At 56.4% G+C, this 56,379-nt stretch carries 51 protein-coding genes, 1 tRNA gene and 1 pseudogene (2 of these 53 cut by a window edge); 24 read left to right on the top strand and 29 right to left on the bottom strand.

Annotated elements, in window-relative coordinates:
* From LEPTO7104_RS0117430 to LEPTO7104_RS0117455, 7 genes are all read right to left on the bottom strand, one after another.
* On the bottom strand, positions 1 to 648 hold the 5' portion of the coding sequence (locus LEPTO7104_RS0117430; RefSeq protein ID WP_026072809.1) for a heavy metal-binding domain-containing protein. Its footprint begins 174 nt before the window's first position; the window shows 648 of its 822 coding nt (coding positions 1-648); the start codon lies at positions 646 to 648; its stop codon lies off the left edge, out of view.
* A gap of 5 nt (positions 649 to 653) precedes the next feature.
* On the bottom strand, positions 654 to 1,613 hold the full coding sequence (locus tag LEPTO7104_RS34325) for a heavy metal-binding domain-containing protein (protein ID WP_017299866.1): 960 nt from the start codon (positions 1,611 to 1,613) through the stop codon (positions 654 to 656).
* A 3-nt stretch (positions 1,614 to 1,616) separates the two neighbouring features.
* The gene (locus tag LEPTO7104_RS0117440) at positions 1,617 to 2,018 is read right to left on the bottom strand and encodes a hypothetical protein (protein WP_017299867.1); all 402 of its coding nucleotides are present in this window, start codon (positions 2,016 to 2,018) and stop codon (positions 1,617 to 1,619) included.
* A gap of 255 nt (positions 2,019 to 2,273) precedes the next feature.
* Positions 2,274 to 2,720, bottom strand: a complete 447-nt coding sequence (locus LEPTO7104_RS38450) for a GFA family protein (protein WP_225887007.1) — start codon at positions 2,718 to 2,720, stop codon at positions 2,274 to 2,276.
* 384 nt (positions 2,721 to 3,104) lie between these two features.
* The gene (locus tag LEPTO7104_RS0117445; RefSeq protein ID WP_017299868.1) at positions 3,105 to 3,317 is read right to left on the bottom strand and encodes a hypothetical protein; all 213 of its coding nucleotides are present in this window, start codon (positions 3,315 to 3,317) and stop codon (positions 3,105 to 3,107) included.
* Positions 3,314 to 3,757, bottom strand: coding sequence for a PIN domain-containing protein (locus LEPTO7104_RS0117450; protein WP_017299869.1), 444 nt, complete (start codon positions 3,755 to 3,757; stop codon positions 3,314 to 3,316). The genes LEPTO7104_RS0117445 and LEPTO7104_RS0117450 overlap by 4 nt, the downstream gene beginning before the upstream one ends.
* On the bottom strand, positions 3,748 to 6,669 hold the full coding sequence (locus LEPTO7104_RS0117455) for an NACHT domain-containing protein (RefSeq protein WP_225887008.1): 2,922 nt from the start codon (positions 6,667 to 6,669) through the stop codon (positions 3,748 to 3,750). Before LEPTO7104_RS0117455 ends, LEPTO7104_RS0117450 begins: the two co-directional genes overlap by 10 nt.
* Before the next feature lie 403 nt (positions 6,670 to 7,072).
* Here LEPTO7104_RS0117455 and LEPTO7104_RS0117460 point away from each other — a divergent pair, with 403 nt between their 5' ends.
* Together LEPTO7104_RS0117460 and dapF are read left to right on the top strand one after the other, a co-directional pair.
* Positions 7,073 to 7,345, top strand: a complete 273-nt coding sequence (locus LEPTO7104_RS0117460; RefSeq protein ID WP_017299871.1) for a hypothetical protein — start codon at positions 7,073 to 7,075, stop codon at positions 7,343 to 7,345.
* 227 nt (positions 7,346 to 7,572) lie between these two features.
* Positions 7,573 to 8,421 carry a diaminopimelate epimerase gene (dapF, locus tag LEPTO7104_RS0117465; protein WP_017299872.1) on the top strand — a complete coding sequence of 283 codons (849 nt, stop codon included), beginning with the start codon at positions 7,573 to 7,575 and terminating at the stop codon, positions 8,419 to 8,421.
* A gap of 85 nt (positions 8,422 to 8,506) precedes the next feature.
* Here the strand turns inward: dapF and LEPTO7104_RS0117470 are convergent, their stop codons facing one another.
* Positions 8,507 to 9,169, bottom strand: a complete 663-nt coding sequence (locus LEPTO7104_RS0117470) for an HAD-IA family hydrolase (RefSeq protein WP_017299873.1) — start codon at positions 9,167 to 9,169, stop codon at positions 8,507 to 8,509.
* A 302-nt stretch (positions 9,170 to 9,471) separates the two neighbouring features.
* Between LEPTO7104_RS0117470 and LEPTO7104_RS0117475 the strand changes: the two genes are divergently transcribed.
* On the top strand, positions 9,472 to 10,089 hold the full coding sequence (locus LEPTO7104_RS0117475; RefSeq protein WP_017299874.1) for a glutathione S-transferase family protein: 618 nt from the start codon (positions 9,472 to 9,474) through the stop codon (positions 10,087 to 10,089).
* 73 nt (positions 10,090 to 10,162) lie between these two features.
* On the opposite strand, the gene gcvP is transcribed toward LEPTO7104_RS0117475, so the two are convergent.
* The 3 genes from gcvP to LEPTO7104_RS0117490 form a co-directional block, all read right to left on the bottom strand.
* Positions 10,163 to 13,090: an aminomethyl-transferring glycine dehydrogenase gene (gene gcvP, locus LEPTO7104_RS0117480; protein WP_017299875.1), complete on the bottom strand. Its 2,928-nt coding sequence runs from the start codon at positions 13,088 to 13,090 to the stop codon at positions 10,163 to 10,165.
* 168 nt (positions 13,091 to 13,258) lie between these two features.
* Entirely contained in the window at positions 13,259 to 14,152 is an 894-nt protein-coding gene (locus LEPTO7104_RS0117485) for an alpha/beta fold hydrolase (protein ID WP_017299876.1), read from the bottom strand.
* 102 nt (positions 14,153 to 14,254) lie between these two features.
* On the bottom strand, positions 14,255 to 15,184 hold the full coding sequence (locus LEPTO7104_RS0117490; RefSeq protein ID WP_155523680.1) for a retropepsin-like aspartic protease family protein: 930 nt from the start codon (positions 15,182 to 15,184) through the stop codon (positions 14,255 to 14,257).
* A 254-nt stretch (positions 15,185 to 15,438) separates the two neighbouring features.
* Here LEPTO7104_RS0117490 and carA point away from each other — a divergent pair, with 254 nt between their 5' ends.
* The 3 genes from carA (at position 15,439) to LEPTO7104_RS34330 (ending at position 17,813) form a co-directional block, all read left to right on the top strand.
* Positions 15,439 to 16,602, top strand: coding sequence for a glutamine-hydrolyzing carbamoyl-phosphate synthase small subunit (gene carA / locus LEPTO7104_RS0117500; RefSeq protein ID WP_017299879.1), 1,164 nt, complete (start codon positions 15,439 to 15,441; stop codon positions 16,600 to 16,602).
* 235 nt (positions 16,603 to 16,837) lie between these two features.
* A complete protein-coding gene (locus LEPTO7104_RS0117505) occupies positions 16,838 to 17,215 on the top strand; it encodes an STAS domain-containing protein (protein ID WP_071527277.1) in 378 nt (125 codons plus the stop codon).
* Between the two features lie 106 nt (positions 17,216 to 17,321).
* Positions 17,322 to 17,813, top strand: a complete 492-nt coding sequence (locus LEPTO7104_RS34330) for a Mini-ribonuclease 3 (RefSeq protein ID WP_340627215.1) — start codon at positions 17,322 to 17,324, stop codon at positions 17,811 to 17,813.
* On the opposite strand, the gene recQ is transcribed toward LEPTO7104_RS34330, so the two are convergent.
* A complete protein-coding gene (recQ, locus tag LEPTO7104_RS0117515; RefSeq protein WP_017299882.1) occupies positions 17,810 to 20,032 on the bottom strand; it encodes a DNA helicase RecQ in 2,223 nt (740 codons plus the stop codon). The two genes, LEPTO7104_RS34330 and recQ, sit on opposite strands and share 4 nt — an antisense overlap.
* Before the next feature lie 82 nt (positions 20,033 to 20,114).
* Positions 20,115 to 20,492: a tetratricopeptide repeat protein gene (locus tag LEPTO7104_RS34335; protein ID WP_017299883.1), complete on the bottom strand. Its 378-nt coding sequence runs from the start codon at positions 20,490 to 20,492 to the stop codon at positions 20,115 to 20,117.
* A 455-nt stretch (positions 20,493 to 20,947) separates the two neighbouring features.
* Between LEPTO7104_RS34335 and LEPTO7104_RS34340 the strand changes: the two genes are divergently transcribed.
* From LEPTO7104_RS34340 to LEPTO7104_RS0117550, 6 genes are all read left to right on the top strand, one after another.
* Positions 20,948 to 21,316 carry a slr0373 family blue light stress response protein gene (locus tag LEPTO7104_RS34340; RefSeq protein ID WP_017299884.1) on the top strand — a complete coding sequence of 123 codons (369 nt, stop codon included), beginning with the start codon at positions 20,948 to 20,950 and terminating at the stop codon, positions 21,314 to 21,316.
* Positions 21,317 to 21,394: 78 nt separating this feature from the next.
* Positions 21,395 to 22,927 carry a stress-responsive protein Ycf46 gene (gene ycf46 / locus LEPTO7104_RS0117530; protein WP_017299885.1) on the top strand — a complete coding sequence of 511 codons (1,533 nt, stop codon included), beginning with the start codon at positions 21,395 to 21,397 and terminating at the stop codon, positions 22,925 to 22,927.
* Positions 22,928 to 23,064: 137 nt separating this feature from the next.
* Positions 23,065 to 23,415 (top strand): DUF1257 domain-containing protein, encoded by a 351-nt coding sequence (locus tag LEPTO7104_RS0117535; RefSeq protein WP_017299886.1) that lies wholly within the window; start codon positions 23,065 to 23,067, stop codon positions 23,413 to 23,415.
* 187 nt (positions 23,416 to 23,602) lie between these two features.
* A complete protein-coding gene (locus LEPTO7104_RS34345) occupies positions 23,603 to 24,481 on the top strand; it encodes a 3'(2'),5'-bisphosphate nucleotidase CysQ family protein (RefSeq protein ID WP_051158509.1) in 879 nt (292 codons plus the stop codon).
* A 106-nt stretch (positions 24,482 to 24,587) separates the two neighbouring features.
* Positions 24,588 to 25,271 carry a Crp/Fnr family transcriptional regulator gene (locus LEPTO7104_RS0117545; protein WP_026072811.1) on the top strand — a complete coding sequence of 228 codons (684 nt, stop codon included), beginning with the start codon at positions 24,588 to 24,590 and terminating at the stop codon, positions 25,269 to 25,271.
* A gap of 121 nt (positions 25,272 to 25,392) precedes the next feature.
* Positions 25,393 to 25,881 (top strand): tellurite resistance TerB family protein, encoded by a 489-nt coding sequence (locus LEPTO7104_RS0117550; RefSeq protein WP_026072812.1) that lies wholly within the window; start codon positions 25,393 to 25,395, stop codon positions 25,879 to 25,881.
* A gap of 67 nt (positions 25,882 to 25,948) precedes the next feature.
* Here LEPTO7104_RS0117550 and nadA read toward each other — a convergent pair whose 3' ends face one another.
* Both nadA and LEPTO7104_RS0117560 read right to left on the bottom strand, forming a co-directional pair.
* Positions 25,949 to 26,914, bottom strand: coding sequence for a quinolinate synthase NadA (nadA, locus tag LEPTO7104_RS0117555; RefSeq protein ID WP_017299890.1), 966 nt, complete (start codon positions 26,912 to 26,914; stop codon positions 25,949 to 25,951).
* Positions 26,915 to 27,072: 158 nt separating this feature from the next.
* The gene (locus tag LEPTO7104_RS0117560) at positions 27,073 to 27,822 is read right to left on the bottom strand and encodes a response regulator transcription factor (protein ID WP_017299891.1); all 750 of its coding nucleotides are present in this window, start codon (positions 27,820 to 27,822) and stop codon (positions 27,073 to 27,075) included.
* 446 nt (positions 27,823 to 28,268) lie between these two features.
* Here LEPTO7104_RS0117560 and LEPTO7104_RS0117565 point away from each other — a divergent pair, with 446 nt between their 5' ends.
* Together LEPTO7104_RS0117565 and LEPTO7104_RS0117570 are read left to right on the top strand one after the other, a co-directional pair.
* The gene (locus tag LEPTO7104_RS0117565; protein WP_155523681.1) at positions 28,269 to 28,589 is read left to right on the top strand and encodes a response regulator; all 321 of its coding nucleotides are present in this window, start codon (positions 28,269 to 28,271) and stop codon (positions 28,587 to 28,589) included.
* A gap of 109 nt (positions 28,590 to 28,698) precedes the next feature.
* The gene (locus LEPTO7104_RS0117570; RefSeq protein ID WP_017299893.1) at positions 28,699 to 28,995 is read left to right on the top strand and encodes a hypothetical protein; all 297 of its coding nucleotides are present in this window, start codon (positions 28,699 to 28,701) and stop codon (positions 28,993 to 28,995) included.
* On the opposite strand, the gene nagA is transcribed toward LEPTO7104_RS0117570, so the two are convergent.
* A complete protein-coding gene (gene nagA, locus LEPTO7104_RS34350) occupies positions 28,992 to 30,227 on the bottom strand; it encodes an N-acetylglucosamine-6-phosphate deacetylase (protein ID WP_083887090.1) in 1,236 nt (411 codons plus the stop codon). The genes LEPTO7104_RS0117570 and nagA overlap by 4 nt on opposite strands.
* Between nagA and LEPTO7104_RS0117580 the strand changes: the two genes are divergently transcribed.
* Positions 30,226 to 30,654, top strand: a complete 429-nt coding sequence (locus LEPTO7104_RS0117580; protein ID WP_017299895.1) for a VOC family protein — start codon at positions 30,226 to 30,228, stop codon at positions 30,652 to 30,654. The two genes, nagA and LEPTO7104_RS0117580, sit on opposite strands and share 2 nt — an antisense overlap.
* A gap of 304 nt (positions 30,655 to 30,958) precedes the next feature.
* On the opposite strand, the gene LEPTO7104_RS0117590 is transcribed toward LEPTO7104_RS0117580, so the two are convergent.
* From LEPTO7104_RS0117590 to LEPTO7104_RS39430, 3 genes and pseudogenes are all read right to left on the bottom strand, one after another.
* Positions 30,959 to 31,031 (bottom strand) — tRNA-Glu (locus LEPTO7104_RS0117590).
* Between the two features lie 179 nt (positions 31,032 to 31,210).
* A complete protein-coding gene (locus LEPTO7104_RS0117595) occupies positions 31,211 to 32,155 on the bottom strand; it encodes a sensor domain-containing diguanylate cyclase (protein ID WP_017299897.1) in 945 nt (314 codons plus the stop codon).
* 317 nt (positions 32,156 to 32,472) lie between these two features.
* A pseudogene (locus LEPTO7104_RS39430) lies at positions 32,473 to 36,471 on the bottom strand (choice-of-anchor I family protein); the annotation flags it as partial.
* A 307-nt stretch (positions 36,472 to 36,778) separates the two neighbouring features.
* Between LEPTO7104_RS39430 and galE the strand changes: the two are divergent.
* Positions 36,779 to 37,777 carry a UDP-glucose 4-epimerase GalE gene (gene galE, locus LEPTO7104_RS0117610; protein WP_017299899.1) on the top strand — a complete coding sequence of 333 codons (999 nt, stop codon included), beginning with the start codon at positions 36,779 to 36,781 and terminating at the stop codon, positions 37,775 to 37,777.
* A gap of 83 nt (positions 37,778 to 37,860) precedes the next feature.
* On the opposite strand, the gene LEPTO7104_RS0117615 is transcribed toward galE, so the two are convergent.
* From LEPTO7104_RS0117615 to LEPTO7104_RS0117655, 9 genes are all read right to left on the bottom strand, one after another.
* Positions 37,861 to 38,811, bottom strand: coding sequence for a F0F1 ATP synthase subunit gamma (locus LEPTO7104_RS0117615; protein ID WP_017299900.1), 951 nt, complete (start codon positions 38,809 to 38,811; stop codon positions 37,861 to 37,863).
* An 81-nt stretch (positions 38,812 to 38,892) separates the two neighbouring features.
* On the bottom strand, positions 38,893 to 40,410 hold the full coding sequence (gene atpA / locus LEPTO7104_RS0117620; protein ID WP_017299901.1) for a F0F1 ATP synthase subunit alpha: 1,518 nt from the start codon (positions 40,408 to 40,410) through the stop codon (positions 38,893 to 38,895).
* An 89-nt stretch (positions 40,411 to 40,499) separates the two neighbouring features.
* Positions 40,500 to 41,057, bottom strand: a complete 558-nt coding sequence (gene atpH / locus LEPTO7104_RS0117625; RefSeq protein WP_017299902.1) for an ATP synthase F1 subunit delta — start codon at positions 41,055 to 41,057, stop codon at positions 40,500 to 40,502.
* A 2-nt stretch (positions 41,058 to 41,059) separates the two neighbouring features.
* Positions 41,060 to 41,581 (bottom strand): F0F1 ATP synthase subunit B, encoded by a 522-nt coding sequence (locus LEPTO7104_RS0117630; RefSeq protein ID WP_017299903.1) that lies wholly within the window; start codon positions 41,579 to 41,581, stop codon positions 41,060 to 41,062.
* A 69-nt stretch (positions 41,582 to 41,650) separates the two neighbouring features.
* A complete protein-coding gene (locus LEPTO7104_RS0117635; RefSeq protein ID WP_026072815.1) occupies positions 41,651 to 42,142 on the bottom strand; it encodes a F0F1 ATP synthase subunit B' in 492 nt (163 codons plus the stop codon).
* A gap of 109 nt (positions 42,143 to 42,251) precedes the next feature.
* Positions 42,252 to 42,497: an ATP synthase F0 subunit C gene (gene atpE, locus LEPTO7104_RS0117640; protein WP_017299905.1), complete on the bottom strand. Its 246-nt coding sequence runs from the start codon at positions 42,495 to 42,497 to the stop codon at positions 42,252 to 42,254.
* Positions 42,498 to 42,644: 147 nt separating this feature from the next.
* The gene (gene atpB / locus LEPTO7104_RS0117645) at positions 42,645 to 43,394 is read right to left on the bottom strand and encodes a F0F1 ATP synthase subunit A (protein WP_017299906.1); all 750 of its coding nucleotides are present in this window, start codon (positions 43,392 to 43,394) and stop codon (positions 42,645 to 42,647) included.
* Between the two features lie 71 nt (positions 43,395 to 43,465).
* On the bottom strand, positions 43,466 to 43,843 hold the full coding sequence (locus LEPTO7104_RS43685) for an ATP synthase subunit I (protein WP_040696943.1): 378 nt from the start codon (positions 43,841 to 43,843) through the stop codon (positions 43,466 to 43,468).
* 248 nt (positions 43,844 to 44,091) lie between these two features.
* Positions 44,092 to 45,309: a class I SAM-dependent methyltransferase gene (locus LEPTO7104_RS0117655; protein WP_017299908.1), complete on the bottom strand. Its 1,218-nt coding sequence runs from the start codon at positions 45,307 to 45,309 to the stop codon at positions 44,092 to 44,094.
* Between the two features lie 536 nt (positions 45,310 to 45,845).
* Here LEPTO7104_RS0117655 and LEPTO7104_RS34360 point away from each other — a divergent pair.
* The 7 genes from LEPTO7104_RS34360 (at position 45,846) to LEPTO7104_RS0117690 (ending at position 54,574) form a co-directional block, all read left to right on the top strand.
* On the top strand, positions 45,846 to 49,061 hold the full coding sequence (locus LEPTO7104_RS34360; RefSeq protein ID WP_040695522.1) for a phycobilisome rod-core linker polypeptide: 3,216 nt from the start codon (positions 45,846 to 45,848) through the stop codon (positions 49,059 to 49,061).
* A gap of 403 nt (positions 49,062 to 49,464) precedes the next feature.
* Positions 49,465 to 49,950 carry an allophycocyanin subunit alpha gene (apcA, locus tag LEPTO7104_RS0117665; protein WP_017299910.1) on the top strand — a complete coding sequence of 162 codons (486 nt, stop codon included), beginning with the start codon at positions 49,465 to 49,467 and terminating at the stop codon, positions 49,948 to 49,950.
* 64 nt (positions 49,951 to 50,014) lie between these two features.
* Positions 50,015 to 50,500: an allophycocyanin subunit beta gene (gene apcB, locus LEPTO7104_RS0117670; RefSeq protein ID WP_017299911.1), complete on the top strand. Its 486-nt coding sequence runs from the start codon at positions 50,015 to 50,017 to the stop codon at positions 50,498 to 50,500.
* A gap of 180 nt (positions 50,501 to 50,680) precedes the next feature.
* The gene (locus tag LEPTO7104_RS0117675) at positions 50,681 to 50,884 is read left to right on the top strand and encodes a phycobilisome linker polypeptide (RefSeq protein ID WP_017299912.1); all 204 of its coding nucleotides are present in this window, start codon (positions 50,681 to 50,683) and stop codon (positions 50,882 to 50,884) included.
* A gap of 210 nt (positions 50,885 to 51,094) precedes the next feature.
* The gene (locus LEPTO7104_RS34365) at positions 51,095 to 52,330 is read left to right on the top strand and encodes an FtsW/RodA/SpoVE family cell cycle protein (RefSeq protein ID WP_017299913.1); all 1,236 of its coding nucleotides are present in this window, start codon (positions 51,095 to 51,097) and stop codon (positions 52,328 to 52,330) included.
* 80 nt (positions 52,331 to 52,410) lie between these two features.
* Positions 52,411 to 53,154, top strand: a complete 744-nt coding sequence (locus LEPTO7104_RS0117685; RefSeq protein WP_017299914.1) for a cytochrome c biogenesis protein CcdA — start codon at positions 52,411 to 52,413, stop codon at positions 53,152 to 53,154.
* Positions 53,155 to 53,188: 34 nt separating this feature from the next.
* Positions 53,189 to 54,574 (top strand): cytochrome c biogenesis protein, encoded by a 1,386-nt coding sequence (locus LEPTO7104_RS0117690; protein WP_017299915.1) that lies wholly within the window; start codon positions 53,189 to 53,191, stop codon positions 54,572 to 54,574.
* Here LEPTO7104_RS0117690 and LEPTO7104_RS0117695 read toward each other — a convergent pair.
* Positions 54,533 to 54,811, bottom strand: a complete 279-nt coding sequence (locus LEPTO7104_RS0117695; RefSeq protein ID WP_017299916.1) for a hypothetical protein — start codon at positions 54,809 to 54,811, stop codon at positions 54,533 to 54,535. The two genes, LEPTO7104_RS0117690 and LEPTO7104_RS0117695, sit on opposite strands and share 42 nt — an antisense overlap.
* A 261-nt stretch (positions 54,812 to 55,072) precedes the next feature.
* Between LEPTO7104_RS0117695 and LEPTO7104_RS0117705 the strand changes: the two genes are divergently transcribed.
* Positions 55,073 to 56,379, top strand: the 5' portion of a protein-coding gene (locus LEPTO7104_RS0117705) for a cation:proton antiporter domain-containing protein (protein WP_017299918.1). The gene runs 778 nt beyond the window's last position; 1,307 of the gene's 2,085 nt are visible here — the first part of the coding sequence; its start codon is at positions 55,073 to 55,075; its stop codon lies beyond the right edge, outside the window.

A 56,379-nucleotide genomic window follows, 5' to 3' on the forward strand; every position in this document is an offset into this window, starting at 1 on the left:
CTGCATCCGCTCCATGGCTAGCTCGCGAGCGTCGTACAACCCCTGCGTAAAGTTGGTCATCTCTACGTTCTTACCCATATTTTTGAACCACTGCCCAATGCCCTGGTAGGCCACGTGGTAAACGCAGTTGCCCATCACCATGCCCACAGGCCGATAGCCCGCCCGCAGGAGCGTCCAAAAGTCCTGCCCGGAGAGGTCGCTGGTAAAGGGTTTGTTATCTAGCGTGCGGTAGGAAATGTCGTGGTCACGGGCACGAACCGCCGTGCCGATCGCCACAAATTCTGCCAGGTTAGGTTCCCATTCCATGTGTTTGGCCGTTAGCCGTACGCCCACAATGCCGTCGGCACCCAGCGCGTCGGCTTCTGCTTCCATGCGGCTCATGGCCAGCTCCCGGGCATGGTACATCGCCTGCGACAGAACGGTCATCTCCATATTCTGGTTGACGCCCGCCCACTGAAAGCCGATGTGATACATAGAGCAGCCCACCACCATGCCCACGGGGTCGAACCCGGCTTCCTTGACCAGCAAAAATTCATTGACGGTTAGATCGCTGGTAAACAGGCGGTGAGCCTCGTCTTTTCCGCGCATAGCCGCCAGCCGTTCGCGGGCGTGGACTGGCAGATCGGAGGAGGAAGGAGCGTTGGTCATAGGGTTCAGTGGGTGGAGGATGGGTTGGTGGTAAGCTGCGCGACTTTGCCGTCGGCGAGGTTGTAGTAGAGCAGGGGGGATTTGCGATCGCCCGCCGCAGGCTGCGGATCGTGCACAATAGCCGTGCCCACCGCCACAAAATGCGCCAGCAGGTCGTGATACTTCGTGTCGTTGACCTCGTACTCGATATCTTCGATGCCCATGTCGATGTGCATGCCCACGGCCCCTTCGCCGCCGTGCTTTTGAATATCGGCGGTAAGGCGCTCTGCGGCCAGGTGACGGGCAATCTGAAACCCCTGGGTATATTGGACAATTTCCTGATTTTGGCTGCTGCCTCTGCCCAAAAAGCCTCCCCTGGTAATGTTGCGGGTGTTCCAGTCGGTGTGGACGTAGTAGGAGCAGATGCCCAGCACCAGGCCTCGGGGGTAGTAGCCGGCCTGGTGCAGCTGCCAAAACTCCTGGCCACTCAGGTCACTGGTGAAGGGGTTGGGGTCGGGGGCGCGATCGGGGATGCGGATAGCAGTACCGATCGCGGTGAATTCCACCGTCCGGGCGCTCCAGTCATAGCCGCCCAGTTTTAGCCGCACGCCGATCACCCCGTGGGCACCCAGGATGGTCGCTTCCTGCTGGAGCCGGGCGATCGCCAGTTCCCGCGCCGCCAGCTGAGCCTGGCTGAGACTGGTTAGCTCGCCAGTCGTGTTGCGGTAGCCATTGAAGTAGCCCCAATAGCTAACCTTATAGAAGGCGGTTCCCATCACCAGCCCAATGGGTTCGTAGCCTGCCTCGCGGGTGAGCAGGTGCTCGTTGGAGCTGAGGTCGCTGGTAAAAAAGCGATCGCCCCGCTTGCGCTGCTCTTCTAGACGATGGCGGGCGCGGTAGGGTATCTGGCCCCGCTCCAGCGCTCTGCGGGTGGCTTCCTGGGCCTCGCGCCGACTTTTATCATTCGCCGATTCCCAAAAAGGCATCGATCACCCTCCCAGGACGAATTTATGCAGGGCTTCCCGAGTTTGGGCGCTCTGCTGCGATGCCTGCACCAGCTGCTGAGCGACGTCTTCTGTCCACTGGTCAACCGAAACTTGAGTCGTCTTTAGGACCACGCCCCGCACCAGCTTTAAGACCTTGGCGGTCAGGGCACCATGCTTTTCGCGGGTGATCTGGTAGTGGTAGTCATCAAACCGCACCAAAATTTCCTTGACCGGGCGCGTTTTGGCAAACAAACCCCCGCCGCGAGTCACGGTTGTAGCCTGGGGCAAGGATTGCTCTAACTTTTGGGCCAAAAATTCTAGTAGATCGTTTGTGTCTTGGTGATCCAGACGTAGGGCGGCGGCCAATACGTCTACCTGCAAAGCCGGATCAAGATCGTCAGTCATGCAAAGCTCACCGGGTTTATACACCCATTAAAGCACTAGATTTTTGGCCCGGAGGGAGATCTGGGTAGCCCACTGAAACCTAACGTAACAATCGCAGGGAGCGGGTTCCATGGCCAGGAGCAGGTTAAAAAAAGAATCAATCTAACTTGATTTGAAAGACCTGATTTTTCAAATCAAGCATTCACTTCAGAAGAAATCAACTTAACAACTCAAATTAGCGGCAACAGACGACTTCAAACCCAGCGCTAACAGCTTTCAAATGTCCTCTGGATTTGAATTGCTGGGTGGCGGAAACTTGGCAAATTTTGTCAAGTCTGGATTCAAGTAATCCCACGGTTGAGCACTCGAAACATAAAGGTGCACCTGAGGCTTAAACCAACTTGGATCGTCTAAGCTTCCTGCTTGAATACTGATAAAGTCAGCATTCGCACGTGAACCAAATAACCGAGAACCACAATGATTACAGAAGCCACGACTAATCGGATTGCCGCTATCGCCTATCACCTCATAATATTTTACTTCTCCAAAAATAGTTACAGTATTGCGAGGCACCATCAGCGCGGCAGCAAATGCGCTTCCTGTCGCTCGCTGACAATCTCGGCAGTGACATAAACCCATTGCGATAGGTTTTGCCGAACATTCGTAGCGGATTGCTCCGCACATACAACCGCCAGTAAAACTTTTTGCCATGAAATTATCCATCTTTCCATTTTCAAAGGCTTTGTAAACTCGACGAACCTACACAGCCGAACTACATCTTATCCAACCCAAAATGCTTTAGGGAAATCGACCATAAATAATTTCAAGTGTGAATATATCAATAACCTTTGAGCACTTGATTTTCGATATCGACAGATAAGTTTTTGACTACTGCCCTCATCTACAAATTAAGCTGCCTAACGTTCCCAACCAGCGGCGGCAAACAACCTAGGACTCAGCGCTGAGGGTTTGTGTTCGTCCGCTACAAGGGGGTTGTTGTGCTGCCGTCTGCTGAGGAACACACAGTTGCCCATCGTCACAGTTGCTCATCGGGGGCATTGATGGCTTGTTAGACAAAAGTTCCAAAGTTGTGAAATGGGGAAAATGCTAACCTTTCCAGTTTTGTTTGGCTCTAGAAAAAATTTCGTCTAATTGCTGTCCTTCATAGAGTTGACGAGAAATTTCTACATAGTCAGTTGAGTTCTGGTTGATTAATGCCAGAAAGCGCAAAGTGGCTGCCATGCCGAGTTCTTGCTTGAGCGTGGCCAGGGCTTTGACCCGAAGTTGAGAATCATTCAGGGTTGGGGTAGAATCTGTCATGGATTTTCTCTCCGAATATAATCAACTGGGTTCATGACTTCACAAGCTAATGCTAGCTTCTTGGCTTGTCGCATCAGGGCATCATCACAAGTGAGGAAGAAATTTGCCTGAGCATAGCTAGCACAGGCAACATGCAAAATATCCTTTGCCGAGAACTTCCCTTGCTGGATGAATCCTTTAGCAAGGCTGTAAATAGCGTCTTCTGGGGCAATTCTAATTTGGCACAGGGTGGAAAGTTCTAGGGCAAACTCTTGCCGCTCTGGAAATGGACAGAGTAGCGTCTCGTCTTCATGCATAAACGACCAGATCAACTGAACCGTTTGAGTTTCTGCTCGATTGAAGATTTCTTGACAGGCTAACGCTTCAATTTGAATGCGAACTTGACTGGGATCATCAAATCTTCGCTGAAAGCAGTTGTAGTCCAGGTAAATCAAGTCCATCCGCTTGAGCCTCCCTTCTTCTCCATCTGTTGCAACTGCTCCTGTGCCCATTCTCGTAGTTGCTCATCGGGATCGTTGAGGGCGCGATCGCGCAGCAGCTCGATCGTTTTTGGGTGAGTGGGGTAATTTCTCAGAAGAACTTCTAAGGCATTTTGACGAGGATTCTGGTTCCGAACAGATTTTGGCAAGAATGACTCCTGTAAGACAATTTCATATAAAAGCTCGAAGATTTCTGGAGCTTGCGAGAAGTGTTCACAAATAACCTTTGCAGCTACACCACGAACATGCTGATCCGTGTCATTTCTGAGGAGATTTTCTAGTAAAATCCGGGTTTCTGCATTAGTCTGATAATATTTTGCAATTGAAAGAATTGCGGCTTGACGAGTAAATCCACCGTCAAATTCTTGATTTGCTTTCGTTTTGAGCCATGCTAAAGTTTCTGGAGCATAGTGAAAGTTTTCAGCAACTGCCATAACTGCTGACCATCTGACAGGACCGTTGTTATCCCCAGGATTAATATCTTGCTGAGTTTGTAGTTTGAGCCAATTCAAGGTTTCCGGATAGTCATGAAAATACTTGCTAATTATAAATATCACTGCTTGGCGAGGTAGTGCCGACGGACTATTTTCCTGTGCGGGCAGAGATTTAAGCCATGTGAGAGTTTGCTCTGTATAAAAACAGTAGACAATGCGATTTAAGAGCGCCTCAGTTGCCTCATAAGATAGAGGAACTTCTTGTTTTTCTACTTCAAAGCAAAGATGCTGTTTTAACCTAAGCTTTATAGATGCGACTGAGCTAAAATCTTTAACTTCAAACAAACAGTCTGCTGCAAGTAGTAGATTGCCTACCCCTTCAGCGTTCACCACGCGGAAATCTGGGAAATCTTTTAAATCCACATCTTCTAAATAAGAATTTCTGTCCATTTCCTGCGACATTAAATATTCGATCAATATCGCAGAAAACTTTGCATCAATCATCCCACAAATGAGCCGCAAAACCTCATGCCAAGTTTCATCTTGCCAATGGTTTTCAAACACCTCATCCCGTAATTGTTCAAACGTAAGAGTGCGTTGTTTTTCAAAGCGGTGAACAATTTCAACCGCACAGAAGTATTCCAAAAAGGTGCGGTGCATGAAGCCGTAGGTGTCGGCTCCGCGATAGCAGAGGATGAAGTTGCGTTCCCGCAATTGTTGAATCAACCGATTGGCTTTTTCGCGGGGTTCACTAAAGCCCTGCTCTCGCAAATAGTTGGTCAAAATGCGGGTGAGGTGTTCTGCACTGATGAGATTCCCTTTCAATCCCTCTTCCCCTGCCTGCATCTCATAGGCAATCAAGCGAAGCATCTCTTGCTTTTCCCGTCGCCCGATCGCATCCATCGGAATCTGCAATTGCTTGTGATCCACATCCCAGTGGTACAGCAATACCCGCGAAGCCTGGTCGTAGAGGTCGGCGCGATCGCGGGGTAACTCTTGCCGCCGATTTAGAATTGCCATCATCGTTAGCAATAATGGATTGTCTGCCAAATTTTGGATGGCTTTGGAGCTGGCGATCGCATCCTTCAATCGCTGTTTCAACCGCACTTTATCGGGATCGCTGCCCAGCGATAGGTCATACCAGCGATCTATAAACTCATGAATCTCGTCTATATCCAGGGATTGAATCGTGAAGTGCCGAAATCCACTCTGCTGAAGTCGTTCGGGGTTGTAGCCGATGATTCGAGATGTAACCAGTATTTGAGCTTTGGGATATTGCTGGGAAAATCGAATGATGTCGTCAATGACAGTAGATTGGGTGGTGCGATCGAACACCTCATCCAGACCATCAAACATCACCAGGGTAGGAAACTCTAGTAAATGCTGATGCAGTTGATGTTGATCAAACTGCCAATCTACGCCCCGACCTCGATGGAGAAATTCGAGAAAGTTGGCGGATGGAGTGATGGCAAATTCCCGTAACTCGATTAATAGCGGAAGTTTTTCAGTATTACCCTCTACCCATTCCAGCGCCAGATATTGCAACAAGCTCGACTTACCCGATCCTGGATCTCCTAAAATCACCGCCCGTTGAGAGGTTATAATCGCTTCTAAAACTTTTCGTGCGGGCTGCTGAAAATACGCATGACGATCATGCTCTAGGGCTTCAGGCGATAAATCTGCTTCGAGTTGACCTTCGGCTTGTAGCTGGCGCTTCAAGTCCAGAGGCATATCGTAGCGCATCGGGGGCAATGCCTCTCGCACGGTTTGCTCAACGAACATTGCCCAAAGCTTGATGGCATCGACCCGGTCAGTACTGTCAAGGATATACAGTTTCAGATAGCCATAACTAGACTGCAAACTCTCTCGATAGGTCTCAGCATCAAATCCTGGTGAGAGTTGTGCTGTATTACGGGCAATGTCTTCTAGCAGGCCAGAATTCAGAATCTCCCGCAACTCTGAATTCGCTTTAACAATACCCTTGACCTCATACACATATTCTTTGCAGACGCCCCGCCAATCAAACTCCTCTAAGGGAAATTGCCATCCAGACCCTTGATACTGTTGTGTCCAAATTTGCTCTAGCTGTGCATAACCAATTTGTTTACAATCTTTCTCAAAGGCTTTGCCCAGGATAGGGCGCACAGCCTTATCTTGTACAAACTTCTTGATCGCCGCCTTGTAGTGATGCTGAATACTGGTTTCAGGAACGTCGTTAATCTGAAGTTCTTTAATAAAACGCTTAATAAAACAACCGATCGCTTCTGCCATCGGCGTTTTCAGCGTTGTAGCATTGAGCCGAGCAACCCCGCTACTCAGGCAGTCCTTGAAAAAATCTTGAACATATCCTTCTAGGACAGGCTTACCCAAATCGAGAACCTGCTCAAGCACCAGCTTACCTAGCTCTACCCCTGTTGTGACTGCCAACCATTCCAGCATACTGGGATTCCAGAAATGACCGAACACTACCTCTAATATCGTACTCATACTGGGCAGATGTCAGAGATTGCAAGCTCAAGCCACAGCAGGCAACCTTGCCCTACGTCTTTACCGATAATCATGCAAAGTCTCTATTGCTCCACGGTTGACGGGGAGCGATCGCACCAGTACACTCATTCTTTAAGCCGTTCGACCAGAGCGGTTGCCACACAGGACTCGAAAATCTTAGCGCTGTCCGCAGGTGTTAGCAGCACCTACGAACAGCTAACCCCGCGAATCTCACAGGCAGATTGCGAGGCTACGGTCGATCGTACCCTAGCCCCCCCAGTTTGCACCTCAGCTGCGGGTGGCTAGGGTTTTCGCGTTCTGTTTCTTCCGTACCCAAACTAAGGAAACAGAACCGATGTTTGAATATCTCGAACCAGACGCCACTGGCGCGTCGAATCGTTCGCCTGCCCATGGGTCAAACCCCCAGCCTCGCCAAGAGCGGGTGCGCCACATGCTCTACGGCAGTTTGGCGGGTATAGACCGCACCATCAAAATCCTCCACGCCCTCGGCTATGCCGACCCCAACGACTGGTCAGACCCCATGCCCGTGCCGCCCAGCGGAGCCGGGGCGACCGACCAACCCAACCAGTGGATGGTGATCATGACCAAGATCCTGCTGATTGAATAGGTTCCTGCAAAGAGACCGGTTGCCTGCTGCTGCCAGCAAAGTCTTGGGTCAAAACAATAGGCACCCGGTCTCTAAACGCAACCTGGCACAGCCGTGAAGCTAATTGCAGTTCTTAGATCTTCAATGTGACCCGGCCGTAACGTCCTGCTGCCTTCCCCAGCGCGATGAACGCCCCATTTTGCCGATTTGGTTAATAATTAAGGTTCCCTCATTCAGCATCGGCGACTATGGAATTTAGCAAGTACCACGGCCTGGGCAACGACTTTATTCTGGTGGACAATCGCCATCAGCCGGAGCCGGTGCTGAGTTCCGAAGATGCGGTGCGGTGGTGCGATCGCCATTTTGGCATTGGCGCAGACGGGGTTATTTTTGCCCTGCCGGGCCAGGCGGGCACCGACTACACCATGCGCATCTACAACTCCGATGGCTCGGAGCCAGAGATGTGCGGCAACGGCATTCGCTGCCTGGCCAAGTTTCTAGAAACCCTCGAAACCGCTGACGGCAAAGCACCCCAGGCCCCCCACACCTACCGCATTCACACCCTGGCGGGGCTAATTTCGCCCACCCTCCAGCCCGATGGCCAGGTGACGGTAGACATGGGGCCGCCCCACCTGCTGGCCGACGAAATCCCCACCACCCTGGCCGCCGCTGGGGAGAAAGTGGTGGCGGTGCCCCTCACCGTAGCCGACCAAACCTGGTCGGTGACCTGCGTTAGCATGGGCAACCCCCACTGCATCACCTTTGTAGAAGATGTAGCGGCGATTGCGCTGGAGTCCATTGGCCCCCAGTTCGAGCACCACGCCGCCTTTCCCCAGCGCATCAACACCGAGTTCATTCAGGTGGTGCGGCCCGACTATCTCAAAATGCGGGTGTGGGAGCGCGGGGCTGGCATTACCCTGGCCTGCGGCACCGGAGCCTGCGCGTCGCTGGTGGCCGGGGTGCTGAACGGACTCTGCGATCGCGCCGCCACTGTAGAATTGCCCGGTGGCCCCCTCCACATCGAGTGGTCAGTCACCGACAACCGGGTTTACATGACCGGCCCGGCAGAACTGGCCTTTCGGGGCGATCGGGCCTAGTGCTTCACCAAGCGAGTCCTGGCCGTTGCTCAACAGTCTGTCCCATCCACCCGATTGCAAAAGTCAATTTCACCCTGGCAGAGTACTAGCTACTCACGGGTCGCTTAATTAAAATACCGTGCAGTCCGGCGGCTTTGGCCCCTTCCAAATCGTCCGTTTTGCTGTCGCCCACGTGCCAGGCCTGGCTGGCGTCGCAGCGGTGCTTTTGCAGGGCGGTGGCAAAAATCAGCGGGTCGGGCTTGGCGGCCCCCGCCTCAGAAGACAGCGTCACCGAGCTAAAGTAGGTGGCCAGGTTGAGTTCTTCTAGCACCTGGTACAGCCGGGTGTCGAAGTTTGAAATTACCCCCAGGGCAATGCCGCGCCGCCGCCAGCGCTCCAGCGCGGAGACGACATCGGGATAGAGTTCCCAGGGCTCTGGGGTGGCAAAGTGGGCGTAGAGGTCGGCAAAAAAGCTGTCGAAGTCGACGAAGCGATCGAGCACCCCGGTACTGCTAAAGGTTTGCTGGGCAATCGCCCGCCACCAGCGATACTCCTGCTCGGGCACCGCCGCCGGGTCGCTGCCAGGGAAAGCCATCTCTGGAGCCGCCTTAAAGGCGCGAAAAAAGGCCTGATTTAGGGCCATAGGGTCGGCCTCAATACCGTGGCGCTGGGCCAGATCGGCATAGATGGCACCGACGCTGCCCGCCACCCCAAACAGGGTGCCAACCGCATCTAAAAAAATGACCCGAGGCTGAGCAGAGTTGACCATTAATGGAAAAAGCTAAGGCGTAAATTAGGGTTTTGATCGACCTGGGACGACTGTAGCCAATCGGGGCTAGATCGCCCTATACCGCTGATCCTGAGCTGCCGAAATTCCTCATCTGACGCAATCCCAGTCAACCTTATCACTCCGCAACTGAAAAACCGGGGCCATGTAACCCTACTTAGCAATGGCCGTAGAAAATTGGGCCTACTGTCGAAATGGCCTGACCTGAATCGTTATAGCCATAGAAGCACAGCTAAACTACCTGTGCTCTGGCCCGCATACACCTAGAAACAGGATCCAGCGCCATGAAGCTCTATTATTTCCCGGCTTCGCCCAACACTCGCAAGGCCCACGCCGTTGCCCTTCACCTCGATGTTCCCCTCGATCTGCGATTTATCGATATTCAAAAGGGTGAGCAGCACAGCCCAGAGTTCCTAAGCCTCAACCCCACTGGGCGCACGCCAGTCCTTCAAGATGGCGAGGTTGTGCTGTGGGAATCCACTGCGATCATGTACTATCTCGCCAGTCGCACCCCGAACTCCCTGTGGCCGAAGCAGGAAACCATACGAGCGGATATTCTGCGGTGGCAGAGCTGGCATCTGGCCCACTGGTATCAGCCCTGTCAGACGATGCAATTTGAGAATTTTGTCAAGCGGCTTTTGAATCTGGGTGAGCCTGATCCGCAGGTTTTGCAGGGGGCTACCGAGGCCTTTCACCGGGAGGCTGCGGTGCTGAATCAGCATCTAGAGGGGCGCAAATTTTTGGTCGACAATGCCCTCACCCTGGCCGATTTCTCGGTGGCGAGCAGCTTAACCTACGCCATACCGGGCCAGTTCCCCCTGGAGGGTTATCCCCATATTCGCGCCTGGTCCGATCGCATGGATCAGCTGCCCGCCTGGCAGCAAACGCTACCCAAGGGCTAGAAAGGGCAAGCCTGGCAAATCGGTACCTCCTTGGTCGCGACTGATCCTCAGATCGGTAGCGACCAAGGGCCGATTAGTAGTTTTCCATGCCAGCGCAGGAGCAGATCAAGTTGCGATCGCCGTAGGCCTGGTCAATGCGGTTCACGGCGGGCCAAAACTTGGCGCTGCGGGTAAACGGGGTGGGAAAAACCGCCTGCTCGCGGCTGTAGGGGCGATCCCAATCGGATACCAGGTCCGCCGCTGTGTGGGGCGCGTGCTTGAGCAGGTTGTGGTCGCGATCGGCCTGGCCTGTCTCAATGGCGCGAATCTCCTCACGAATGGCAATCATAGCGTCGCAAAAGCGGTCTAGCTCCGCCTTTGACTCGCTCTCGGTGGGTTCCACCATCAGCGTGCCCGCCACCGGCCACGACATTGTGGGCGGGTGAAAGCCATAGTCAATCAGCCGCTTGGCCACGTCTTCCACGCCAATATCCGCTGACTTTTTAAAGGGCCGCACATCGAGAATGCACTCGTGGGCCACCCGGCCATTTTGCCCCGTGTAGAGAATGTCGTAGTGCCCCGCCAGGCGCTGGGCGATGTAGTTGGCGTTGAGAATCGCGACTTCCGTAGCTCGCTTCAGCCCCGCGCCGCCCATCATGGCAATGTACATCCAGGAGATGGGCAAAATGCTGGCGCTGCCCCAGGGCGCGGAAGTCACCGCCCCAACGCTCTGGTCGCCGCCTACCCCGGCCACCAGGCCGTGCCCCGGCAGGTAGGGGGCGAGGTGCGCCTTCACCCCAATTGGCCCTACCCCCGGCCCGCCGCCCCCGTGGGGAATGCAGAAGGTTTTGTGCAGGTTGAGATGGCACACATCGGCCCCGAAGTCGGCGGGGCGACAGAGGCCCACCTGGGCGTTCATGTTGGCCCCATCCATATAGACCTGGCCGCCGTGGTCGTGGACGATCGCGCAAATCTCCGCAATCCCTGCCTCAAAGACGCCGTGGGTCGAAGGGTAGGTGACCATCAGCGCCGCCAGCTTTTCGCCGTGCTTTTCGGCTTTGGCTTGCAGGTCAGCGACGTCGATATTGCCATCCTCGTCGCAGGCCACGGGGACAACTTTCATGCCAGCCATCACGGCGCTGGCTGGGTTGGTGCCGTGGGCCGATTGGGGAATCAGACAGACATTGCGGTGGTGCTCTCCGCGCTGCTGGTGGTATTCGCGAATCACCAGCAGTCCGGTGTATTCCCCCTGGGCCCCGGCGTTGGGCTGGAGCGAAACCCCGTCGAAGCCGGTAATTTCCCCCAGCCAGGTTTCTAAATCTGAAAAGAGCTTGCGGTAGCCTGCGGTTTGCTCGGCGGGGGCAAAGGGGTGAATCTGGCCAAACTCCGGCCAGGTGACCGGCACCATTTCAGCGGTGGCGTTCAGCTTCATGGTGCAAGACCCCAGCGGAATCATCGCCGTCGCCAGGGAGAGATCCTTGTTCTGTAATCGATACAGGTACCGCAGCATCTCCGTTTCGGAGTGGTAGCGGTGGAAGGTGGGGTGGGTGAGGTAGGGGGTGGTGCGTTGGAGGGGGGAGGGGAGGTGGGGGAGTGAGGGGGTGGGGGAGTGGGAGAGTGGGGGAGTAGAGCCGGTAAAGACGGTGATTAGGTCTTGGAGATCGGCCTCGGTGACGGTTTCGTCGAGGGCGACGATCAGGGTTTCGCTGTCGAGCGCGCGCAGGTTGATGCGGTGGTCGGCGGCGCGGGTCAGGATGTCGGACTGGAGGTCGCCCACGCCGACCCGCAGGGTATCGAACACTGGCTCTTGGCCCAGGTCAAAGCCCGCTGCGGTCAGGGCTGAGGCCAGGGCGAGGGTGTGGTGATGGATGCGATCGCCGATCGCCCGCAGCCCCTCCGGCCCGTGGTATACCGCGTACATGGCGGCCATAATCGCCAGCAGCACTTGGGCCGTGCAAATATTGCTGGTGGCGGCGTCGCGGCGGATGTGCTGCTCGCGGGTTTGCAGGGTCAGGCGCAGGGCCGGGTTGTCGTAGGTATCTTTAGAGACGCCCACTAGGCGACCGGGCAGCTTGCGGGCAAAGGCATTGCGGGTGGCAAAGAAGGCGGCATGGGGGCCGCCAAAGCCCAGGGGCACGCCAAAGCGCTGGGTGTTGCCCACCACCACATCGGCCCCAAACTCGCCGGGGGGCCGCAGCAGGGTGAGGCTGAGCAGATCGGCGGCGACGGTGACCAGGGCATTGGCCCCGTGGGCTGCGGCGATGAAGTCTTCGTAGTCATAGACGGCCCCATCGGTGGCGGGATACTGCAACAGCACCCCAAACACGGGCGTGTCAAAGCTAAAGCTGCGGTGGTCGCCCACCATCACCGCAATGCCCAGGGGCAGGGCGCGGGTTTTGACCACATCGATGGTCTGGGGATGGCAGGCGGCGGAAACCCAAAAGGTTTTGGCGTCTTTTTGCTTGCGGGCGTTGAAGGCCAGGGTCATGGTCTCGGCGGCGGCGGTGCCCTCGTCGAGCAGAGAGGCGTTGGCAATTTCCATGCCGGTCAGGTCGGTGACCAGGGTTTGAAAATTCAGCAGCGCCTCTAGCCGCCCCTGGGAAATCTCGGGCTGGTAGGGGGTGTACTGGGTGTACCAGCCGGGATTTTCGAGCACGTTGCGCTGAATCACCGCTGGGGTGAGGGTGTTGGCGTAGCCCAGGCCCAGGTACGATCGCCACACCTGGTTTTGAGCCGCCAGCGATCGCAGCTGAGCCAGTGCCGCCGCCTCGTCTAGCCCCTGGGGTAAATCGAGGGCCTGCTGAAGGCGAATGGCTGAGGGCACGGTGGCCTCGATCAACTCTTCCAGAGAGGCATAGCCCAAAGCCGCCAGCATGGCCTCGGCGTCTTGCTCGGTTGGCCCCAGGTGGCGTGCCACAAAGGGGCTGAGGGGGCCGGGCTGGGCAGCGGCGGGGCTACCGCTCGCGCCTGCTACAACCGTCGATACATCAGCGGTGCCGATCTCTGAAAAAAGTTGTGTCATACCCGTTTGCGGCTGGCTCCAAAATCACAGGGTTTAATCGGGGGGACTCAGAGACTGAGCCGACCTTCTTCATATCTTGAAACATCCGGGCCAAATTGGCTGCATCCTGGCGCGAAGTGGAGTTCTGACGGTGGGAACGCTCCTGATCCTAAGCTGCCCTTGACCCAGCTAGGCCAGCCTATCGACAAAAGCAAGCATGGCCGCTGCTGTGTCCTGGGGTTTTTCCAGGTGGGGGACGTGGCCGCACTGGGGAATCCAAACCAGCTGAGAGCCAGCGATCGCGCCCTCAAACCGCCGCGCATCCTTTGTGCCCAAAATTTTATCCTGTTCGCCCCAAACCACCAGCGTAGGGCAGGCAATCTGAGCAATCTTAGGGCCGAGAAAGTTGTAGCCGCCGCTTTTGGTAAAGGCAATTAGCGCCTCCTTCCAGCCGGGACATTGCAGGTGCAGGGCCGCACAGAGTTCGGCGTCGGGGGTGACGAGGGTTTTGTCGAAGTAGGCCTGGCGGCTAATGCTGCGCCGCACCCGAGGGTTGCGCAAAAAGGCCGTGGCCCAGCTGTCCAGCGGCGGCACCATCAGATTACCCATGGCAGGCCCGGCGGCAAAGCCAGCGGCATCCAGCAGCACCAGTCCGGCCACAGCCTCGGGGTAGGTGAGGGCAAAGTCGATGGCGGCAGCCCCGCCCATAGACGCCCCCACCAGCACCATTGGGCGAGCGATCATCTGCTGCCAAAAGCTGTGCAGGTGCAGCTTGATAGCCCCAGGGGAAAGGTCGGGGTAGAGGGCGCGATCGCTGAACCCAAACCCCAGCAAATCGACCGCCCAGGTGCGGGGGGCCAGCAGCGGCAGCAGCCGACGAAACTCCAGCAGCGAGCTGTCAAAGCCGTGGATCAACAGCAGCGGCGGCTCGCTGGCGACATCGCTCGCGGCCACGTAGGCGGTGGGAATTGCGGCCTCCAGCAGCGACGTTTGAATCATCGCGACCCGCACCCGGGCGGCCAAGTCGATCGATGGCGGTTCGCTCAGCTTAGCGGCGGCGGTGGGCAGCACAGAAACAGTCATAGGGCAGGGAAAACATAAACCTGCTGCCTATTCTCACGCATTCCTGCCCCCTGGGCCAGGCTGCCCGCGCGGGTTTGCTGGGGCCGATTTGCCTGGGCAGTATCACTGGTGCAGATTGATTTGGTTAGAGCCGATGGCGATACCGTACTGGCCGTAGATGTCCTGCCCCAGCAGGCCGTGGCTGCCGCCAATGGCTACCTTCACCTGCTCGCGGCGCAGTCCGCCCAGCTCCACCGCATCCACGCTGCCAACGGGCAGCGTCACCGTGGTGCCGTCGGCAATGCGGGCCTGGGTTTCGCCCACAATCGTCACCCCCACGGCCTGGGCCATTTCAGCGGTAATCAGGGTGCCGGTGGCTCCCGTGTCAAACAGCATGGGAAAGGTTTGCGCTCCCCGGCTGCCCCGCAGGGTCACTGCTACCACCGGGGTGCCTCCCTGGCGGCGCTGAATGGGAATCTGAGCCACCAGCCCGGCGGGGGGTGCGGCAGGGGCCGGAGCGGGCGGTGCCGGGGGCGCAATGCTGCCCGTGGACCGCTGCCGGGCAGCGGCCAGGTGCTGTTTATATTCCTGGGCTTTGGCCTTGGCCTGGGGGTAGTGGGCGCTGCCGCTGGGCACTTGCTCCATCAGAGCGATCGCCTGCTGCCAGCGGCTGGCCGCCAGCTGCCAATCGGCGTGGGACTGGGCCGACTGACCAATGGCCACAGCGCTGGTGGCCCGATTCACCGCTTCCCGAAAGGAATCTCCGCCCGGTGGTGACGCCGGGTTGGCCCCTGTCACCGCTGATTTGGCCGGGGCTGGTTCGCCAGCGCTGGGTTCTGTGGCGGCTGATAAAACCTGCTGGTCAGCGGCTGTCGGCGCTTTCTCTGGGATCGTTTTGGGGGCCGTTTCTGGCGCTGTTTTTGGGGCTTCTGTTGGCGCTGTTGAGATCGGCGCTGTTGAAAGGCCCAGCCGGGGAGACAGCCCGCAGCTTGTTAACCCGCAGAGAACACCTCCCAGCATGAACCAATTTGCGATCGCCCAGGGTCTCGCCATAGCTGCTGCTCCACTGTCCCAACTGCTCAACTCGAAAATTAGAATTCCCTAATCTATGCAAGGCCGTAGCCTATGAGCCTATTTAAGCGTCCCCAGATGTCCCCCAGTCCCCTATGCTTCCAGGCCTCCGAACCGGTATTGAGTTGGGACAGCTAGAGCTGGGACAGTTAGGGCAAATTTAGTCGCGGTGGAATGGCTGAAAACTGACGTTTAGCCTTAGGATAATAGCGATTCGTAGCGCTGAGCAAATCGCCATGGTTTTCCCCGATGCCCCCCCAGCAGTGCTAGTTTTAGCCGACGGTTCAGTGTTTCGGGGCTGGTCCTTTGGGGCACCGGGCACCGTCATGGGAGAGGTCGTTTTCAACACCGGCATGACGGGATATCAAGAAGTCATGACCGACCCCAGCTACTGCGGCCAGATTGTCACCTTCACCTACCCAGAGCTGGGCAATACCGGCGTCAACCCCGACGACGAAGAGTCGAGCCGGCCCCAGATTAGGGGGGCGATCGCCCGCAACATCTGCGAAATACCCAGCAACTGGCGCTCTACCCAATCGCTGCCCAACTACCTCAAAACCCACAAAATTCCCGGTATTTTTGGCATTGACACCCGCGCCCTCACCCGCAAGATCCGCACCGCAGGGGCCATGAACGGAGCCATTTCCACCACCGTGCTCGACCCCCAGGAACTGCTGCGCCAGCTTCAGGATGCTCCGCCAATGGCTGGATTAAACCTGGTCGATCAGGTGAGCACCACTGAGATCTACGAGTGGACCGAAGGCACCGACCCCGTCTGGGCCTTCGGTCCTACCGAGCCGCTGCCTGGAGACGAGACCCCGCTGACGGTGGTGGCGGTTGACTTTGGCGTCAAGCGCAATATTCTGCGGCGTTTGGCCAGCTATGGCTGTCGGGTCATTGTAGTGCCCGCCAGCACCACCCCAGAGCAAATCATGGGCTACCAGCCCGACGGCATTTTTCTCTCCAATGGCCCCGGAGATCCCGCAGCGGTAACCAATGCCCCAGAGCTAGTGCAGGCGCTTCTAAACTACTCGTTGCCCACCTTCGGCATCTGCATGGGCCACCAAATTTTAGGGCTGTCCCTGGGCGCTTCGACCTTCAAATTGCGGTTTGGGCACCGGGGGCTTAACCAGCCCTGCGGCCTGGAACGCCAGGTGGAAATTACCAGCCAAAATCACGGCTTTGCCCTCGATGCCACCTCCATCCCCGAAGATACGGTGACGGTCACCCACCTAAACTTAAATGACCAGACCGTCGCTGGGCTAGCCCACAAAACCCTGCCGCTGTTTTCGGTGCAGTACCACCCCGAGGCCAGCCCTGGCCCCCACGATGCCGACTACCTGTTTGCTAAATTTGTAGACACCATGCGCACCCATCGCCAGCAGCTTCTGCCCATCTGATGTCAAGACTTGTTGGGGCTTTGACTGCCTGGTTCGGCGGTCTCTCCGCTGGAGCTAGCAAAAATTAGCCAAACCGCTATATGCTATCTGTCTACAGCAGGGTGCTGGTTCTGGGCTGGTTTCAGGTTTGGCTCAGCGGCAGACTTTGCAGCTAGTCCGTACGGTTTTACCCCTTGCGGGTAAGGATATCCTGACCTATATTTAACGTCGAACTGGAGCGCCGAGGAGGTTTCCCATCGCTGAATCTCTAACCCTGACCGTAAGTTTACGAGGCACTCGCGATGTCAGGGGAACCTATCAACTTTTTCGCCTCACGGGTCTGCTAGATGCGTTCTCGGAGCCTGCATTTCGCAAGGCGATGACCAAGTACGTGGATGCAGGGCCGACCAACATTATCCTTGACCTAGCGGCCATTGACTTTGTCGATAGCTCAGGGCTGGGCGCGCTCGTACAGCTGGTTAAAAAAGCCACCACCGAAGGCGGTACGGTGCAGGTCGTAACCAACCCCCGAGTAACCCAGACGGTGAAGCTGGTGCGGCTTGAGAAATTTCTATCGCTTCAGCCCTCGGTCGAAGACGCGATCGCAAACCTGGAAAAACCGCCCAGTGAATAGCCCTAGCGTTTTGCTGGTCTAGGCAGAGATAGTCGTGGCTGAAATGTGCCCTGAGACTCCTCCTAGCCTGCAGTGGCTGCTTCAGTTCAGCGCTCACAGCTCTGCTATGGCCATCTCTCCAGCGCAGGTTCAGTCCTTGTCTCCGGTAGCTCTGGCCTATATCGGCGATGCCGTGTACGAACTATTTGTACGGGGCGCTTTTTTGCTGCCTCCCCAGCGCATTCAGGCCTTTCATCGGCGGGTTGTCAACCAGGTGAGGGCCGAACAGCAGGCCTATCAGGTGCAGCAGCTCATGCCCCTGCTGACAGCGGCAGAGCAGGATTTGCTGCGTCGGGGCCGCAACGCGTCCTCCCGTGGCCCCCGGCGGGTAGACAGTCAGATCTACCAGCAGGCCACTGGGTTTGAGGCCCTGGTGGGCTACCTCTATCTAACCAATCCGGTGCGCCTGGTGGAGTTGCTCAGCGTTTTAGATTTGACCTCCACGGACAATTCTCCAGCGGCCAACCCTTCAGCGGCCAACCCTTCAGCGGCCAACCCTTCAGCGGCCAACCCTTCAGCGGACAACCCTTCAGCGGACAACCCTCCAGCGGACAGCTAGACTTTGGGCTGCTCGGTTTGCCACCGGGCGCGCACCAGGCGAATGTCTTCGTAGCTGTAGGCAGGGCCAAGGCGATCGCGAATCTCCGTCAGCGAGGCATTCTCCATCTCTGTCAACACCGCTATCACCGCCTGCTGTCGGTCGATATCGACCAGCCGATCCACATTTACCGATTCTCCCTGGCGTAGAAGGTGTTCCAGATGGCTGGCGATGGTGGTCGGCTTCAGCCCCCGCTGGTCGGCAATCTCATCTAGGGAAAGCCCCTGACGGTGTAGCTCTAGGGTGTGGCGGTGGGTGTCGCCCACCGCCTGACGGCGTTCTCTGGCCGGACGCGATCGCCTCCGCCCGGCCCCTGGATCAGACTCCAGGCCGTAGTCGGCGCAAAACTGGCGAATAGCATCGGTAAATACTTCCCCATACTGCTCTAGCTTGCGGCTGCCCACCCCCGACACCTGCCCAAACGCTGCGATCGTCTGCGGTCGGGTTTGGGCCATTTGCCGCAGGGCCGACTCGGGGAATACCACGTAGGGGGGCACGCTTTGCTGGTCGGCCAAGCGCTTGCGCAGAGCCTTGAGCACCGTCAAGAGCTGCGCCACCTCTGGGGTGTCCTCGATCGCAGCGGCTTCGGCAGGGCCAGGGGCAAAATCCTTGGGCACCGCTACTTCTACGGAAATTTGCTTCCGAAGCACCTGCCAGCTAGCGGCGTTGAGCTTGAGCACTGGATAGCCGTCGGTGGTTTCATCGACCAGCCGCTGGTGCAGCAGCGATCGCCCCAGCAGCCGCCACTCCTCCACCGAGCGGTCCTTGCCAATGCCGTGGGTCGAAAGCTGGTCGTGGCGCAAATCCAAAATCTTCTGTTTTTTAGAACCGCGCAGCACGTCAATAATGTGGGCCATGCCAAAGCGCTCCTGGCAGCGGGCCACGCAGGAGAGAAACTTCTGCGCCTCAATAGTCCAGTCTTCCACCGGGGGTGGGTTGAGACAGTTGTCGCACTGGTGGCACAGCCCTTCCAGCGATTCACCAAAGTAGCTGAGCTGCACTCGCCGCCGACACACGCTCGTTTCGGCGTAGTCGATCATTTGCCGCAGCTGCTGGCGGGCAATCCGCTGCTCGGTCTCATCGGGCTTTTGGCCAATCAAGTAGTCCGCCGTGGCCACATCTCCGTAGGCGAGGTACAGGGTGCAGTGGGCCGGTTCGCCGTCGCGCCCCGCCCGCCCACTCTCCTGGTAGTAGCCCTCAATGTTGCGGGGAATGTCGTAGTGGATGACAAAGCGCACATCGGGCTTGTTGATGCCCATGCCAAAGGCCACCGTGGCCACCATCAGCCGCACATCGTCGCGAATAAAGCGGGTTTGGTTTTCTCGCCGGGTTTCATCGGAGAGGCCTGCGTGGTAGGGCAGCACCGATTGCCCATCGGCAGTCAGCTTTTCGGCCAGCTCCCCCACTCGCTTGCGGCTAAGGCAGTAGATAATGCCCGACCCCTGGTGCCGTTTCACCTGGCGGAGCAGTTCGCCGTAGGGGTCACGGCCCTTGGGGCGCACTTCGTAGAACAGATTGGGCCGGTTAAAGCTCGACACCTGAATCAGCGGATCCCGCAGGCGCAGCTGTTGGGCAATATCCACCCGCACCCGCTCGGTGGCGGTGGCGGTCAGCGCCATCACTGGAATTTGTGGGAACGTCTCTCGCAGCACCGACAGCTGCCGATACTCGGGGCGAAAGTCGTGGCCCCATTCCGAGACGCAGTGGGCCTCGTCAATGGCGAAACCGCTCACCCCGACAGTTTGGATCAGCTGGTTCAGCAGCCCCAAAAATGCCGGATTGATCCCTCGATCTTTGATCAGACGCTCCGGCGACACGTAGAGCAGCTTGATTTTGCCCGCCAGCAAATCGGCCTCTCGCTGGCGAATGGCGTTGAAATCGAGGGAGCTATTCAAGTAGGTAGCCGGCACGCCGTTGTCGGTCAGGCTGTCCACCTGGTCTTGCATCAGGGCAATCAGCGGCGACACCACCACCATCACCCCTAGCTTGAGCAAAGCGGGCAACTGGTAGCACAGTGACTTGCCGCCCCCGGTCGGCATAATCACCAAGGCATCCTGGTTTTTGAGCACGGCTTCAATCACGGGCCGCTGACCCAGCCGAAACTGGTCATAGCCAAAATGATGTTTAAGGGCCGTTTCTAAAGAAGGAAACGCCGCCGTGGGTGATGCAACCCCAGCCATAGCCAACGCTCAGAGTAAGGTCTACGCGTTCAAGTGTATTTGCCAAAGCGAGTTATTGCCCCTAACCTTGGCCCCAGTTTAGTCAGGATGGCGTAGCTCGGGCATAGCTAGCGTAGGACTCTTTGTAGCGGCCCAGACGATGCAGGGCGACGCCACGGTAAAGCCATCCCTGGGGATAGTTGGGAGCGATCGCCAGCACCTGATCAGCTACCGCTAAGGCCCGCTCTGGCTGTTCTAAGTGGATCAGACACACCGCCTGGTAAATCAGCGTCTCCAGATGGTCAGGGGCCAGAATAATGGCTTCTTCGAAACAGCGCAGGGCGCGATCGTAGGCTCCAGCATTGGCCTGACTTTCCCCCTCAGCGTACCAGTCTCGAAACGATCCGCTCCCAACAGCTGTTGAGGATGTCGGCTGTGCATAGAAGGCAGAGAACTTGCTTTGGGCAACGGTAAACTTCATAGAGGGTGAAAAACCACGGCGGAATAACCACAGCATTCCCCCACGCCAGTAAAACTACCTAGCTAACGGGCAATGCCTTAAATCAGCTGCGCTGGCAAACTGCGAGGAGGTTTAATTCGCAAATCGCCATAGCTGAGCAACCTTCAAAAGCATATCGACCTGCTCCAGGAGAATTCTCTCGCTGTCGTATAAGTTTACCTCTGCCCCTAACCCGCCTGAACCCCGCTACGGTAGTAGGAGTCCAGGACCAGTTCACAGGGATGGGATTTGGCCAATATTTCGCAGCATAACCAGACGAAACAGACCACCAGCCATCGACCGCCAGATTAAGGAAGCTTTCCTTGTGTAAAGCAATGTTACAAGAATGACGTCATGACAGCATACTGGCTTGACGGTGCCCGATATCCCGTTTAAGTTATCCACATACCCGGGTTACCCCTATTTAGAAAAGCGCTATGGAAGAGCAAAAAGCTACTAAGGTCACGCTGTATTTACCCCCTGACCTGCACCGTCAGTTAAAGATTCGCTCTGCTGTTGAGGGTGAGGCGATGTCTTCCATTGCTAAGCGTGCGATCGACTTCTATCTAGCTCATAGCGACGTTGTTGCAGAGAGTCTGGAAACCTCCTTCGGTCAGTCTTACCGTCTCCACAGCTGTCCAAGCTGTTCATCGTCGGTGGTTTTGAGAGAGGGAGAGCTGGTCGAGGTAGCTCAGGCGGTCAGTGCTTCCCAGCATGGGAACGGTGATGCCATCGGTGCCGCTGTAATTCCTGAGGTTGCTGCTGGTGCTGGTTCCCGCGAAGAAGGGGAATTGGTTGTTTGCTAGGTACAGATTTAGTTGGTCTAGCTGTAGTTAGCTTAGACAGCGATTTAACTGCCCCGTAGCCTGAGAAGGGATTTGGTTATGCGAGAGGATTTGAACGTACTAGTACAAGCCCAATATCCTCTGATTTACCTGGTTACTTTCGAGGAAGAACGGGCTGAGCAGACCATTGCCGTGGTGGCTCGTCACCTGTCGAAAGATCAGGATATCAAAGCGCCAATGCGGGTCTTTACCTGGACCATGACTCGTGGCATGGTCGAGTTTGGCAGCCAAGGCGTGGGTACGCAGAACAACAACACAGTTTCCCCCGAAGCCGCCGTCGAGTGGGTCATCCGCCAGCGCGAACCCGGTATTTTCATCTTTAAGGATCTGCACCCATTCAAAGATTCGCCCGCCGTCACTCGCTGTCTGCGCGACGCCATTGTTGCCCTTAAGGGCACTCGCAAAACCATTGTGCTGATGTCTCCGGTGCAGGAAATTCCCATTGAGCTTGAAAAAGAAGTTGTTCTGCTCGATTTTCCGCTGCCCGATATGTCGGAGCTCGATGAGGTTCTTTCCACCGAGATGAATCGCGCTCGGGGCAGCAGTATTTCCACCGAAGAGCGTGAAAAGCTTCTCAAAGCGGCCCTAGGCCTTACCCGCGACGAGGCGGAGAAAGTCTATCGCAAAGCGAGAGTCATGGCCAAGCGCCTCACCGCTGAGGAAGTTGACATCGTCCTCTCTGAGAAAAAGCAGCTGATTCGCCGCAACGGCATTCTAGAGTTTATGGAAGTCGATGAAACCATCGACTCTGTGGGTGGTCTCGAAGAGCTCAAGCACTGGCTGAAGCAGCGCTCTGACGCCTTCACTGAGCGGGCACGCGAGTACGGTCTACCCCAGCCTAAGGGCATGCTAATTTTAGGGGTGCCCGGCTGTGGCAAGTCGCTGATTGCCAAGACGACTTCACGGCTGTGGGGCTTGCCGCTGCTTCGCCTCGACTTGGGCCGCGTCTACGATGGCTCAACCGTAGGCCGCTCGGAAGCTAACCTGCGCAACGCCTTGCGCACCGCTGAGTCTATCTCTCCTGCCATTCTCTTTATCGATGAGATCGATAAGGCGTTTGCCGGTGCTGGTGGTTCCTCCGATTCCGATGGGGGTACCTCTAGCCGCATCTTTGGTACTTTCCTGACCTGGATGCAGGAGAAGAAATCCCCCGTGTTTGTGATGGCTACCGCTAACCGAGTGGAGCGCCTGCCCAGCGAATTCTTGCGCAAGGGGCGGTTTGACGAAATCTTTTTCGTCGATTTGCCCAACGCTGAAGAGCGCAAAGATATTTTTCAAATCCATCTGCAGAAGCGCCGTCGCGACATTGAGCGCTTTGACCTAGACCAGCTAACCAAGGTTTGTGATGGGTTCTCCGGGGCCGAAATCGAGCAGGGGCTGATTTCGGCCATGTATGAAGCTTTTGCCCAAGGACGTGAGTTCACTCAACTCGATATTATTGCGGCGATTCGAGCTACGCTGCCGCTGTCGAAGACCATGAGTGAACAGGTTACAGCCCTGCGGGATTGGGCCCGCCAGCGGGCGCGTCCGGCGGCAGCCTCCGTCGCTGAGTATCAGCGGATGGAGTTTTAACAGGCTTTCCTCCCGGTGGTATCCGGGGGAAGGGCTAGCATTTGCTAGCAGTTAGTATCCAGATAGCCCGTGGCTAACTGGTTTTGTCTCTCTCAAACCTCGTTGTCTCTCTCAATTTCCCTACAGGAGGAAACACTATGTCTCACTTCAGCACCCTTCGCACCAAAGTGACCGATGCTGAGATCCTCAAGCAGTCTCTGGCTGACTTGGGTATTGCAACCAAGACCGAAGCTGATGTACGCGGTTACAACGGCCAGCGCGTGCGCGCCGACCTTGTCGCCGTTCTGGATGGTGAGTATGATCTGGGTTGGTCTCGTAATGCCGATGGCTCCTTTGATCTGATCGCTGACCTCTGGGGTGTGGCTAAAAAGCACAACCAGACTGAGCTGATCAACTCCATCAACCAAAAGTACGCGGTCAACAAGACCCTGGCTGAGGTCAAGCGTCCTGGCCTGCAGAACGCCAACGTTAAGCTGGTGCTTCAGTAAGCCCGTATCGCGTTCCCTAAGGTGGGCTGGCTAGCAGATGCTAGCCAGCCCATTTTTTGCGCCGATTCTTATGGTATTTTGCTCCAGAGCCAGACTACACTGACGGGGAGGCCAGTTTATTTTGGCCAAGGGTTAGCCCTCTATTCAAGTATTTCCCCTGGCGTGGGATCGCGTGGTTTAGCCTGGTATGTCCCCTATCTGCCCCTCTGATTTATTGACGCTGCACCAGCTGTTGATTGCCTGCGGCGACTATGCTAGCCAGCAGTCTCAGCGGTCTTTTCAGGTGTTTGAGAAGGGGGTGGATGACTATGTGACCACCGTGGACCAGCTGCTGGATCAAAAGCTATTGGCCGGTATGCGGGCGCTGTTCCCAGAGGACGGCATTATTACTGAGGAAAATCGCGCTACTGCTGAGCAGTTTCAGGATCTTGCTGGACAGGTGCCGAACCGCCCGCTGTGGTTTGTAGACCCTATTGATGGCACCGATGACTTCATTCAGGGCCGGGACAACTACGCCGTCATGGTGGGAAGAGTGGTTAGGGGAGAGCCTCAAGCGGGCTGGATCTATGCTCCGGTGGGGCGGCATCTGGTTTGGGGTGGACCGGGCTGGGGCCTGTTTGAGCAGACAGGCGATGGCCAGTCGGCACCTTTGCTGCCCAAGGAACCCACTTTTGACCCTGACCAGGATTGGTCGATGGTAATTGGCGATAAAGATGAGCGGCGGTTTGGAGAGGCGATCGCCCGCCAATTTCCCCACGTCCACTTCCTGGCGCTGGGCAGTTTTGGCCTCAAGGTGCTGGCGGTGATCACCGGCCAGGCTGGTATCTACATATACCTCAATGGTAGGGTAAAGCTGTGGGATACCACCGGCCCCCTGGCCCTGGCGCGAGCAGCAGGACTGGTGTGCTGCGATCTGGCGGGCCAGCCAATTCGGTTTACCGAACCTGACGTTGTATCCCATACGTTGATTCACCGCCAGCCGATTGTGGTAGGTTGGCCCAGCTATGTGGAGGCCCTGCGATCGCCCCTGAATGACATCGCTACCGCGATCGGTCTGCCGAGGTAGGGCCGCTGCTTCGGTCTGCCTGGGTTTCTGGGTACTATGGGAGCGTAACTGTCGTTGCTGGCCCCATCTGGTTAGCCCTGAGCGTCACCCTTTCCCCATGCCTTTTATGCAAGCCGACACGCTAAGTGAACTTTACCCGCTTTTCCACACCGCCAATCCGGAAACTGTTGAATGGCTGATATCGGTGGCGACTCACCACGACTACCCTGCCGACCGCGCTGTGGTGATGGAGGATGCATGGGGTAACGCAGTCTATTTCATTGAGGCGGGCTGGGTGAAAGTGCGCCGCCACGCCGAAGATAGCTCCATTACCCTGGCTGTTTTAGGCAAGGGTGATTTTTTTGGTGAGATGGCTATCCTAGATGAATCTCCCCGCTCCACGGACGTAGTAGCTATGACCGCTGTTAGGCTGATGAGCATATCCGCCCAGCGGTTTATTCAAACCCTATTCAAGGATCCTCACCTGCACCACCGCCTGCTGCAGCTGATGGTACAGCGGCTGCGTCAGACTAACCTGCGCTTTCAGCTGCGCCACCAGCCCCCGGCGGTGAAATTAGCCAATACGCTGACCGCTATTCAAGAGGCCTACGGAGAACCCGTGGACGATGGGGTTGATCTGTTCAACATTCCCCGTCGCGATCTGGCCGATCTTGCGGATATTACCCTTGATGAGGCTGAAAAGATCATGGCTAAGCTGGCGGAGAAGGGCTGGATTGTAGAGGACAAAGCGCGATCGGTGCTGCGGCTCCAAAATACCCGGCAGCTTGCTCACCTTGCAGGACGGTTGTAAATAGTGTTACCGAAGCCATCTAAATTTGTAGAGATTGCTAAAGATACCTGGCCCCTCTGCCTCTCTATGGTAGGTTGTCAGCATCAGCTACCCGACGTGGTTCACTACCCCGGAAACTGCTATGCCACTACAACCCCCTTCTCCCCCTTCCATTAGCCCCAGCCAGATGACGCTGCTGCGCATCGTGTCCACAATGGCCTGGAGCGATGGCCATCTTGCCGACGAAGAAGTCGACGTTATGCTAGATCAGTTCAGCCATCTCTTTGCCAGCAATGCTGGCCAGCAGGTCGCCCTGCGCGATGAACTGCGCGACTACCTAATGCAAAACTTGCCCCTCGAAGAGCTGGTGCCGAAGCTCACTAGCGCCGCAGAGCGAGAACTGGTGCTCAAGCTAGGCTACCAGGTGATTAGCGCCAGCGCCCGCACTCCCGGCGAAGAGCTCATCAATGAGGAAGAAGCAGACGCCTACGATCGCCTGGTGTCGCTGCTTAACCTGCCCGCCGATGTGGTAGCTCGAATCGAGCAGGAAAGCGGGCAGCCCGCAGTAGACGGCAGTAACCTGATTGAACAGTTGACGGCGGAACTGAAAACCTTCGTCGATGACCTGTAGGCCATCAAAAAGGTCGTTTTTACCAAAAAGGTCATTTACAAAAGCTCTCAGTCCCTTCAGTCGTCGCTTATGAGCCGCTTAGCTCTAGCATGCGCTGAATAGGCTTGAGAGCCTCCTGCTGCACCTTAGGGTCGAGGATGATCTCTGGCTGGCGGTTTTTCATGGCCAGGTAGAGCTTTTCTAAGGTATTTAGCCGCATGTGGGGGCATTCATTACAGGCGCAAGTCGCCGTCGGTGGGGCCGGAATAAACACCTTGTCTGGAGCCTGTTTTTGCATCTGGTGGATAATGCCAGGTTCTGTAACGACAATGAATTCCCGTGAAGCACTCTGCTGGGCGTAGTTGAGCAGCGCTGTGGTAGAGCCAACAAAGTGGGCATGGCGGAGCACCATTTCCTCACATTCCGGGTGGGCAATTACCTCGGCCTGGGGGTGAGCACCCTGAAGCTGCACCAGCTTCTTCTCAGAGAAGGTTTCGTGAACCATACAGCTTCCCTGCCATAGCACCATGTCTCGACCGGTTTGCTGCATCACGTAACGGCCCAGGTTGCGATCGGGGGCAAAGATAATTTTTTGGTCGGCGGGCAGCTGCTGCACGATGCTCACCGCATTGGAGCTAGTGCAGATGATATCGCTCATGGCCTTGATAGCCGCCGTGCAGTTGATATAGGAAATCACCAGGTGGTCGGGATGTTTTGCTTTAAATGCCGCAAAGGCATCGGGAGGGCAGCTGTCGGCTAGGGAGCAGCCTGCGTTGAGGTCGGGCAACAGCACCAGCTTGTCGGGGTTGAGAATTTTCGCCGTTTCGGCCATGAAGTGCACGCCCGCAAACACAATCACATCGGCGCTGGTTGCTGCGGCCTGGCGGGACAGCCCCAGCGAGTCGCCGATGTAGTCGGCTACATCTTGAATGTCAGGTTCTTGGTAGTAGTGGGCCAGGATAACGGCGTTGAGATCACGCTTGAGCGTCTCAATGGCTGCAAAGAGATCTAGGGAGGGGAGGGGTGAAGCAGCGGGCGTCAGGGTGGTAAACACGATGGCAAGACTGGCAATATTGAGTAATTCGAATTATAGTTCAATTCACCAAAACTAGCCATGCCCGCGATCGCAGGCGGCACAAGTGTCATGCTGGCGGCAATTGACCGTCGCCCGGTGGTGTATAAGCTCACAAGTGTGTCGGCTTAAATGCTTCGCTAGCTCAAGGAGGAGGAGGCCAGCGTGGGGCTAACCCGAGGACTGTGGCCGTTAGACTCAGCTGAAATACGCTCGACGTTAAACCGATAGCCCACGTTGCGCACCGTTTGAATAATGTTGGGCTGTCTGGGATCTACCTCAATTTTCTTGCGCAAGGAAAGAATATGGGTGTCGACGGTTCTGGGGTTGTCGATGGCATCCGGCCAGGCCCGACGCAGGAGGTCAGTGCGGCTAAGGGGAGACCCGGCCGCCTGGGTCAGTACGTACAGCAGACTAAATTCCTGGGGAGTTAGATCGATGTAGTCGCCGCGAAAGTTGACCCGCCGCTGAACCAGATCGATATTGAGGTCGCCGTAGGTGAGGGATGCAGGGGCACTCATGAGTCGCACCCGCCGGGTCAGCGCCTCGACTCGAGCCAAAAACTCCTGCATACCAAAGGGCTTGGTCAGGTAGTCGTCTGCCCCAGCCCGTAGACCCGTCACAATATCGGTTTCCGTATTGCAGGCGGAGAGAATCATGATCAGAGGCTGCCCCTGGCTGTGCAACCACTTGCATAGCTCTACCCCATCACCATCGGGCAGCTGCGAGTCTAAAATCACTAGGTCTGGCTGGCGGCTCTGAAAAACGTCGCGGGTGCGAACTATATCTGCTGCCTGAAAAACCCTGTAGCCAGCTTGCTGAAGATGCCAGCCCAGTAGCGATCGCAAATGGGGATTGCCCTCAATAATCTGTACAGATACAGAGCCCACTGGGTTTCGTCATAAACGGCAAATTTTATTTGCTAAACATAGCAAAGCCCTCCCAGGGGTTTTGTAGCTAGGGTTACCCAACTCTGGGGCCAGCAGAGGGGTAAAGGTCTGTGATTTTGCTACAAAACGTTACTGCTAGCGCAACAATCGACTTTCGCTAGGGGAATAGTTCGCATAACTTAAATATAGTTTGACTTTCGAAAAATATGGGCTTTGGCAAGCCTTTAGATAGCCTAAAAAAAACGAAAGAATTATTTTTGGCTAAGACCCTGAAATCCTGCTAAAACCCCAATCTATAGGCGAAAAAAGCGACTTTATAGGGATGAGAGTCATTTTTGACCTATGTAATATAAGAGGCAACTGCGTCGTTTCTAGCCATGAATTTGCCTCAAGATTATATCCTTGTGCTCGATCCAGAGCGTGGTCACTGTGATGGCGCCAATCTTTTGGAATCTGATCTGCAATACCCGGTGTTTGTGGCCAATTCTACCGAGCAAGCGGTGACTCGGGTGAGTCAAGGCGCCCCCTGCCTTGTAATTCTGATGGGCAACAACGTTCAGACGTGGTCTCAGCCGCTAGTGCATCAGCTGCGGCAGCACGGCCACTCCTCCGACATGACCATTGTGGCCCTCACCGATTCTACGAGTCCCCAGTGGAACTACAGCGAAGACCTGTCGGGGCTGGATGGTCTGCTGGTACAGCCCCTCAGTACGGATATTTTGCGATCGCTAGTGGAGTCTGCCTTTGCCCGCAGTATCTGCCACTGACCACCGTCGACAGGGCTATCCAGGCTTGCATAAGGTACTGCATCTGCCTGCGCATCAGCATTTGCTGGGCCAGCTGGGTATGCTGAAACTAGGTTAAGAGAGAGCCTTCATGCTGCCCAAGGTTTTGCCCGAAAGTCGGATTCAGGTGTTTAAATTTTGGTTCAATGGCGCCCTGCAGGACGGCACTCACTACTACAACGAGCTGTACTACCGGGCGCTAACCGTCGAATCAGACAAGCGCACTCGCCTGTATCACCTGGCCTGTAAGTTTTCGGAGCAGCAGGCCGGGGCGCTAGTATCGATCGCCGATGACCAGTGCAGCCTCTGGATCTGTCTACGTAGCCAGATGATGGCGGCCCAGCTGCTTCAGCAGCGGGTAGCCGGTCTACCCCGGCCCCGGCTCTAGGCGGCCTGCCCAAAATCAGCGCTCACCCAGGCCAAAGCCCCCTGCTCAATGGCGGCCTTGACCGTGAAGGTGGCTGGGTCAAACAGCGTGATGTTGGCCTGGTAACCCGCAGCCAGCAGCCCCAGGTAACGATCCACCCCAATGGCCCGGGCGGGATAGCGTGTCGCCATGCGCAAAGCTTCTGCCAGGGGAATATTGACCTGGCGCACGCAGTTACCCACCGCCTCGATCAGCGTCAGCGCCGCCCCCCCCAGGGTGCCATCGGCATTCACGCACTTGCCGTCGCGGTAGAACACCTGCTGGCCGCCAATCACGAAGGATTCTAGGGTAGTGCCCACCGGAGGGGTGGCATCGCTAACCAAAATCAAACGATCTTGCTTGATTTTTTGCGCCAGACCGACGGACCCATAGTGAACGTGGTGTCCGTCTACAATGATGCCGGCATAGATGTCAGGCTGGCTAAAGACAGCCCCTACCATACCAGGGCTGCGCCCTTGCCAGGGCGACATTGCATTAAACAGATGGGTCACCATGCCCACCCCAGCCGTAAATCCAGCCAAAGCCTCCTCAAAGCTGGCGTCTGTGTGCCCAGCAGCGACCAAAATACCCGCCTGCGCCAACTGCTGAATGTGGTTCACGGCAACCATCTCAGGCGCTAGGGTTACCAACTTAACCACCTCTGGCCCTGCCTTGCTCAGATGGCTGATCATAGACCCACGGGCCGGGCGAATGGCGGCCCGATTGTGAATACCGCCCCGCTTGGGATTTAGATAGGGGCCTTCTAAATGAACCCCCAGCACCCGCTGCGGATAGCAGTGACGGTACTCTGCTATCAGGGCGATCGCATCGCGCATAGCCTCATCAGAGGTTGTAATTAAGGTGGGCAAAAAGCTGGTGGTGCCGCTCTGGAGATTGGTGCGGTGCATCGTGTCTAGAGTAGCGGCAGTGATGGCGTCATTAAACATCACGCCGCCGCAGCCATTGAGCTGAAGATCGATAAAGCCGGGGGCGGCCGCCCACCCGTGACCGTCTAGGCGGGGCAAATCCGATGGCAGCTCGGTCATGGGAACGAGATCCACAATGGTGGCTGCTTCTACCACCAGGGCATGGTTTTGCAGGACTTGACTGCCGGTATAGAGAGTACAGTGGGTAAGGGCATAGCGAGGATGGAGTGCCTCTGGCGCGAGGCCAATACTTTTAGCCCTATGCTCTTTCGTAACCCTAGAGGACATGGTGATGCTTCGTCCCTTTCATGTGGCGTTTCCAGTGTACGACCTGTCTAGCACCCGTCACTTCTATGAAACGGTGCTGGGCTGTTCCGTGGGGCGCACCGCCGATCGCTGGATTGACTTTAATCTATTTGGGCACCAGGTTACGGCCCACCTGGTCGATGAAGCTCGGCCCGATGTATCCACTAATGCCGTCGACGGGCACGGTGTACCCGTAAGCCACTGGGGCGTCATATTAACCCCAGCGGAGTGGCAAGCCCTGGCCGATCGCCTGCGCCAGGCCCAGGTTAAATTTTTGATCGAACCGTACCAGCGATTTGTCGGGCAGGTAGGGGAGCAGGCCACCCTTTTTATCACTGACCCCAGCGGCAACGCCTTGGAGTTCAAGGCTTTTGCCCGAGACGAGAGTATTTTCGCCCAGTCTAACTAGCCGAGTTTGAGGCTGGGAAGGTTCCCCCGTTTTCTCGGCTTTGGCGGCAGCGTGGCCCGCAGTCGGAGCTTGTCACCATGCTGCTCGACGGTGATACCCACCTTGCTGGCCTTCAGCCTGCCGCTGACCTGGCGTAACTTACTGGTTACTTCCATAGGCCTAAAATTTGGCCTAAAAAACCAGGGGCGTTTAAGGTTGATTGGGGTTAATTAGGGTTGATATACAATTCGCAATGCAATCTAAAAAGCAAGCCCCGTAGGCTTTTGGGCGCTACAGGGCTGATAGCATCGTGGTGTTTGAACTATACCCCCAGGGGAATTCGAATCCCCGTCGCCTCCGTGAAAGGGAGGTGTCCTAGGCCTCTAGACGATGGGGGCCTGGTTTTTCAACAATCCTCAGTATAGATAAAGGGTAGACCCTTGTCAAACTGAGTGGTGTTTTTTTGGCAGCCGCTAGAAGCCTGGGCGTAGTCTGCCAGCCTTTGCCAGCGCCGCTCTATGTATTCTAAACCTATGGGACCGTTCTACAACAGCAGGGCAGTAGAACATGTGGTTGGCTAAGCTTGTTTGGCGCTGTACATGGCGCGATCGGCATTAGCCCAAGCCCACCGCAGTCCCTGGCTGGGGTGACGTCCGGCGATACCTACCGACGCTTGCAGCTGGCTAGCCCTCAGGGCTTGTTCTAGACGGTTTTTCAGGGATACCCCTTCGTCTAGGGGGCACTCAACGCAGAGCATGGCAAACTCGTCGTCGCCAATGCGGGCTACCACGTCTTGCTTGCGGGTAATCTGCCGAAGCACAGCGGCAGCCTGCTGCAAAAGCTGATCTCCAGCATCGTGCCCTTGACCGTTGTTGACGCTTTTGAGGTCGTTGATATCGATGACGATGATGCAGGCTGGATAGCCGTAGATAGCACAGCGTTCTTCTTCACCATCGATTAGCTGGTCCCAGCCGCGACGATTGTACAGCCCGGTCAGTCCATCGGTCAGCGCTTCGGTTTGCAGGCGATCGGCTAGACGGGCCTGCTCAGCCGCTTTATTGTCGGCGTGGAGAATGCGGCTGAGCAACTGGGCCAGTAGCTCAATGAGCGGGAGCTCTTGCTGGATGGCTGTGGGCTGTGGGGCTGGGTCAATGGCGCATAGGGTGCCAAATAAAGAGCCGTCCTCGTTGATTAGCGGGACGCCTACGTAGGCCCCAATTTTGACCTGCTGCCCAATCGGGGCGCTGGCATAGGTAGACACTTCATCTGAGCTAGGGGCAATGCGCGGTCCTTCTCCTTTGACCATGCGCGAGCAAAAGGAATCTGTCCAGCTAAAGACATCTCCCACTTTTACGCCATAGCCCTGATCGTTGCTCTGCAAAACAATCCAGTCGTTTCCCTCGGTGCGGGTCACCATCCAGAGATCAAACCCAAGGCGATCGTGCAGGTAGGTCAGTACGGCTAACGCAGCGGTATTAAAGTCGAGGAGTTGACTAGCGTCGATGGTAAACAAGGATTTCATTAAAAGTAGATAAAAATAGGCTGAAAGCCTTTAATCATAGTATTGCTCTTTAGCAACAGCAACCGATCGAGAGTGGCGTCCAAGGGGCAAATTATTATAAATATGAGGCCAAACTAGGCCTGGATTGTGACATCGGGTTGATCTCCCCAATCTGATCCTTAAATGTTCAGATGAAGAACCTTTTGGACAGCGATATTGGATATCTGATCCCTCTAAAAAGCAGGCCTAGGGATTGGGCTTGCGATCGCGAGCCAGAGAAGCCTGTACCACAGGCAGGCCAGGCCCGGTTTGGCCAGGCCCACCTGTGTTGCCAAGGTCTAGGCTGTTGGCACCGCAGCCTGCACCACCATGTCGTTGAAGTCGCCGTCGCCGCCACCAAACAGGTCTTCAAACCCAATTGCCCCATCGGTAAAGCGAATGTGCTCGGCTCCATCGGCGTTTGCAGCCCCAAAGGCAAAATATACCTGGTTGGGGTCAAAGCTGTCTGGGGTGCCGTTGGCAATCAGGAAGGGGACATAAAGGCTGCCTCCAGCTACCGCTGACTCAAACACCGACTGGGTGCGGTTGGCCGTCGTCAGGGCTACAGCCTCGGCTCGGGCCGCTAGGGCGGCCTGAGTATAGCCCGATTGCCCTGGGGCTAGGTCGGCTATGCGATCGCCGTTAAGATCAATACCGCCGTCGGTATCGGCTACCCGGTAAAAGCCAGCAAAGTTGTCGTAGGCAGCCTCTCGGTTAACCGTAAAGGTGGCAACGACATCGCCGGTAACGTTGAGCAGATCGAGGCCCTTGAACTCGCCTGATTCAGGCCCATCGGGTGCGGTGTCCACCAGCCTGCCAGCGTCAAACAGCGTAGTACTGCCGCTGACCTCGTTGGCTACCACCACCAATGAATTGCCGTTGGGGCTATCGGCCGCCGGAATGAAAGCGAGACCCTCAGGCCCCAGATCGCCAGCGGTACCGGCTTCTGGTTCGCCCGCAAAGTCACGGTTGTTCGCATAGTCAACAAAGAAGGAGTTAGCAGGGTCAGTGATGTCGTAGGTAAAGACTCCCCCGACCCGCTCTAGACCGATGAAGGCGTAGGTACGCCCGTCGATTTCGCCGATCGCCACGCCCTCGGGCTCAGGCCCTTTGTTGTCGCTGCGGTTGTCAAAGGAGTCGTTCTCGGCGTTATCGGAGTTGAAGTCATCTGGGAATAGCTGGGCTGTAATCTGCTCAAGCTGGTCACCGCTGTCGAAGACCAAGTTACCCTGGTCGTCCCAGATGGAGAAGGAGCGGCCGCCAAAGGCGTAGAGTTCGTCGTAATCACCGTCTCCGTCGGTGTCGCCCAGGGTGGTGGTGACAGTGAGGCGACCCAGTACCTCATCGGCCTGGAGCGCCGCTGCGTTGGGGAAGGCAACGGGGTCGAGCTGTAGATCCTTGACCCGAGCTTCTTCGCTGAAGCCGTCGTAATCGCGAGAATCTCCTTCATTGGCGGTGACAATGTAGGTCGCGTCGCCAGCTTCGTAGGTGGCGATCCCGTCGGGCTGATACATGCCAAACAGATTGGGGTAGGTAGCGATGTTGATCGCACCGTCGCGATCGCTGGCATCTAAAGGCACCACCGCGTGATTTTTGTACCCCAGCGGCAGAATGTTGGTAACGGTGCCCGACCCAATATCTACGACCGCCAGCGCATTGTTTTCCTGAAGCGCCACGTAGGCCGTGGTCGAATCCTTAGACACCGCAATGTATTCGGGTTCCACATCCTGGGCAACGGTGGCATTGGGGCCGAAAATGCGGACGCCGGAGGCAACCAGGGCATCGAGCTGATCGTTATAGGCAGTAAAGTCAGCGGTGGTAACGTTCGCCTGGGTCAGGGTTTCAACACCCCCAGACAGATCGATGATGCTGACGGAGCCCTCTGGATCGATCGTGTAGTCATCGTTGGGCTCCCCTTCGTTGGCCACCAGCACTTTGGTGCCGTCAGGGGTAAAGGTCAGCATGTCGGGCAGAGCACCCACGGTGACGGCGTTCAAGAAATTGCCGTCGATATCGAAAAAGACCACGCTGCCGGGGTCGGTTTTCTCCTCGCTTTCAATGGCGATCGCGACGATGCCGTTGGCGATCGCCACGCTGTTGGCGGTGCCTCCAAAGGCAACCGGGTCGATCTCGAATAGCTTGCTGGGGTTGCTGGGGTCGCTAATATCCAGTACTTCTACCGCAGGGGCATTGGCATTGACCACAAACAGCCGCTGGCTGGCCGGGTCGTGTACCACAATTTCAGCGGCGCTCTCGTCAAAAACTCCGGTTTCGTAGGTTCCCAAAGGCGCCAGCAGGGAAGGCTCAGCTGGGCCTGGATCGGTGGGGTCGGTTGGGCCAGCGCCGTCGATCACGGTATCGCCACGGAAGGACAGGTTTTGAATGCGGCTGTCCAGGCTGCGATCGGTCTCGGCAGTACCAAAGGGATTGGCTGCGCTGAAGTTGTCAAAGAGGTACTCTGCCAGCGCATCCTGCTCAGAGAAATCAGCGGCAAAGGTGGCATTTCCACTGCGTAGCTCAGGGGTGGGGTTGTCGGAATCCTCCGTCACTAAATCAACCCGATCGGCCGCCTCCCCCGTGGGGAAAGGGTAGCCATCGCCCCCGTCAGCCAGGAAGTTGAGGGTTACCATGCGAAAGGTGCGGCTGGGGTCACCGACGATTTCGCCGTTCTGCACCACCACATCAACGTCGTTCCCCGCTTCATCCTCGATCGCCAGGGACTGCACGCGATCGCCGGGTTCCGCTGTGAGATCGTAGCTAAACGAGAACCCGCCAATCTGAGGAAACCGCCCCTGGGTGTTGCTGTCATCCAGGCTGCTAGCGGCCACGCCGTGCTCTACCAGCGCTAGCAGTTCTGCCGCAGTAACCGTTACCAAGCTGAGCTCATTGTTGAAAGCCAGGGAGTTGGCAATATCGTTTTGAGAGATGCCACCCTCAGGCTTAACTCCCGGAATGTCTTCGTTGGGAAGTAAATCTACCTCACCAACGCTGCCCGTTGGCACGACAATGCGGCCAATCTCGGCCCGAATGCCACCGCCGTTCTTGAGAGAAATGACGACAGTTGGGTCTACCTCCTTCGCGATCGCCAGGTTGGCATCGGCCGTTAAGTTACCTAGGTTGGTCTCTTCAACGCGTACGGCGCTGCGGCGTCCTTCCAAGAACACATCGCTGACGCCCAGCACATTGCTCTCAGTGGCAACAATCACCTCCCGCAGGGCGTCAGTAATGGCGACGATCGCTGGATCGGCCAATCCTTCGCCGCCTATGTCTGCAACCCCCTGGTCATCGGTGGCATAGGCTCCGCTGACTTCAGAGTCATAGCTTTCAGGTACGATCAGGCCATTCTCGTCAAAGTCGATGACCAACCGCCCCACATACTTGTAGTTGCCATCCGTGTTGACCACCGCCACGGGGTTGCCGTCAACATCGGTTTTGATAATCGGATAAATCCCCTGGTTTGTGTCGCCAGCCCGCAGGCGATCGGTCTCATCCAGCAGGCGCGTATTGGAACCACCGCCGACAATGATGTCAACGCCAGACAATCGCTCAACTAGGGCTTGCTCAATGGCAAGCTGCTGCATGTGAGCCAGCAAGACAACCTTATTGACATCGGGGTTGGCCGCCAGCAGTGCATCTACGTCCACTTGAATCTCTGCTGCCAGGGCATCCAGCTGCTCTGGGGTAGGGTCACCGTCAAAGGGCTGGGGGGAAACGGTCACATCCCCAGGGCTAGAAATGCTCACGTTGACGTTTTTAATAGTGGGGGTAGTTGCGCCCACCACACCAATTTTTTCGCCATTGACGTCGATGACTGTGGAAGCTGCGATGCTGTTGGGCAGGGGCGCTTGGGCATCGGGCACGACCAGGTTAGCTAAAGCCTCATCCGTACTAAAATCCAGGTTGCTGCTGAGGTATGGATACGCCGTGCCCGGAAAAGATTCATCGATATCCGTCGCAGCATCGTCTTCCCCAGGGCTAATCAAACTTGCAACTAGACCCGTGCCGAGATCAAACTCGTGGTTGCCAAAGGCGATCGCCTGAAAGCCCAGGGCATTTTGAATTAAGATATCAGCGCGTCCAGCACCGCCAAAAACAGCATCACTGGCATTTAAAAATAGACCAGGAATATACGCATCCCCAGAGGAAAGCGTCAGTGTATTGGCAAACCCAGCGACACCGTCGCCATCTATATCTTGGGCTTCAAGCGCATTCAATACAGCTGAAAATCGGGGAACATCATCAAGGGCCGGAATGCCAGCCTCTTGGTCAGAGACATGGAAGAGTTGGAGCGTGAAGTCAGCCATAGATAACACTTGGGGGTTACATCTTGTAGCCATTGCTACTGGGCCATCTTCGGCCATTACGCACGGCAAAGCTTCATGAAGGGGCTAAAGGGGCGCTAAGCTTTGATTAAAATTTGCTTAAAGCAAAAACCGCCCACAGGCAGCAGGCCAATAAAGTTCTGTGGAGCTGAGGTTCAAGAAAATAAAAACTTAGTTAATGCTGCCCAGACAATCGAGTACCCCGGTGGTCCGAGCGCTTAAGATATCAGCAACCACTGGTATTTTGGCTTCAGCACAACTAAATCCTTTAGTACTAATTTCTATGGCAGCTAATACAAAAACGATTTTGGTGACCGGGGGGGCGGGCTACATCGGCAGCCATGCCGTCCTGGCTCTACAGCAGGCCGGCTATCGAGTGCTTATTCTCGACAACCTGGTCTACGGCCATCGCGATCTAGTCGAAAACGTCCTTGAAGCCGAGCTGATTGAGGGCAGCACCCTAGACAAAGCACTGCTCCGAGAAATTTTCAGCCGCTATGACATCAGCGCCGTCATGCACTTTTCGGCCTACGCCTACGTGGGTGAGTCGGTCAACAACCCCAGCAAATACTACGAAAACAACGTGGTGGGCACCCTAGCGCTACTCGACACCATGGTAGAAGCGGGGGTCAAGACCTTTGTGTTCTCCTCGACCTGTGCCACCTACGGCGTGCCCCAGGCGATGCCGATTACCGAAACCCATCCCCAAAACCCGATCAATCCCTATGGGGCCACCAAGCTCATGGTGGAGCGAATTCTCACCGACTATGACAAAGCCTATGATTTTAGATCGGTGCGCTTTCGTTACTTCAACGCGGCGGGTGCCCACCCCAATGGCCTACTGGGCGAAGACCACAACCCCGAAACTCACCTGATTCCCCTGGTGCTGCAAACGGCCCTGGGCAAGCGAGATTCTATCAGCGTCTTTGGTACCGACTACCCTACTTCGGATGGCACCTGCGTGCGCGACTATATTCACGTGTGCGACCTGGCCGATGCCCACATTTTAGGCCTGGAATATCTGCTGAAGGGCGGTGAAAGCGCAGTATTTAACCTGGGTAACGGCAGCGGCTTCTCGGTACGGGAGGTGATTGACGCGGCGGCGCGGGTGACGGGCAAGCCTATTCCTGTGGTGGAAGCCGAGCGCCGCCCCGGCGATCCCCCAGCGCTAGTGGGGAGCAGCGATCGCGCCCGCGATATCCTCGGCTGGACCCCCCAGTACGCTGACATAGACACCATATTGACCCATGCCTGGGCCTGGCACCAAACCCGCCACGGATAGGTTCCAACAAATTTCTAGGCCAAAAAAAGCCCGCTACAGGAATGTGGCGGGCCTTTAATCGTGATTGTAGGTTTTCTGCTGGCTTAGCCCAGGGAGTTGGCCCCAGCTACCACTTCCAAAATTTCCTGGGTAATGGCTGCCTGACGAGCCTTGTTGTAGGTCAAATTCAGGGTCTTAGCCAGTTCCTTGGCATTGTCGCTGGCATTGTTCATGGCCGTCATTCGGGCCGCCAGTTCGCTGGCCGCCGACTCCTGCAATGCCCGTAGAATCTGGTTGTTCAGATATAGCGGCAGCAGCGCATCCAGAATTTGAACCGGATCTTGCTCAAAAATCATGTCCTGGGGAAACTCGACTGGAGTTGGTCCAGCTACTTTTTCACGCTCTACCTGGAAGACACCAGCGCGGGTAGTCAGTCGGAAGATTTCGTCGTCTGATACCTCAAGACCCTGGGGGTCGAGGGGCAGCAGGGTCTGAATCACTGGGCGCGAGCTGACCAGCGACACAAACCGGGTGTAGATCAGCTCAACGCGATCCACCTCATCTGACAAAAACAGCGACAGTAGCTCGTCGGCAATGGTAGAAGCTTCGTCGGCGGTAGGGATTTGCTCCATGCCGATAAAGCTGGCTTCAATGGGCTGATCCCGACGCTTAAAGTACTGGTTAGCCTTGCGCCCTACGATCACAAAGCGGTAGTCTAAACCCTCTGCGGCCAGCTCCTTAGCTCGGATCTCAGCCCGACGAATGATGTTGTTGTTGTAGCCACCACAGAGGCCGCGATCGCCGGAGATGACCAGTAGAGCAACGGTCTTTACTTCACGCTGCTTGAGCAGTGGCAGATCGGCTTCCTCAAATCTCAGACGGCTCTGAAGGCCGTATAGCACCTGGGCCAGGCGATCGGCAAAGGGGCGGGTGGCAATCACCTGTTCCTGGGCACGACGCACCTTGGCGGCGGCCACCAGACGCATCGCCTCAGTGATTTTGCGGGTGTTTTTGACAGACTTAATGCGGTCTCGAATCGCTTTTAGGTTAGGCATAGTGGATCCCAAGGGGTCGTCGAGAGGTCAGGAGACTGCCGAGGCAGCCCCCCGACCAGAACAGGGGGACAGAATACGGCCTTAAACAGCTGCCATAAAGGATTGCTTGGCTTCGGCGATCGCGTCCTTGAGAATCGCCTCGCTTTCATCGCCGAGCTTTTTCTCGCTGCGGATTAGCTCCCCAAATTTGGGCTTGCTGTTGCGCAGATAGTCGCGCAGTGCCTTAGAAAAGGCCGTCACCTGCTCCACGGGCACTTCATCCATAAAGCCGTTGATGCCCGCATAGATAATCGCCACCTGCTCTTCCACCGGCAGCGGGGAGTACTGGGGCTGCTTGAGCAGCTCGCGCAGGCGCTGCCCGCGAGCCAGCTGCTTCTGGGTCGCCGCATCGAGGTCTGAGGCAAACTGAGAAAAGGCCTGTAGCTCGTCGAACTGCGCCAGCTCTAGCTTCACCTTACCTGCCACCTGCTTCATTGCCTTAATCTGAGCCGCAGACCCTACCCGAGACACCGAAATACCGGCGTTGATGGCGGGGCGCAGACCCGAGTTAAACAGGTCAGAAGATAGGAAAATCTGACCGTCGGTAATCGAAATGACGTTGGTGGGGATGTAAGCCGATACGTCACCCGCCTGGGTTTCGATAATTGGCAGGGCGGTCATGCTGCCTTCGCCCAGTTCAGGGCTGAGCTTAGCGGCTCGCTCCAGCAGACGGGAGTGCAGGTAGAACACATCGCCGGGATAGGCTTCACGACCGGGCGGGCGACGCAGCAGCAGCGACATCTGACGGTAAGCCTGGGCCTGCTTGGTCAAGTCATCGTAGACCACCAGGGTAGCTTTGCCCTGGTACATGAAGTACTCAGCCAGGCTAGCCCCGGTGTAGGGGGCCAGATACTGAAGCGGAGCGGGGTCGTTGGCGCTGGCTGTTACCACAATGGTGTACTCCAGAGCACCGCGCTCGCGCAGCACGTCTACGATTTGGGCTACGGAGGAGGCCTTTTGACCGATCGCCACGTAGACGCAAACCACATCCTGGGACTTTTGGTTGAGGATGGTGTCGATCGCGATCGCCGTCTTACCGGTCTGACGGTCACCAATGATCAGCTCGCGCTGGCCCCGGCCAATGGGAATCATTGCGTCGATGGCGGTAATGCCGGTCTGCATCGGTTCGTATACCGACTTACGGGCAATAATACCGGGGGCTGGAGACTCAATTAGGCGAGTTTCGCTGGTTTGCAGGTCGCCCTTGCCGTCAATGGGGCGGGCCAGAGCATCGACTACGCGACCCAGCAGCGCCTCGCCCACTGGGACCGAGGCAATCTTGCCAGTGGCGGTCACAGCGCTGCCTTCTTTAATATTGATGCCATCGCCCATGAGCACCGCGCCCACGTTGTCTTCCTCTAGGTTGAGGGCGATCCCTACGGTGCCGTCTTCAAACTCAAGCAGCTCGCCGGACATGGCGTTTTCGAGGCCGTAGATGCGGGCAATACCGTCACCCACCTGCAGCACCGTACCGACGTTGGAGACCTTGACCTCCTGGTTGTACTGCTCGATCTGCTGCTTAATAATGCTGCTAATTTCGTCAGGTCTGATACTAACCATAGGACTTGCTCTAGATAAACCTACAAAAACACGAAACGTCAGAGAAACTGCCCAACCAGGGGCAAGTTTGATTCAGTGCCGCCGCCCGGCTAGGTGGAAGTTGCCAGCTGCATACCAATGCGGCGCAGTTGCCCGCGCAGGCTGGCGTCAATTACCTGGGAGCCAACCTTGATGATCAGTCCACCCAACAGCGATGGATCGACCATGACCGATAGCTCCACGCTGCTGGCCCCGGTCATGGCCTTGACGCGATCGCGAATGGCATTCTGCTGATCATCAGACAGATCAACCGCTGCGGTCACATCGGCCAAAACGGTGTTGTTCAGCTCCCTCAGCAGGGTTTGGTACTGCTGCAGAATGGGCGTCAAGAAAGCCACCCGCCCACGATCCACCAGTAGGAGCAGAAAGCTCAGCAGGAAGTCACTCACTTTCCCCTCGGCAACCTGGCGCAGTACGCCCTTTTTGGTATCGGGAGCCATGAGGGGATTGGCGAGGAAACCAGTTAATTCGTCAGAATTGGTCAGCGCCTCTAGCAGGTCGGCAACTTCGACACCCACTTGGTCGATAGCATTGTGATCTTCCGCCACCGACATCAGTGCCTTAGCGTAGGGGCCAGCAATTTCAGAACTCAGGCTTGTGTCGTTCATAGCTACTCTCCTTTAATCCGAGCAATGCTGGAATCCACCAAGCGCCGCTGCAAATCCTCGTTCAGCCGATCGGGCAGAGCGGCTTCACTGCGCTCCATGGCCAAAGCGGCGATGCGCTGTTGAAGCTCACGCATGACTCGAGCCTCCTGGGCGGTGAGATCTTGGGCGGCGTTAGCCCGCATGCGCTCCACATCGATCTGGGACTGTTTCAAGATCTCATCGCGGCTACGCTCCGCCGTTGTCTGGGCTTCGGCCAAGATTTTCTTAGCCTCTTCCTGCGCCTGGGCTAGCTTTTGCTGCTGCTCGGCCAGGGCCGCTGCGGCGTCTTTCTTCCGCTGCTCGGCCTCAACGATCGCCGTTTTGATTTCTGACTGGCGGGTCGATAGGGTCTTCCCTAAGAATTTGCCGCCAAAGTAATACAGCACACCAATAATAATGACCAAATTAATCAGGTTGGTTTCTAGGATGTTGAAATCCACGCCAAAACCACCTTCTTCCGCCGCCAGTAACCAACCAATAGTCATATCCCTACTTTCCGTCAACGACGCGGGCAACTCCAGGGAGGCCAAACCATCCTGCCATTACCGATAGCCTTAGGCCGCTAAAGAACCCAGCAGCTTATCTAAAATTTGCCGACTCAGGCCGTCCACCTGCTGCTCCAGGGTAGCCATGGCCTGACTCTTTTGCTCGTCTAGCTCTCGCTGCACCTGCTCTCGCTGGGCCTGGGCCTCCTGCTGAGCAGCCGCGACAGTTTTAGACGCAATCTTTTGGGCTTCTTCCTGGGCCTCGGCAATTACCGTTTGAGCCTGACGGCGGGTTTCAGCAAGTTCCTGCTGATACTGGTTAGCAATTTGCTCGGCCTTAGCCAGACGCTCTGCCGCATCAACCTGATTGGAACTGATGTAGCCGTCACGTTCGTCTAAAACTTTGCCCAGGGGCTTATAAAACAAAGCGTTCAGCGCCACGGCCAGCAGCACAAACTGCACCGCCATCAGCGGCAGAGTGGCATCGAGATCAAATAGACCACCGCCCTCTTCAACTGTTTCAGCGGCTTCAACCGCCAGTAACCAAACAAAATTCATCATTGTGGGTATGCCCTTTACATCGGCCCAGGGCCAGCACTACAGAATGAAAGCGTAAAAATCGATAGGCAGGGAAAGGTGCAAGACCTCTCCCTATCCCAGCGATTTCGTTCTACGCGAAGGGGTTGGCGAACAGCAGCACCAGGGCAACCACCAGACCGTAGATGGTCAGCGCTTCCATGAAGGCCAAGCTCAGCAACAGAGTGCCGCGAATCTTGCCTTCAGCCTCGGGTTGGCGAGCAATACCTTCCACCGCTTGACCAGCGGCATTACCTTGACCAATACCAGGGCCAATAGCTGCCAGACCAACGGCTAGAGCAGCTGCAATTACGGAAGCGCCTGCGATAATAGGATCCATGTCGTTACCTCTTAGACAATCAACAACAAGTTAATCAGGTCGTAGACAACGCGCGAGAGGCGTTTCTTGTAGGTGCGGCCCTAAGACCACGTCGGCTGACAGCACCTGCCCCGTCAGCCAATACAAACTGAATGTCCCTAGAGGGGATCATTCATGCTCTTCACCACCATGCCCCTCGATCGCCTCGCCGATGTAGGCCGCTGCTAGGGTCGCAAAGATCAGTGCCTGAATCGCACTGGTAAACAGACCCAAGACCATAACTGGCAGCGGCACGAAGAGAGGTACCAGCAAGACCAGCACAGCGACCACCAATTCATCGGCCAGGATGTTTCCAAACAGACGGAAACTTAGGGAGAGAGGCTTGGTGAAATCTTCCAAAATGTTGATAGGCAGCAGAATAGGCGTGGGTTCGATGTACTTGGCAAAGTAACCCAGCCCTCGATGGCTAAACCCGGCATAGAAGTAGGCTAAGGACGTCAACAGCGCCAGGGCTACGGTGGTGTTGATGTCATTAGTCGGTGCGGCCAACTCACCGGCCGGTAGGTGAATAAGCTTCCAGGGAATTAGCGCCCCAGACCAGTTGGACACAAAGATGAACAGGAACAGAGTGCCGACGAAGGGAACCCAGGGCCGATACTCCTTTTCACCAATCTGGTTTTTAGCTAGGTCGCGGATAAACTCCAGGGCATACTCCATAAAGTTCTGGAGGCCGGAGGGAATCCGCTGGATATTGCGGGTGGCTAAAAATGAAACTAGCAGCAAAGCGCCGATGACAAACCAGGAGGTCAAGAAGACCTGGCCGTGGAGTTTAAGGCCACCGAGCTGCCAGTACAAATGCTGGCCAACCTCTAGCTTTGCCAGGACTAAGGGATGAATAGTTAGCATATTGAGCGCCATCTCTTAAATTGACTTCTCCTTAAGACCTGCCAGGAAAAAGCATGCTATGCTTGGGAACCACCGATTTAGGGCTAGCCAGACGTCTGAGATGACTCAGGCGATGATTTTGGCAGCACCGCAGTCCAGAGGGTGTAAGCAATTAACGCCCCCTTGTAGGTTAAGAACCCTAGGAAAACGGGTACAACCTGAAGCTGCTGCCATTGGGTAGCCACTAAAACCAGACCGACTACAAGGGCCAATCGGCCACTCCCCAGTCTGGCGCTTCCGCGCCCAATGCTGGCTACACTTTTTGCCAACATCCTCAAGTAAACCACACCGCCGCACGCTCCTATTAAATAATTCAGAGCAATTGGCAGAGAGTAGGTCAGCCAGGCGGAGACAAAGATGATGCCTGTGAATGCCAGGGTTGTTAGCAGCAGGTTTTGCTGAAGCTGATAGTACTCTTCCATCGCGGTTGCCGAAGCGGGAGGAAGACTATGACCGTCGGTTTGACCGGGGTCGATCTCTGCCTCAGCTGGGGCGATCGCGTCGGTGTGTTCGGAGGGCAGTGGGGCCACGAAAGCGCCTAATCCTTAGCCGTTAAAGGGTTTCACCTGTGTAGACAGGCCATGGGTGATCATATCACGGCAATAATACTTAATAGACGTTTCCCAAAAGTAAATCCGCCATCTTCGGCCTAACTTTATTGAAGCTGCTGTTACGGGCGCAACAGGATTAGCTGTTTCTGGTGCATTTGGCGAATTTGCTCTAGGGTGGCCCCGGTTTGAGAAATCAGGTCGGCCACCGTGGCGGGCTGGCGATGGCTCTCCTGGACTAATCTCTGACTATCGCAGGCCTGCAGCACCTTAAACTCCGTCTCACTCAGCGCAATAATCTGGTAGTTGTGGTCGAAAATGCTCTGGCTGGGCCAGCCCTCCATGCAGGGGTTTCGACCTGGGGTTGCCGCAAGCAGTGCGGCATCGTCCTCCCAACTGATGCGGGGATAAGGAGGACGGGCTAGGAACCACTCAAAGTGAGTAATCTCTGGGTCGAGCAGCTCGATTAGTCGGTACTGGTCCTTTAGCGGGAGCTGCTTGGCCCGCGCGAGGAGAGCCGGGTCTTGGGCGAGCAGGCGATCGAGTTGCCACACCTCGGGGTTTGAGAAGCCCACAAACTCCAAACCCGAGGCATCAATTAACTTAAATAGATCATCCAGGGTGTAGTCGACTTCTTGGGGATGGACGTACATGTCGGCAAAGCACTCGTCGCGCTGGTTTTCCATGGCCCAGCGATCGCGCTCCCGCTGCTTGAGTCGGTTGCCCTCGGGCAGAGTGGCGAAGATTTGCCGCCCCACCCGCACACCATCCTGATAGTCGCCTCGCTGACTGCCCTGAACAAGCGCAATCGCGCGCTGCATCAGCGAAATTTCCCAGCGACCCACGGCAGCATACACAAATAGATGAATGAAGCCGCCGGGAGCCAGCCTAGTGGCCAACGCCCGCAGTCCTGCCAGGGGGTCGGGCATGTGATGGATGACGCCGACACAGTTGATCCAGTCAAACTCCCCCTCCAGCTGATCGACGTCATAGATGCTGAGCTGGCGGAACTGAACATTGGTGGCCCCAGAGGACTGGCAGCGCTGGGTGGCGGTGGCGATCGCCCGCTCGCTCAAATCAATCCCCAGGACGTCCGCATCGGGGTTGAGGTGACTTATATATTCAGTGCTGACCCCCGTTCCGCAGCCCGCATCCAGCACCCGCACCGATCCGTCGACGGGGGCGGCCCCGGTGCAAAAGCTGTAGACCGTAGGCCAGTACCAGCGCCAGTTATAGCCCGGTGGAGCCTCATCCAAGATGGGCTCCGGCGGAAAGGGGTAGGTGTTGTACAGGCTGGCTACCGCATCGCTGATCGCCTGGGTTTTTGTTGAGTTGTTCATGGCTAATCGGTCAGTTCAGGGCACGGGGCAGGGGCAAGGAGCGATCGCTGACGATGCCCCAGTAACTAGATCAAGTTTGAATCTATGGGCTAGGCCGCACCGGGGCCTAGCGTTACAGTTGGCCAGCGGCTCAACCCTTCTTCCGGCGAGGATCAGGGCCTATGGCTCTCAGCTTTATCACGAAACGTTACAAAACTTATCCGCCTTCTCAGGAGTGTCATGACCATCCTCTATGATGACCAAAGGCATTTGCCAGGTCGGATGTTACACAGTTTTTAATAATCTGTGTTGCTGTCCTGAAACGGTTTAATCTGATTCCAGGTCAGCGAACAGCCTGCCATCCATAGATACCGCATTCGGTGCCCTGCTTGAGTGTGTGGCAGGTGAGGTTAACAACGCTTTACCTTCAACCGGGGCTGTCAACTGTGCGTTGTTTCAGGGAGAGTTCCTGAGAATTGCAGGGTTGCACCCTCGAGCCGATTGATAGATTCTTTTTTGATGCCGTCATTGTCCGCATAGGGAGCCTTTGAAAACGCATGAGTGTTAAAGCAAGTGGTGGAAGTGCACCGGCGCGGCCCCAGCTCTACCAAACTCTGCCGATGGCCACAATTTCCCAGGCCGAGCAGCAAGACCGCTACATGGGCCGGGGCGAGCTAAATGAGCTGTCGAGCTTTTTTGGTTCTGGTCTAAAGCGAGTTCAGATTGCCGAAATCTTGACCCGCTACTCCGAGTTGATTGTCTCCCAGGCGGCCAACCGCATCTTTACTGGGGGGTCGCCGCTGGCCTACCTGGAGCGGGTTGAGAGTGAATCGCCCGTTGAGAAGACCCGGGCTGGTACTGTTTTAGACGAAACAGAGGCGTCCCGACTGGGCACCGCCACCTTTATTGAGAGCGGCGGCGGCCTGTTTCAAAACCTGTTTAGCTCTACGCCGTCTGGGCCAGTGCCGCCTGGGTTCCGCCCGATCAACGTGTCGCGCTACGGCCCCGGCAACATGACTAAGTCGCTGCGCGACATGAGCTGGTTCCTGCGCTACGTCACCTATGCCATCGTGGCGGGCGATCCAAACATCATCTCGGTGAACGTACGCGGCCTGCGCGAAATCATTGAGACGGCCTGCTCTTCGGCGGCGACCGTTGTGGCCATTCAAACCATGAAGGCAGGGGCGCTGCGCTATCTAAATGGCGACCCCGAGGCCCAGGATATTGTGACCCAGTACTTTGGGGTGCTGCTGAGCGAGTTTAAGGCCCCGACTCCCTCGAATAAGCTGCGTCAGCGTCCTTCTGGCGATTTGCAAGGGCTTGAACTACCTCAGATCTACGCCAATGCCGCCGAGCGTCGACCCAAGTACGCCATGAAGCCGGGGTTGTCGGCGGTAGAAAAAAACGACGTCGTGAAAGCCGCCTATCGGCAGATCTTTGAGCGGGATATCACTCGGGCCTATTCGCTTTCCGTTTCCGATCTGGAATCGAAGGTGAAAAACGGCGAAATCTCGATGAAAGAGTTTGTGCGCCGTTTGGCCAAGTCGCCCCTGTACCGCAAGAATTTCTTCGACTCCTACATCAACAGCCGCGCGCTGGAACTGGCCTTCCGCCACATTTTGGGACGTGCCCCTAGCTCGCGGGAAGAGGTGCGTGACTACTTCTCTATCGTCTCTAGCGGTGGCTTTGCCGCTCTCATTGATGCCCTGGTGGACTCGAAAGAGTACGCCGACTACTTTGGCGAGGAAACGGTACCCTACCTGCGCGGTCTGGGCCAGGAAGCCCAGGAGTGCCGCAACTGGGGGCCTCAGTTCGATCTGTTTAACTACAGCGCGCCGTTCCGCAAGAAGCCGCAGTTTATTACGCTATTTGCGGCCTACGAGCAGCCTCTGCCCGACCAGCACCCCTACGGTTCTGGCAATGATCCGCTGGAAATTCAGTTTGGGGCTATTTTCCCCAAGGAGACCCGCAACCCCAGCGCCACGCCTGCCTTCTTCAACAAAGATACCCGCCGTATTCTCATTCACAACGGTCCTGGTATCAACAACCAGTTGAGCAACCCCGCTGCTCGGCCTGAAAGCCCTGGTTCTTTGGGGGCTAAGGTGTTCAAGCTGGATCAAATTCCCAGAACGGGGAATACCCAGGCCAGCGTGCGCTACTCCGAAAGCTCAACCCAGACGGTGATCAGTGCCGCCTATCGTCAGGTGTTTGGTCGCGAGGTTTACTCGGGGCAGCGCTCTAACGTAGCCGAAATCAAGCTGGAGAACGGTGAGATTACGGTTAGAGAATTTATTCGGGCGATCGCAAAGTCTGAGGCCTTCCGCAAGACCTACTGGTCGTCGCTATACGTGATGAAGGCGGTGGAATACATTCACCGGAGACTGCTGGGTCGGCCAACCTATGGGCGAAACGAAACCAACGCCTACTTTGACATCTGCGCCAAAAAGGGTTTCTATGCCCTGGTTGATGCCATTATTGACAGCCAGGAGTACTCCGAAGCCTTTGGGGAAGACACGGTTCCCTACGAGCGCTACCTGACTCCAAAGGGTTTGGCTCTACGCAGCATGCGGGCGGGTAGCCTAGCCGAAAAAGGCATGGTGCCCACCGCCGATACCAGCATTCCCCGTTTTGTCGAGTTGGGTACGGTGTCTGAAGATCGGGCGATCCCCGAGGTTCAGCGTCGCGTGGGTCAGGGAGTTAACCGCCAGCGGCAGCAGACCAAGGTATTTAAGCTCACGTCGCTAGCCGACAAGCCCAACCTCAAGGTGGTGACAGCCGCTGCCTATCGGCAGATCTTTGAGCGAGACATCGCTCCCTACATCGTCAAGAGCGAATTTACCGCCTTGGAGAGCAAGCTCGGTAACGGCGAAATCAGTGTCAAAGAGTTTATTGAGGGTCTAGGCACCTCATCTCTTTATATCAAAGAGTTCTACGCGCCCTACCCCAATACCCAAGTGATCGAGTTTGGCACCAAGCATTTCTTGGGCCGCGCTCCGATGGACCAGGCAGAAATTCGCAAGTACAACCAGGTGTTAGCTAGCGAAGGCATTCGCGGGTTTATTCAGACCATGCTCAATACCACTGAGTATGCTGAAAACTTTGGCGAAGATACGGTTCCCTACCGTCGCTACCCCACCCTGCCAGCAGCTAACTTCCCCAACACCGAGAAGCTCTACAACCGTCTGACCAAGCAAAACCGCGATTTAATCGTGCCCAGCTTTGCCAGCGCTAAGACCGCCGTCGATGTGGCTGATATGCCATTGATGGCTGGGGCGGTAGCGTCCCAAGAAGCGGCTGCGGCTGAGCTGGCTGCCACCGTGGGTCGCTCTTCGGTGGAGACTGGTATGGCTGCTGCTGTACCCAGCACTCGGTTTTACCGTCTTCACCCAGGGTCTGGCTGTGGGCAGGTAGATCAGGTGCTGACGGCGGTCTACCGCCAGGTGATGGTGCTGCCCGAGGGGGAAATTCCCTCGGAGTGGCGGCTGCCTGATGCGGAGGCGCTAGTTCACAGCGATCGCCTTACCCTGCGCGAATTTATCCGTCAGCTGGTGCAGTCTCCGGCCTATCAGGAGAGGTTTATAGCCGCTTATCCAGTGCCAAAACTGGTGGCCATTATGGGCCGCCAGCTGCTGGGCCGCAGTCTAGAGGACGGAACTGAGTATGGAGCGATCGCGGCCCAACAGGGCGCGATGGCTGTCGCGGAAGCGATGCTTAGCTCGCCAGAATACCTGCGCTACTTTGGTGAGCAGGGCGTTCCCTACCGTCGCGCTTAGATCGCGGTGCTGCCTTGGTGTGGATGACTGAAAACCCATCCACACCAGGCTTTGTAGCTTCACAGGATAAGCCTAGTTTTGCCGACAATCCATCCTGGCAGTATCCCAACCTGATACTGTTACGAAATATTAAAGCCGGGTTCTAAATTGCATCCGGTTTACGTCTTTTTGAGGCTTTAGGCATTCTCTTAGGCCTTCAAAATAGCGTTTCCATCAGCCTTCGGAGAAACTGAGGAAAACTGTTACAAAATATTTCGCGACTTTCAAGAAGGCTTACGCAATACCGGACAATTAATCGGGAAGGTTGCCAGATCTGAGATTCTATATAGAGTTAGCTCTGGCCCTGCACCTTTAAATGCCAGTTTCATTACTATCTGGTCATATTTTTCGGAGGAATCCATCAATGAGTATTGTCACGAAGTCAATCGTGAATGCCGATGCTGAGGCTCGTTACCTCAGCCCCGGTGAACTGGATCGCATCAAGGGCTTTGTTACCTCTGGTGAGCGCCGTCTGCGGATCGCTCAGGTGTTGACCGAATCCCGCGAGCGCATCGTCAAGGAAGCCGGCAATCAGCTGTTCCAAAAGCGCCCTGACGTTGTTTCTCCCGGTGGTAACGCCTACGGCGAAGAAATGACCGCGACCTGCCTGCGCGACATGGACTACTACCTGCGCCTGATCACCTACGGTGTGGTCGCTGGCGATGTCACCCCCATCGAAGAAATCGGTCTGGTTGGCGTGCGTGAAATGTACAACTCCCTGGGCACCCCCATTCCTGCTGTGGCAGAGGCTGTGCGCTCCATGAAGTCTGTGGCAACCGGGCTGCTGTCCAGTGACGATGCCTCTGAAGCCGCATCTTACTTCGACTATGTTGTCGGCGCTATGCAGTAGGCGCCACTGCGCTACTCCGTCGATTCGTTGTTGAGAATACGTCAGTTCTAAGGAAGCTTCACCAATGCAAGACGCAATTACCTCTGTTATCAATTCCTCCGATGTGCAGGGCAAGTACCTGGATGGGTCTGCTCTAGATAAGCTCAAGGCCTATTTCCAGACCGGCGAACTGCGGGTTCGTGCCGCTAGCACCATCAGCGCCAACGCTGCGGAAATCGTCAAAGAAGCTGTGGCTAAGTCCCTGCTGTACTCTGACATCACCCGTCCCGGCGGCAACATGTACACGACCCGTCGCTATGCCGCCTGCATCCGCGACCTCGATTACTACCTCCGCTACGCTACCTATGCCATGCTGGCTGGGGATCCCTCCATCCTGGATGAGCGCGTGCTAAACGGCCTCAAGGAAACCTACAACTCCCTGGGGGTACCCATTGGTGCAACCGTCAACTCCATCCAGGCTATGAAAGAAGTCACTGCTAGCCTAGTAGGCGCTGACGCTGGCAAGGAAATGGGCGTTTACTTCGACTACATCTGCTCTGGCTTGAGCTAGTCCAGGCTCATCCGCGTGCTTTGGCCAGTGGCCGAAGCGAACCTAGGCCAGAGTTAGAAGCGAGTGTTGAGGACACTGGGTTGTGCTGTACTGTCTTCCTTCTGTCCACAGCATTGGCTTTCGACTCTGGCTTTTCAGTGTTTACATCTGTCCAGTGAGATAGCAGGAGAGTTTTCGGCCATGCGAATGTTTAAGATTACCGCTTGTGTTCCTAGCCAAACTAGAATTCGTACCCAGCGGGAACTGCAAAATACCTTTTTTACCAAGCTGGTGCCCTACGATAACTGGTTTAAAGAGCAGCAGCGAATTCAGAAAATGGGTGGCAAAATCGTCAAGGTTGAACTGGCCACTGGTCGGCAGGGAGCTAACACTGGTTTGCTCTAAGGGTATTGCCACAGCAGGGCATCCGATAAAAATTTTTACGGCATTTTTAATGCTGCGATACGTGCAGGGTCGGCCAGAGGGCTAGCCCTGCCGTTGTGTTTTTGGGAATATTTCTGTGGTTTTTGGGTTCACAAAAAAACCACAAAAATATCCCCCTCCGCTATACTTGGCCCTTGAAAGACTTAGCCCTTCGGCACAAGGGGTAGCAGGGTGGATATTGCTCGACTAGTTCCATGGTTTGATCCTACGGTGGGTCAGTGGTCAGCAGAGGCGCGTTGGCTGCGCTGGCTAACTTTTGTTTGGCTAGGAGGTGGGCTGCTCGTTCTGTTTTCGGCATCCTACGCCGTGGCCGTGGCAGAACATGGCTATGGTTTGCACTACGTCATAGTGCAGCTGCTCTGGGTGGCTGTTGGCCTAGTGGTGTTCAACCGCATTGTTCATACCTCGTTAGACCGCTTGCTTCAGGGATCCGGTATTGTGCTGCTGGTGCTAGTGGGCTTAGTGGCTCTGACTCTGATTCCGGCCCTGGGTGTGACGGTTAATGGGGCTACCCGCTGGCTGCCTCTGGGACCATTTATGATTCAGCCTTCGGAGCTAATTAAGCCCTGCCTGGTATTGCAGGGGGCCAGGCTGTTTGGCTGTTGGAACCAGCTGACCTGGCCAATCCGCCTCATTTGGCTGGTCATTTTTGGCGCTATTTTGGGGCTGATTTTAATGCAGCCTAACCTGAGTACGGCGGCTATCTGCGGTCTCACTCTCTGGTTGATTGCTTTGGCGGCGGGAATTCCGTATGTCTATTTGCTGCTGACTGCCGGGGGGGGACTGCTGGCGGCGGGGGTGAGCGTTAGCTTAAAGACCTACCAGCGCCAGCGTATTATCTCGTTTTTGAATCCCTGGGCTGACCCCGGTGACCAGGGATATCAACTGGTTCAGAGCCTGTTGGCAATCGGCTCAGGTAGAGTTTGGGGGCAGGGGTTTGGCATGTCTCAGCAGAAGCTGTACTCCTTGCCAATTCAGTACACAGATTTTATTTTTGCGGTCTACGCCGAGGAGTTTGGCTTTGTGGGTTGCCTGGTACTGCTGACATTTCTAGGAATTTATGCATCTGTAGCGCTGCTGGTTGCACTGCGGCTAAAGCAGCCCCTGTATCGGCTGGTGGCAGTGGGGGCCATGGTTGTGTTGGTGGGTCAGTCGCTGCTGAATATGGGGGTAGCCACAGGGGTGCTACCCACGACTGGCCTTCCTTTTCCGCTGCTGAGCTATGGCGGCAGTTCGATGGTTGCCAGTTTAGCTACCGCCGCTCTACTGGTACGGGCCGCTCGGGAAATTAATTTGGATGTGCCGCTGCCGCTGCGGCGACGGGGGACAAGGGCAGGCTATGCGGAACCTGTGCCTTTACGAGTCCTCAATGGCGGCAGCATCAATGGTGGCAACATCGTGTCTTGACTGTCCTGCCGCAGAAATCTGAGAGCGGGTTGCAAGATTGTTACAATTAAAAAATAGTCTTGCAACTCACTAATTTGGCAATGCTCCAAAGCCTTCAGCTTTATCTCTACGAAATTGCCCAATGGGCTAACCAACTTGTGAATGAGCAGCTGACTCAGGTGTCCTGGGTGAGTTTGTCGGTGGTAGGGCTGGCGGGATTGCTGACTAGCCTATCGCCCTGCCTGCTGTCGATGCTGCCCATCATGGTGGGTTATATGGGAGGCTATGAAGGCGATCGCCCGGCGGGGGCAGTGCTGCGATCGCTTTCCTTTGCCCTGGGGCTAGCGACTACCCTGGCCCTGCTGGGGCTCGTCGCCGGACTTTTTGGCTATGTCTATGGCCAGGTGGCCTGGGGCCTGCCGATCGTCGTGAGCCTGGTGGCCATTGTGATGGGCCTAAACCTGCTGGGAGTTGTACCCCTGGCAATGCCCGCTGGCGCTGGCCCCACCTTTGAGGGCTGGGGTTTGCCGCCCTGGCTGCGGGCCTATGCCCTAGGGCTGACCTTTGGCATTGTGGCCTCACCGTGCAGCACCCCTGTGCTGGCTACGCTCTTGGCCTGGATTTCGGCGACGAAGGATCCAGTTTTAGGGGCTGCTTTGCTGCTGGCCTACGCGGTGGGCTATGTGACTCCCCTGGTGCTGGCGGGCACCTTTACCGCCAGCCTGAAGCGCCTGTTGGACCTGCGCCAGTGGTCGAGTTGGGTCACTCCCGCCAGTGGGGCTTTGCTGCTGGGCTTTGGAGTGTTTTCGCTGCTGTCTCGGCTGCTGCCATCTACGCTGGTGTAGCAGTTTGTCTTGTTGACCTGTTTTGAGGGATGCCATGGCCCCCTATGACGCTTTACCCGATTCTTTCTGGGGCAGGGTGCGCGACTATTTTCGCCGGGACCTGCTGCCGCTGCTGGCGGATCTGCGGTTGGCCATTGTGCTGCTGCTGGCGATCGCGGCGTTCAGCGTCAGCGGCACCGTGATTGAGCAGGGGCAAACCCTAGAGTTTTACCAGACCAACTATCCAGCCGATCCGGCTCTGTTTGGCTTTCTGAGCTGGAGGGTGATTTTAATTAGCGGTCTCGACCATGTGTACCGCACCTGGTGGTTTTTAGCGCTGCTGATCGTATTTGGGGCTAGCCTCACAGCCTGCACTTTCACCCGTCAGTTTCCCGCCCTGGGCGCGGCCCAAAAATGGAGCTATTACAGTCAGCCCCGCCAGTTTCAAAAACTGGCCCTCAGCGCCGAGCTTACCGATACAGACCTGACATCGGTGGTCAGGGGGTTAACGCAGAGGCGCTACCAAGTGTTTCAGGCCGATTCTCAGCTCTATGGCCGCAAAGGAATTGTCGGTCGCATCGGCCCGATCGTAGTGCACGCCAGCATGATTTTGATTTTGCTGGGGGCTATCTGGGGGGCTATGACCGGCTTTTTTGCCCAAGAACTGGTGCCGAGCGGCGACACGTTTCAGATTCGCAATATTTTTGATGCAGGCCCCTGGGCGGCAGCCCAAATTCCGAAGGACTGGTCCGTGCGGGTAAACCGCTTTTGGATTGACTACACCCCCGAGGGCAATATTGACCAGTTCTACTCCGACCTATCGGTGTTGAATTCGACTGGAGATGAGATCGATCGCAAGACGATTCACGTCAACGAACCCCTACGCCATCGCGGTGTGACGCTCTATCAGGCCGACTGGGGCATTGCTGCGGTGCGGGTCAAGCTCAACAGCAGCCCCGTCTTGCAGCTACCGATGCAGCCTTTGGAAAGCGAAGGCCCTCGGTTTTGGGGCACCTGGCTGCCCACCAAACCCGACATGAGCGAGGGCGTCACGCTGTTGGCCAGAGACCTACAGGGGTCGGTGCTGATTTACGACAATGGGGGACAGCTGGTTTCTACCGTTCGCAAGGGCATGGCGGTGGAGGTCAACGGCGTTAGGCTCTCGCTGGTTGACGTGGTTGGCAGCACTGGCTTGCAGATTAAAGCCGATCCTGGCATTCCCATGGTTTATGGCGGCTTTGGCCTGCTGATGCTGGGCGTGGTGATGAGCTATGTATCTCACTCCCAGGTGTGGGCTCTGGAGCAGGACGGCACTATTTGCCTGGGCGGTCGAACAAACCGGGCCCAGGTAACCTTTGAGCGGGAGCTGCTCGAACTGTTGGCGGAGCTAGCTCAAGATTCAGGGAAGGGTGTAGACCCCCCTCAGAGGGTTGAGGCTTGATCGGCCCCTGTGAGCTAACTTGGGCGAGTCGAGATAGGCGGCGAGGAGCTGAGCGCAGCTGAGGCGATCGCTGGCCGCCTGGGGTGATCGCAGCAGCTCGTAGATCAAATACAGGAGTAGCGCCGCCCAGCTGCCGCAGGTCGCTGGCAGCAGCCGATTTAGCCCTGCCTTGGTATCGACGTTGCTGCGGGAGGCATGGTTTCTAATGCTGCCTCTAGCTCGCGCCAGAGGCAGCATTAGCACGATGGGGATTGCACTTTGCGGCTGTGGGGGGAATGCGATCGCGCGGGGGGAGCCATAGGGGGGCTCCTAGGGGAGCCATGCCTGCTGAATCAGACTGACACTGCCTCTCAAAAGCGCATCCTGGTAGTCAATCATATGGATCCTATCACCGCACATTTCGCTGACGTTGCCCTATTTATTTCTGAGGATGGAGACAACGCTATGGCCTAAAGCCGATGCTGATACAGTTAAACAATTCGCGTATACGATACCCCTATGACCCCCTTTGGGCTCGCAGTCTATACCCTAGGCAAACCGCTGGCCCTACCCCTGGGTCAGCTTCTTCAGGAGCCGCTGACCGATCCAGTGGCCATCTTTTTGACAATTTTGGCGATCATGCTGGTGGCTCCGCTGCTGGTGGAGCGTCTGCGGCTGCCGGGCATTATTGGCCTGATTTTGGCGGGGGTGCTGGTCGGGCCTCACGGCCTGGGCATTTTAGAGCGCGACAGCACCATTGTGCTGCTGGGTACCGTAGGCCTGCTATTTTTAATGTTTTTGGGCGGCCTCGAAACCAGCTTGGATGACCTCAAGCGCGACGCCGAGAAGCCAATTATCTTTGGCCTGGCTACCTTTATCGTGCCCATGGTCCTGGGCACCGGGGTGATGATTGCGCTGGGCTACGAGTTTTGGGCCTCAGTGCTGGTGGCCTCCTGCCTGGCCTCCCACACCCTGGTGGCGCTGCCCGTACTGACTAAACTGGGCATCATGCGCCATCCGGCCTCCATTGCCACCCTGGGGGGCACGCTGATTACCAACGTGCTGGCGCTGCTGGTGCTGGCCGTGGTGGTTAAGACTGACCAGGGCGATCTCACCCTGAGTTTTTGGCTATTTCTAATTCCGGCGCTGACAATCTATACCTTTGCGGTGCTGTGGGGAGTCCCTAAGCTCGGGCGATGGTTCTTCAAGAAATTTGGCCATGACGAAGGGGCTGAGTTTACCTTTGTGCTGGCGGCCCTGTTTGTGGCTTCCTACCTGGCCAGTCTGATCGAAATTGAGCCCATTGTGGGGGCCTTTTTGGCCGGTGTGGCCATTACCCAGATCATTCCCCGTCTCAGCCCCTTGATGAACCGGGTGCAGTTTATCGGCAATACGCTGTTTGTGCCAATTTTCTTGATTTCGGTGGGGATGCTGGTCGACCCGCTGATTTTGCTGCGAGAACCCCAGGGGTTGTTGATCGCAGCAGTTATTGTACTGGCAGAGCTGGCGAGTAAGTTTATTGCGGCCTGGGGATCGACCCGCTGGTTTAAGTGGAAATTTCCCAGCGCCATGGTGATGTTTGGTCTGTCTATGGCTCAGGCGGCCTCTACCCTGGCAGCCATCACCATTGCCTTTGACATTGGCCTGGTAGATGAGTTGGTGGTGAATGCCATCATTGCCATGATTTTGGTCAGCTGTGTGCTGTCTCCCTGGGTGGTGGCTCGCTGGGGCGGACAGATTCAAAGCCAGCTGTCCGACGCCGCTGAGGGGGAGTCCCAAGCGACGCTTGAAAAAGGCTCAACAACTCTAGGCAAGCGCATTTTAAT

This window comes from Nodosilinea nodulosa PCC 7104, assembly GCF_000309385.1.
Taxonomy (GTDB): domain Bacteria; phylum Cyanobacteriota; class Cyanobacteriia; order Phormidesmidales; family Phormidesmidaceae; genus Nodosilinea; species Nodosilinea nodulosa.

Coding starts and splice junctions, on each gene's coding strand:
- LEPTO7104_RS34325 (WP_017299866.1), bottom strand. CDS start 1,613: ATGCCTTTTTGGGAATCGGCGAATGATAAAAGTCGGCGCGAGGCCCAG.
- LEPTO7104_RS0117440 (WP_017299867.1), bottom strand. CDS start 2,018: ATGACTGACGATCTTGATCCGGCTTTGCAGGTAGACGTATTGGCCGCC.
- LEPTO7104_RS38450 (WP_225887007.1), bottom strand. CDS start 2,720: ATGGATAATTTCATGGCAAAAAGTTTTACTGGCGGTTGTATGTGCGGA.
- LEPTO7104_RS0117445 (WP_017299868.1), bottom strand. CDS start 3,317: ATGACAGATTCTACCCCAACCCTGAATGATTCTCAACTTCGGGTCAAA.
- LEPTO7104_RS0117450 (WP_017299869.1), bottom strand. CDS start 3,757: ATGGACTTGATTTACCTGGACTACAACTGCTTTCAGCGAAGATTTGAT.
- LEPTO7104_RS0117455 (WP_225887008.1), bottom strand. CDS start 6,669: ATGCTGGAATGGTTGGCAGTCACAACAGGGGTAGAGCTAGGTAAGCTG.
- LEPTO7104_RS0117460 (WP_017299871.1), top strand. CDS start 7,073: ATGTTTGAATATCTCGAACCAGACGCCACTGGCGCGTCGAATCGTTCG.
- dapF (WP_017299872.1), top strand. CDS start 7,573: ATGGAATTTAGCAAGTACCACGGCCTGGGCAACGACTTTATTCTGGTG.
- LEPTO7104_RS0117470 (WP_017299873.1), bottom strand. CDS start 9,169: ATGGTCAACTCTGCTCAGCCTCGGGTCATTTTTTTAGATGCGGTTGGC.
- LEPTO7104_RS0117475 (WP_017299874.1), top strand. CDS start 9,472: ATGAAGCTCTATTATTTCCCGGCTTCGCCCAACACTCGCAAGGCCCAC.
- gcvP (WP_017299875.1), bottom strand. CDS start 13,090: ATGACACAACTTTTTTCAGAGATCGGCACCGCTGATGTATCGACGGTT.
- LEPTO7104_RS0117485 (WP_017299876.1), bottom strand. CDS start 14,152: ATGACTGTTTCTGTGCTGCCCACCGCCGCCGCTAAGCTGAGCGAACCG.
- LEPTO7104_RS0117490 (WP_155523680.1), bottom strand. CDS start 15,184: ATGGCGAGACCCTGGGCGATCGCAAATTGGTTCATGCTGGGAGGTGTT.
- carA (WP_017299879.1), top strand. CDS start 15,439: ATGGTTTTCCCCGATGCCCCCCCAGCAGTGCTAGTTTTAGCCGACGGT.
- LEPTO7104_RS34330 (WP_340627215.1), top strand. CDS start 17,322: ATGGCCATCTCTCCAGCGCAGGTTCAGTCCTTGTCTCCGGTAGCTCTG.
- recQ (WP_017299882.1), bottom strand. CDS start 20,032: ATGGCTGGGGTTGCATCACCCACGGCGGCGTTTCCTTCTTTAGAAACG.
- LEPTO7104_RS34335 (WP_017299883.1), bottom strand. CDS start 20,492: ATGAAGTTTACCGTTGCCCAAAGCAAGTTCTCTGCCTTCTATGCACAG.
- LEPTO7104_RS34340 (WP_017299884.1), top strand. CDS start 20,948: ATGGAAGAGCAAAAAGCTACTAAGGTCACGCTGTATTTACCCCCTGAC.
- ycf46 (WP_017299885.1), top strand. CDS start 21,395: ATGCGAGAGGATTTGAACGTACTAGTACAAGCCCAATATCCTCTGATT.
- LEPTO7104_RS0117535 (WP_017299886.1), top strand. CDS start 23,065: ATGTCTCACTTCAGCACCCTTCGCACCAAAGTGACCGATGCTGAGATC.
- LEPTO7104_RS34345 (WP_051158509.1), top strand. CDS start 23,603: ATGTCCCCTATCTGCCCCTCTGATTTATTGACGCTGCACCAGCTGTTG.
- LEPTO7104_RS0117545 (WP_026072811.1), top strand. CDS start 24,588: ATGCAAGCCGACACGCTAAGTGAACTTTACCCGCTTTTCCACACCGCC.
- LEPTO7104_RS0117550 (WP_026072812.1), top strand. CDS start 25,393: ATGCCACTACAACCCCCTTCTCCCCCTTCCATTAGCCCCAGCCAGATG.
- LEPTO7104_RS0117570 (WP_017299893.1), top strand. CDS start 28,699: ATGCTGCCCAAGGTTTTGCCCGAAAGTCGGATTCAGGTGTTTAAATTT.
- LEPTO7104_RS0117580 (WP_017299895.1), top strand. CDS start 30,226: ATGGTGATGCTTCGTCCCTTTCATGTGGCGTTTCCAGTGTACGACCTG.
- nagA (WP_083887090.1), bottom strand. CDS start 30,227: ATGTCCTCTAGGGTTACGAAAGAGCATAGGGCTAAAAGTATTGGCCTC.
- LEPTO7104_RS0117595 (WP_017299897.1), bottom strand. CDS start 32,155: ATGAAATCCTTGTTTACCATCGACGCTAGTCAACTCCTCGACTTTAAT.
- galE (WP_017299899.1), top strand. CDS start 36,779: ATGGCAGCTAATACAAAAACGATTTTGGTGACCGGGGGGGCGGGCTAC.
- LEPTO7104_RS0117615 (WP_017299900.1), bottom strand. CDS start 38,811: ATGCCTAACCTAAAAGCGATTCGAGACCGCATTAAGTCTGTCAAAAAC.
- atpA (WP_017299901.1), bottom strand. CDS start 40,410: ATGGTTAGTATCAGACCTGACGAAATTAGCAGCATTATTAAGCAGCAG.
- atpH (WP_017299902.1), bottom strand. CDS start 41,057: ATGAACGACACAAGCCTGAGTTCTGAAATTGCTGGCCCCTACGCTAAG.
- LEPTO7104_RS0117630 (WP_017299903.1), bottom strand. CDS start 41,581: ATGACTATTGGTTGGTTACTGGCGGCGGAAGAAGGTGGTTTTGGCGTG.
- LEPTO7104_RS0117635 (WP_026072815.1), bottom strand. CDS start 42,142: ATGATGAATTTTGTTTGGTTACTGGCGGTTGAAGCCGCTGAAACAGTT.
- atpE (WP_017299905.1), bottom strand. CDS start 42,497: ATGGATCCTATTATCGCAGGCGCTTCCGTAATTGCAGCTGCTCTAGCC.
- atpB (WP_017299906.1), bottom strand. CDS start 43,394: ATGGCGCTCAATATGCTAACTATTCATCCCTTAGTCCTGGCAAAGCTA.
- LEPTO7104_RS43685 (WP_040696943.1), bottom strand. CDS start 43,843: ATGGAAGAGTACTATCAGCTTCAGCAAAACCTGCTGCTAACAACCCTG.
- LEPTO7104_RS0117655 (WP_017299908.1), bottom strand. CDS start 45,309: ATGAACAACTCAACAAAAACCCAGGCGATCAGCGATGCGGTAGCCAGC.
- LEPTO7104_RS34360 (WP_040695522.1), top strand. CDS start 45,846: ATGAGTGTTAAAGCAAGTGGTGGAAGTGCACCGGCGCGGCCCCAGCTC.
- apcA (WP_017299910.1), top strand. CDS start 49,465: ATGAGTATTGTCACGAAGTCAATCGTGAATGCCGATGCTGAGGCTCGT.
- apcB (WP_017299911.1), top strand. CDS start 50,015: ATGCAAGACGCAATTACCTCTGTTATCAATTCCTCCGATGTGCAGGGC.
- LEPTO7104_RS0117675 (WP_017299912.1), top strand. CDS start 50,681: ATGCGAATGTTTAAGATTACCGCTTGTGTTCCTAGCCAAACTAGAATT.
- LEPTO7104_RS0117685 (WP_017299914.1), top strand. CDS start 52,411: ATGCTCCAAAGCCTTCAGCTTTATCTCTACGAAATTGCCCAATGGGCT.
- LEPTO7104_RS0117690 (WP_017299915.1), top strand. CDS start 53,189: ATGGCCCCCTATGACGCTTTACCCGATTCTTTCTGGGGCAGGGTGCGC.
- LEPTO7104_RS0117695 (WP_017299916.1), bottom strand. CDS start 54,811: ATGCTGCCTCTGGCGCGAGCTAGAGGCAGCATTAGAAACCATGCCTCC.